This is a genomic window from Leisingera sp. S132 (assembly GCF_025144465.1).
GTDB lineage: Bacteria > Pseudomonadota > Alphaproteobacteria > Rhodobacterales > Rhodobacteraceae > Leisingera.
This window is the reverse complement of record NZ_CP083559.1, coordinates 57672-114790: the sequence shown is the minus strand read 5'-3', so window position 1 is coordinate 114790 and position 57119 is coordinate 57672. Positions and strand designations below refer to the sequence as shown.

General features: G+C 70.1%; 48 protein-coding genes (1 of these 48 only partly in view). 24 read left to right on the top strand and 24 right to left on the bottom strand.

Annotated elements, in window-relative coordinates; genetic code table 11:
- Window positions 1-4 precede the first annotated feature (4 nt).
- Window positions 5-154, bottom strand: a complete 150-nt coding sequence (locus K3725_RS22555; protein ID WP_260019163.1) for a DUF5989 family protein — start codon at window positions 152-154, stop codon at window positions 5-7.
- A gap of 32 nt (window positions 155-186) precedes the next feature.
- Entirely contained in the window at window positions 187-591 is a 405-nt protein-coding gene (locus K3725_RS22550) for an SxtJ family membrane protein (RefSeq protein ID WP_260019162.1), read from the bottom strand.
- Between the two features lie 222 nt (window positions 592-813).
- Between K3725_RS22550 and K3725_RS22545 the strand changes: the two genes are divergently transcribed.
- From K3725_RS22545 to K3725_RS22485, 13 genes are all read left to right on the top strand, one after another.
- Window positions 814-2727: an AAA family ATPase gene (locus tag K3725_RS22545; RefSeq protein WP_260019161.1), complete on the top strand. Its 1914-nt coding sequence runs from the start codon at window positions 814-816 to the stop codon at window positions 2725-2727.
- Window positions 2728-2907: 180 nt separating this feature from the next.
- Window positions 2908-4071: a calcium-binding protein gene (locus tag K3725_RS22540; RefSeq protein ID WP_260019160.1), complete on the top strand. Its 1164-nt coding sequence runs from the start codon at window positions 2908-2910 to the stop codon at window positions 4069-4071.
- Between the two features lie 139 nt (window positions 4072-4210).
- Window positions 4211-6040, top strand: a complete 1830-nt coding sequence (locus tag K3725_RS22535) for a hypothetical protein (protein ID WP_260019159.1) — start codon at window positions 4211-4213, stop codon at window positions 6038-6040.
- Window positions 6041-6054: 14 nt separating this feature from the next.
- Entirely contained in the window at window positions 6055-7449 is a 1395-nt protein-coding gene (locus K3725_RS22530; RefSeq protein WP_260019158.1) for a polysaccharide lyase family 1 protein, read from the top strand.
- Window positions 7446-8789: a lipopolysaccharide biosynthesis protein gene (locus K3725_RS22525; protein ID WP_260019157.1), complete on the top strand. Its 1344-nt coding sequence runs from the start codon at window positions 7446-7448 to the stop codon at window positions 8787-8789. Before K3725_RS22530 ends, K3725_RS22525 begins: the two co-directional genes overlap by 4 nt.
- A complete protein-coding gene (locus K3725_RS22520) occupies window positions 8786-10021 on the top strand; it encodes an O-antigen ligase (RefSeq protein WP_260019156.1) in 1236 nt (411 codons plus the stop codon). The genes K3725_RS22525 and K3725_RS22520 overlap by 4 nt, the downstream gene beginning before the upstream one ends.
- Before the next feature lie 63 nt (window positions 10022-10084).
- Window positions 10085-11335 (top strand): glycosyltransferase family 4 protein, encoded by a 1251-nt coding sequence (locus tag K3725_RS22515; protein WP_260019155.1) that lies wholly within the window; start codon window positions 10085-10087, stop codon window positions 11333-11335.
- Window positions 11328-12176 carry a sulfotransferase gene (locus K3725_RS22510; RefSeq protein ID WP_260019154.1) on the top strand — a complete coding sequence of 283 codons (849 nt, stop codon included), beginning with the start codon at window positions 11328-11330 and terminating at the stop codon, window positions 12174-12176. Before K3725_RS22515 ends, K3725_RS22510 begins: the two co-directional genes overlap by 8 nt.
- On the top strand, window positions 12173-13270 hold the full coding sequence (locus K3725_RS22505; RefSeq protein ID WP_260019153.1) for a glycosyltransferase: 1098 nt from the start codon (window positions 12173-12175) through the stop codon (window positions 13268-13270). Before K3725_RS22510 ends, K3725_RS22505 begins: the two co-directional genes overlap by 4 nt.
- Window positions 13258-15270 (top strand): asparagine synthase (glutamine-hydrolyzing), encoded by a 2013-nt coding sequence (gene asnB / locus K3725_RS22500; protein WP_260019152.1) that lies wholly within the window; start codon window positions 13258-13260, stop codon window positions 15268-15270. The genes K3725_RS22505 and asnB overlap by 13 nt, the downstream gene beginning before the upstream one ends.
- Window positions 15271-15290: 20 nt before the next feature.
- Entirely contained in the window at window positions 15291-16412 is a 1122-nt protein-coding gene (locus tag K3725_RS22495; RefSeq protein ID WP_260019151.1) for an SGNH/GDSL hydrolase family protein, read from the top strand.
- Window positions 16409-17386, top strand: a complete 978-nt coding sequence (locus K3725_RS22490; protein ID WP_260019150.1) for an ATP-grasp domain-containing protein — start codon at window positions 16409-16411, stop codon at window positions 17384-17386. The genes K3725_RS22495 and K3725_RS22490 overlap by 4 nt, the downstream gene beginning before the upstream one ends.
- Window positions 17387-17391: 5 nt before the next feature.
- Window positions 17392-18099, top strand: coding sequence for an HAD family hydrolase (locus K3725_RS22485; protein ID WP_260019149.1), 708 nt, complete (start codon window positions 17392-17394; stop codon window positions 18097-18099).
- On the opposite strand, the gene K3725_RS22480 is transcribed toward K3725_RS22485, so the two are convergent.
- The 13 genes from K3725_RS22480 to K3725_RS22420 form a co-directional block, all read right to left on the bottom strand.
- Complete coding sequence (locus K3725_RS22480) at window positions 18060-19190, bottom strand: glycosyltransferase (RefSeq protein ID WP_260019148.1); 1131 nt, start codon at window positions 19188-19190, stop codon at window positions 18060-18062. The genes K3725_RS22485 and K3725_RS22480 overlap by 40 nt on opposite strands.
- The gene (locus K3725_RS22475; RefSeq protein WP_260019147.1) at window positions 19187-20284 is read right to left on the bottom strand and encodes a glycosyltransferase; all 1098 of its coding nucleotides are present in this window, start codon (window positions 20282-20284) and stop codon (window positions 19187-19189) included. The genes K3725_RS22480 and K3725_RS22475 overlap by 4 nt, the downstream gene beginning before the upstream one ends.
- A 22-nt stretch (window positions 20285-20306) precedes the next feature.
- A complete protein-coding gene (locus K3725_RS22470; protein WP_260019146.1) occupies window positions 20307-21419 on the bottom strand; it encodes a glycosyltransferase family 2 protein in 1113 nt (370 codons plus the stop codon).
- The gene (locus K3725_RS22465; RefSeq protein ID WP_260019145.1) at window positions 21362-22342 is read right to left on the bottom strand and encodes an NAD(P)-dependent oxidoreductase; all 981 of its coding nucleotides are present in this window, start codon (window positions 22340-22342) and stop codon (window positions 21362-21364) included. Before K3725_RS22465 ends, K3725_RS22470 begins: the two co-directional genes overlap by 58 nt.
- A 9-nt stretch (window positions 22343-22351) precedes the next feature.
- Window positions 22352-23635: a class I SAM-dependent methyltransferase gene (locus tag K3725_RS22460; RefSeq protein ID WP_260019144.1), complete on the bottom strand. Its 1284-nt coding sequence runs from the start codon at window positions 23633-23635 to the stop codon at window positions 22352-22354.
- Window positions 23632-24837, bottom strand: coding sequence for a DegT/DnrJ/EryC1/StrS aminotransferase family protein (locus K3725_RS22455; protein ID WP_260019143.1), 1206 nt, complete (start codon window positions 24835-24837; stop codon window positions 23632-23634). The genes K3725_RS22460 and K3725_RS22455 overlap by 4 nt, the downstream gene beginning before the upstream one ends.
- A 52-nt stretch (window positions 24838-24889) precedes the next feature.
- Complete coding sequence (gene rfbG / locus K3725_RS22450) at window positions 24890-26053, bottom strand: CDP-glucose 4,6-dehydratase (protein ID WP_260019142.1); 1164 nt, start codon at window positions 26051-26053, stop codon at window positions 24890-24892.
- Window positions 26054-26063: 10 nt separating this feature from the next.
- A complete protein-coding gene (rfbF, locus tag K3725_RS22445) occupies window positions 26064-26873 on the bottom strand; it encodes a glucose-1-phosphate cytidylyltransferase (protein WP_260019141.1) in 810 nt (269 codons plus the stop codon).
- A gap of 102 nt (window positions 26874-26975) precedes the next feature.
- Complete coding sequence (locus K3725_RS22440; protein WP_260019140.1) at window positions 26976-28658, bottom strand: hypothetical protein; 1683 nt, start codon at window positions 28656-28658, stop codon at window positions 26976-26978.
- On the bottom strand, window positions 28655-29029 hold the full coding sequence (locus K3725_RS22435) for a GtrA family protein (RefSeq protein WP_260019139.1): 375 nt from the start codon (window positions 29027-29029) through the stop codon (window positions 28655-28657). The genes K3725_RS22440 and K3725_RS22435 overlap by 4 nt, the downstream gene beginning before the upstream one ends.
- Before the next feature lie 41 nt (window positions 29030-29070).
- The gene (locus K3725_RS22430) at window positions 29071-30264 is read right to left on the bottom strand and encodes a glycosyltransferase family 4 protein (RefSeq protein ID WP_260019138.1); all 1194 of its coding nucleotides are present in this window, start codon (window positions 30262-30264) and stop codon (window positions 29071-29073) included.
- Complete coding sequence (locus tag K3725_RS22425) at window positions 30261-32330, bottom strand: nucleoside-diphosphate sugar epimerase/dehydratase (RefSeq protein WP_260019137.1); 2070 nt, start codon at window positions 32328-32330, stop codon at window positions 30261-30263. Before K3725_RS22425 ends, K3725_RS22430 begins: the two co-directional genes overlap by 4 nt.
- 459 nt (window positions 32331-32789) lie before the next feature.
- Window positions 32790-34043 carry a polysaccharide biosynthesis/export family protein gene (locus K3725_RS22420; protein WP_260019136.1) on the bottom strand — a complete coding sequence of 418 codons (1254 nt, stop codon included), beginning with the start codon at window positions 34041-34043 and terminating at the stop codon, window positions 32790-32792.
- A gap of 278 nt (window positions 34044-34321) precedes the next feature.
- Between K3725_RS22420 and K3725_RS22415 the strand changes: the two genes are divergently transcribed.
- Genes K3725_RS22415 through K3725_RS22400 form a run of 4 tightly spaced genes read left to right on the top strand, consistent with a single transcriptional unit; the run spans window position 34322 to window position 37769 of the window.
- Window positions 34322-34966: a sugar transferase gene (locus K3725_RS22415; protein WP_260019135.1), complete on the top strand. Its 645-nt coding sequence runs from the start codon at window positions 34322-34324 to the stop codon at window positions 34964-34966.
- Entirely contained in the window at window positions 34963-35880 is a 918-nt protein-coding gene (locus K3725_RS22410) for a methionyl-tRNA formyltransferase (RefSeq protein ID WP_260019134.1), read from the top strand. The genes K3725_RS22415 and K3725_RS22410 overlap by 4 nt, the downstream gene beginning before the upstream one ends.
- On the top strand, window positions 35877-36563 hold the full coding sequence (locus K3725_RS22405) for a PIG-L deacetylase family protein (protein ID WP_260019133.1): 687 nt from the start codon (window positions 35877-35879) through the stop codon (window positions 36561-36563). Before K3725_RS22410 ends, K3725_RS22405 begins: the two co-directional genes overlap by 4 nt.
- 12 nt (window positions 36564-36575) lie before the next feature.
- Window positions 36576-37769: a DegT/DnrJ/EryC1/StrS aminotransferase family protein gene (locus K3725_RS22400; protein WP_260019132.1), complete on the top strand. Its 1194-nt coding sequence runs from the start codon at window positions 36576-36578 to the stop codon at window positions 37767-37769.
- A gap of 62 nt (window positions 37770-37831) precedes the next feature.
- Here the strand turns inward: K3725_RS22400 and K3725_RS22395 are convergent, their stop codons facing one another.
- From K3725_RS22395 to K3725_RS22385, 3 genes are all read right to left on the bottom strand, one after another.
- Window positions 37832-39703, bottom strand: coding sequence for a nucleoside-diphosphate sugar epimerase/dehydratase (locus K3725_RS22395; protein ID WP_260019131.1), 1872 nt, complete (start codon window positions 39701-39703; stop codon window positions 37832-37834).
- A gap of 282 nt (window positions 39704-39985) precedes the next feature.
- Window positions 39986-40597 (bottom strand): sugar transferase, encoded by a 612-nt coding sequence (locus K3725_RS22390; protein ID WP_260019130.1) that lies wholly within the window; start codon window positions 40595-40597, stop codon window positions 39986-39988.
- 52 nt (window positions 40598-40649) lie between these two features.
- Window positions 40650-41543, bottom strand: coding sequence for an NAD(P)-dependent oxidoreductase (locus K3725_RS22385; protein ID WP_260019129.1), 894 nt, complete (start codon window positions 41541-41543; stop codon window positions 40650-40652).
- A 96-nt stretch (window positions 41544-41639) separates the two neighbouring features.
- Here K3725_RS22385 and K3725_RS22380 point away from each other — a divergent pair, with 96 nt between their 5' ends.
- Window positions 41640-42758: a polysaccharide biosynthesis/export family protein gene (locus K3725_RS22380; RefSeq protein ID WP_260019128.1), complete on the top strand. Its 1119-nt coding sequence runs from the start codon at window positions 41640-41642 to the stop codon at window positions 42756-42758.
- 158 nt (window positions 42759-42916) lie between these two features.
- Here the strand turns inward: K3725_RS22380 and rfbA are convergent, their stop codons facing one another.
- The 5 genes from rfbA to rfbC all read right to left on the bottom strand — a co-directional run bounded on the left by rfbA (window position 42917) and on the right by rfbC (window position 46857).
- Entirely contained in the window at window positions 42917-43807 is an 891-nt protein-coding gene (gene rfbA, locus K3725_RS22375; protein ID WP_260019127.1) for a glucose-1-phosphate thymidylyltransferase RfbA, read from the bottom strand.
- Window positions 43804-44652 carry a dTDP-4-dehydrorhamnose reductase gene (rfbD, locus tag K3725_RS22370; protein ID WP_260019126.1) on the bottom strand — a complete coding sequence of 283 codons (849 nt, stop codon included), beginning with the start codon at window positions 44650-44652 and terminating at the stop codon, window positions 43804-43806. The genes rfbA and rfbD overlap by 4 nt, the downstream gene beginning before the upstream one ends.
- On the bottom strand, window positions 44649-45122 hold the full coding sequence (locus tag K3725_RS22365; RefSeq protein WP_260019125.1) for a metal-dependent hydrolase: 474 nt from the start codon (window positions 45120-45122) through the stop codon (window positions 44649-44651). The genes rfbD and K3725_RS22365 overlap by 4 nt, the downstream gene beginning before the upstream one ends.
- Before the next feature lie 124 nt (window positions 45123-45246).
- On the bottom strand, window positions 45247-46299 hold the full coding sequence (gene rfbB, locus K3725_RS22360; protein ID WP_260019124.1) for a dTDP-glucose 4,6-dehydratase: 1053 nt from the start codon (window positions 46297-46299) through the stop codon (window positions 45247-45249).
- 3 nt (window positions 46300-46302) lie between these two features.
- Entirely contained in the window at window positions 46303-46857 is a 555-nt protein-coding gene (rfbC, locus tag K3725_RS22355) for a dTDP-4-dehydrorhamnose 3,5-epimerase (protein WP_260019123.1), read from the bottom strand.
- A 137-nt stretch (window positions 46858-46994) separates the two neighbouring features.
- Here rfbC and K3725_RS22350 point away from each other — a divergent pair, with 137 nt between their 5' ends.
- On the top strand, window positions 46995-48236 hold the full coding sequence (locus tag K3725_RS22350) for a glycosyltransferase family 4 protein (protein ID WP_260019122.1): 1242 nt from the start codon (window positions 46995-46997) through the stop codon (window positions 48234-48236).
- A 341-nt stretch (window positions 48237-48577) separates the two neighbouring features.
- Here the strand turns inward: K3725_RS22350 and K3725_RS22345 are convergent, their stop codons facing one another.
- Entirely contained in the window at window positions 48578-49195 is a 618-nt protein-coding gene (locus K3725_RS22345) for a response regulator transcription factor (protein ID WP_260019121.1), read from the bottom strand.
- Between the two features lie 814 nt (window positions 49196-50009).
- Here K3725_RS22345 and K3725_RS22340 point away from each other — a divergent pair.
- The 5 genes from K3725_RS22340 to K3725_RS22310 all read left to right on the top strand — a co-directional run.
- On the top strand, window positions 50010-51032 hold the full coding sequence (locus tag K3725_RS22340; RefSeq protein WP_260019208.1) for a helix-turn-helix transcriptional regulator: 1023 nt from the start codon (window positions 50010-50012) through the stop codon (window positions 51030-51032).
- The gene (locus tag K3725_RS22335) at window positions 51029-51781 is read left to right on the top strand and encodes a hypothetical protein (protein ID WP_260019120.1); all 753 of its coding nucleotides are present in this window, start codon (window positions 51029-51031) and stop codon (window positions 51779-51781) included. Before K3725_RS22340 ends, K3725_RS22335 begins: the two co-directional genes overlap by 4 nt.
- A 202-nt stretch (window positions 51782-51983) precedes the next feature.
- Window positions 51984-54308, top strand: coding sequence for a calcium-binding protein (locus K3725_RS22320; protein WP_311202238.1), 2325 nt, complete (start codon window positions 51984-51986; stop codon window positions 54306-54308).
- A gap of 190 nt (window positions 54309-54498) precedes the next feature.
- Complete coding sequence (locus tag K3725_RS22315; protein ID WP_260019119.1) at window positions 54499-56259, top strand: type I secretion system permease/ATPase; 1761 nt, start codon at window positions 54499-54501, stop codon at window positions 56257-56259.
- On the top strand, window positions 56256-57119 hold the 5' portion of the coding sequence (locus K3725_RS22310) for an HlyD family type I secretion periplasmic adaptor subunit (RefSeq protein ID WP_260019205.1). It continues 564 nt past the right edge of the window; only the first 864 of its 1428 coding nucleotides appear in the window; the start codon lies at window positions 56256-56258; the stop codon falls past the right edge of the window. Before K3725_RS22315 ends, K3725_RS22310 begins: the two co-directional genes overlap by 4 nt.

Genomic DNA, 57119 nt, shown 5'->3' with positions numbered 1-57119 from the left:
GGGATCAGAACAGCGTGTAGATGAAGGGCGCCACCGCGGAGCCCTGGCTGAGCACGATCAGCGCGCCGAACAGGCTCAGCACGATCAGGATCGGCAGCAGCCAGAATTTCTTGCGCTGCCGCAGGAACAGCCAGATCTCGGACACAAATGACATGGATAAGGCTCCCCCCGTTTACCCATAAACCGTTAAAACTGGCGCTTCATGCTGTTGGGCGGCGCCTCTCTCTCGATCCAGTAGCTTTCGGCCTCCGGCTCCAGCTTGAGCGCCAGCAGGTCCTTGCCCCGCAGCCGCAGGAACAGGCCCATCGGCACAAAGGCGGCCAGAAAGGTCAGCCCCATGACCAGCGGCGCAACAATGGCTCCGAGAAACATGCCGAGCTTGAACCACAGCCGGTTCGGGCCGCGCAGCACCGCCGGCGCCGCAAAGGCCAGCACCAGAAACACCGCCGCAATGAGCAGAAACAGCAGCCGGACGCTGCCGCCGGACAGCAGCGGCCACAGGCCGATCAGGCCGGAAACCACCGCAAAAACGATGCCAAAACTGCGTTCTGAGCCGTTCTGAACCGGCACATTGGCGTGAAAATCGGCCATACCCCCGACCACCTGAAAACCCGTAACTCTGCTTGATATAGCGGGGAAAGACAGCGCAGCAAGGCCGGGCGGCGGGCGGCCTTTGCGCTTGAGAAGGCCCGGCCCCACGCTAGTCTCTTAAGGCCAGGACCAAAGGGTCCTGCTTCCAGGGCATGGTTCTGCCGGTGCAGCAGCCCGCCCGGGCGTTGCAGGGAAACGCGTCATGCTGTGGAGAGTGCTGAGTTGAACATTTTGAACGAGACGTCTTCTCCGCCCGGGCCCGCGCGCCGCCCGCCTGCCCGCCCCAATGCAGGCCTGCGGCTCAGTTTTGCGATGTTTGTCAGCTGGCTGCGCCGCTACCTCTGGCTGATGCTGCTGCTGATCTCGGCCTGCACCGGCGGCGCCTGGCTGCTGCTGGAGTATATTCCCGAACGCTATACCGCCCGCGCCACCATCGTGCTGACCCAGGCGGATTTCCGGGTCAGCGCCGCGCAGCAGGTGCTGGAGACGGAAGACCTGTCGCGCTACCAGATCGAGACCGAGCTGGATTACCTGCGCTCCAATGCGTTCCTGGAGGATGTGGCGGAGCGGCTGGGGCTGCAGCAGGACCCGGCCTTCAACCCCTATCTGGCCGAGGGGGCGGCCGGAACATCTGCCGGGGATGCGGCATCGGCTGAGACCCAGCGGGCGGCGGTCACTGCGGCGCTGCAGGCTGCTATCACCGTGGCCCGGCGCGGCGACAGCCTGGCGATCGACATCCTGACCCGGTCCGGTTCGGCGCAGCAGGCGGCGGATATCGCCAATGCGGTGGCGGAGCGCTATATCGCGGGCTCGCTGGAGAACCGCCGGGCTGAGGTGCGCAGTTCGGTGGAGTTCCTGCGCCGCCGTATCGCGGCGCTGAACGAAGAACTGGCGCAGAGCGAGATCCGCATTGCCGCCTTCATCCGCGAAAACCAGCTCGACGATCCGGACCGGACCGCGGAGATGCAGGGCGAGCTGCAGCGGCTGGCGGCCCGGATCGCGCTGGCCGGGCAGGGCGGGCGGACCGGCGGCGGCGAGCTGCAGGCCCGCCATGAGGCGCTGCAGGCGGCGCTGAACCGGCGCACCCGGGCCGAGCTGACCCTGCTGAACCTGCAGCGCCAGTTCGATGCCGAGGTGGCGCGCTACCAGACCTTTGCGGAGCGCCGCAACACGCTGGAGGCGCAGATCGACATTCTGACCCCGGGCGCCCGGCAGATCACCCGGGCGGATGTGCCCTCTGCCCCGGCCTTTCCGAACCGGCCGCTGATCCTGGCGGCCGGGCTTCTGGGCGGGGTGGCCCTGGCGGGCGGCGTTGCGTTCCTGTGCGAGCTGACCGACCGGCGGATCTGGATGGGCAGCCATGCGGAGAATGTGACCGGGCTGCCCAATCTGGCGGTGGTGCCGCGGCTCGAGGTGCGCGGGCTGAACCGGCCCGGGGCGCTGATCCGCCATTGCCGCGAGCATCCGCGCGACGCCTATACGGAATCCATGCGCGGGCTGCTGACCCTGCTGTCAGGCGGGCGCCCGGCCGGCAGCGCCCCGGTGGTGGCGGTGACCTCGGCGCTGGCCGATGAAGGCAAGTCGACCCTGGCGCTGTCGCTGGCGCTGGCCGCCGCGCAGGAAGGCGAGAAGGTGCTGCTGATCGATTTCGATGTCTACAAGCACGGGGTGACCCGGATGGCCGGGCAGAAGGCCGCGCAGCAGACCCCGGCAGGGGTCTTGAGCAAAAGCAGCCAGGTCAGCCGCAAGGCACTGCGGGATGGGGTGGCCCCGGGGGTGGACCTGCTGAACTTCAAGCACAACGCGGCGATCCCGCGCGAGATGCCGGCCGGGGCGGAAGCGGCCCGGTCGATGGCCATGCTGCGCAGCATCTACGACCTGATCCTGCTGGACACGCCGCCGGTGCTGCTGACCCAGGATGCGATCCGGGTGGCGGGGCTGGCCGACACGGTGCTGCTGCTGGCCCATTGGGGCAGGACCACCGAAGAGGCGCTGGAGAACGCCGCCGGGCTGCTGAGCATGAACCGGGTGCCGGCCAGCGGCTCCGTCCTGGCCGGCGTCGATCCGGCGCGCTACCAGCGCTATGGCTACGGCACCTATTACGGCGGCTATTATGCCGGCTACGGCAGCGGCTAGGACCTGGTTCCGGGCTTGCCTCCGGGGCCGGCCCCAGCCTGAAAAGGGCAGGATCTTGCCGCCGGCGGCGCGGCGATGGGCGGAAATCATCCGGTTCCGGCAGCCTGCCCGCAAGAGGCTGGCCCCGGGCCCGTGTCCGCGCCAAGGGAGGAACAGGCAGATTTCCGCAATGGAGCAGGCATGAAAATTTACGGAACGGACGCCGCCGAGCTGCTCCGGGGCAGCGCGCTGGGGGATCTCATTGCCGCTTACCTGGGCAATGACACCCTGTACGGCGGCGAAGGCAACGACACGCTTTACGGCAGCGGCGGCGATGATTTCTTCAAGGGCGGGCCGGGCCGCGACCGCATCTACGGCGGCACCGGCAACGACAGCCTGGAAGGCGGCGATGGCAATGACAGCCTCTATGGCGGCGACGGCTATAATGTTTTCGAGGGCGGCGACGGCAACGACCTGATCAAGGGCGGCAGCCTCTATGACCGGATTCTCGGGGATGGCGGCGACGACACCATCTATGGCGGCGGCGGCCAGGACTATATCCAGGGCGGCTACGGCAATGACCTGATCTATGCCGGGGCCGGCAATGACGGCTTTTCCAATGAGCCGGACCCGGTGACCGGGGTGCTGATCACCCAGTCGGTGAGCGGCGGCGCCGGCCATGACACCATTTACGGCCAGGGCGGCGACGACAAGCTGAAGGGCCAGGCCGGCGATGACTGGGTCTATGGCGGCAGCGGCAATGACAGCGTCGACGGCGGCGACGGCAACAACCACCTGTATGGCGGCACCGGCAACGATGTGCTGGACAGCGAGGTCGGCAATGACCGGCTGTTTGGCGGCAGCGGCAACGACAGCCTGAGTTCGGGCCAGGGGGATGACACGCTGGCCGGCGGCACCGGCAATGATGTGATCAGCTCCGAGGACGGCAATGACCTCATTTGGGCCGGTGACGGCGATGATCTGATCTACACCGGCACCGGCGCCACCCGGATCTTCGGCGGCAGCGGCCAGGACACCATCATCGCAGGCCAGGGCAGCGACCGGATCTGGGGCGGTGCGGATGCGGACTGGTTCGCCTTCAAGGGCGCCCGGGTGCAGAACGGCAATGACACTCTCGAGGACTTCCAGGACGGGCTCGACCGCATCATCATTGAGAAGAACGGCATGACCGCCTATGCGCCCGGCGGCGCGGCCGGCACGGTCTATGCCCGCGATCTGGCCTCCGGCGACGTGATGCTCGATGTGGTGACCGGCGGCGGCTACGCCTTCGAAATTCTGGTCCGCGACCGCGACGGCAGCCTGGATGCGGCCGATTTCAGCGCCAGCGATTTCATACTCAGCTGACAGGGGCGTAGCCGGAGGGCGCTTTCACACTACCATTGCGGGAGAGGCATGGCCTGACCCGGTTCTCTGACGCGTCTTCCGGGCCTGTCCGGCCGGCTGCTGCAGCCGGCGGTTCCAGACAACGGAGAGTGTTACGAGTTTGTCCGCGCCCAGCCCTTTTCCCGCCGCCCAGGATCTGCCGCCGGGCCGCCCGGAGGCCCGGATCGGCCCGGGCGGCGCCGCGGCGGTGCTGCGGCGCAACCTGCCGCTGGCGGCGGCGGTGCTGGCCGCTGTGATGGGTCTGGCGGCCTGGACGCTGTCCCGCAGCGGCCCGCAGTACCTGGCCGAGGCCACCCTGGTGCTGGAGCAGAGCAGCGGGACCATCGGCAGCGGGCTTTCCCAGGTGCGCCCGTCCCGGCTGACACCGGCGCAGATTATGACCGAGGTGGAGGTCTTGCGCTCGCGCAGCTTCGCGGCGGCGGCAGCGGCCGGCATGGGGCTGGCGCAGGACCCGGACTTCAATCCCTACCTGGCGGCCCCCGGCGCGGCGCCGGTGCCGCCGGACAGGGTGCAGGCGGCGGTGGCGGCCCGGCTGCTGGAGCGCTATTCGGTGCTGCTGCACCGCGGCAGCCTGACAATCACGGTGTTTGTGCGCGACAGCAGCGGCGCCCGCGCCGCGCGGATTGCCGACGGGGTGGTGCAGGCCTATGTGGCGCAGACCCTGGAGACCCGCCGCGGACAGGCGGCGCGGGCGGCGGCGGCACTGGAGCAGCGGATCGCCGGGCTGGAGGCCAGCCTGGCCGAGGCGGAGGAGGCGCTTTCGGGCCTGGTGCGCTCCAATGCGCTGGACAGCCGCCAGCAACAGCAGCAATTGCTGCTGCAATTGCGGCAGGCCTATCTGCAGCTGGAGTATCTGGAGCAGGAAACACCGGGAGACGGCGAAGCACGCGCGGCGCTGGGGGCGGAACTGTCCCGGCTGGCCGCCGCGCTGGAGACCCGGACGCGGGCCGAGCAGACGCGCAAGACATTGGAGCGCCGGCTGGCCGATCTCAGCGACAGCCATGCGGCGCTGCAGCGGCAGCTGAATGAGGTGGCGGCCCAGGCCGGGCTGCTGATGCCGCTGGCGCGGCAGATTTCCCGGGCGGCGGTGCCGCCGGAGCCCAATCTGCCCAGCTACCGGACGGTGCTGGCGGGCAGCTTCACCGGCGGCCTGGCGCTGGCACTGGTGGCGGTGCTGCTGCGCGAAGCGCTGGACAGCCGGGTCTTTTCCGGCCGGATGCCGCTGCAGGGCTATGGCCTGCGGGGCAGCGTGCCGTTTCCTGCCATTCCGCGCCCGGCCCGGCGCAGCCTGCCGGTGCTTGCAGCACTGCTGGCGCGGCGGGCGCCCGCCGCTGCCGCCGCCGAGGCGGTCCGGCATCTGCTGTCGCTGCTGTGCCGCGGCGGCACCCGGGACCAGGAGCCGCGGCAGGGCCTGAGCTTCACCGTCACGGCTGCCCAGCCCGGCAGCGGGCATGGGCTGGTGGCCCTGTGCCTGGCGGCCTCTGCGGCCAGCGAAGGGCACCGGGTGCTGCTGGTCTGCCTGGACGCGGATCCGGTGCGGCAGCTGCCGCTGCTGCAGGGGCTGCAGCCCTCGCCGCATCTGTTCGAGGACCTGCTGGAAGACCCGGCGCTGCTGGCACGGGAGGTCAGGGCGGCGGCGGAGTGGATTGACGTGCTGCTGCCCGCGGCTGGCTCGCAGGTGCCGCTGAACCTTGCCGCCGGCCCTGATACAAGAGCGGCGCTGGCGCGGCTGCAGCGGGAGTATGACATCATCCTGTACTGGGCGCCGCCGGTGCTGCAAAGCGCGGTTTCCGCGCGTCTGGCGCCGGTCGCCGGCCAGACCGTTCTGGTGGTGCGCGACCGCCATACCGGCAGCCAGGCGCTGCTGCAGGCGCTGGAAATTCTGGAGCATGCCGGCACCCGGCTGCAGGCGGTGCTGAATTGCGGATAGCCGGGAGCAGAAGATTGCGGGGGGCGGCCGGCCTGCTCTGCCTGAGCCTCGCCGCCGCGCCAGCCGCGGCAGATCCGCGCCCGGCCTTTCCCGGCGCCGCCGGCTACGGCGCCTTTGCCACGGGCTGGCGCGGCGGCGAGATCCGCAAGGTGACCAGCCTGGCGGACCATGGCCCCGGCAGCCTGCGCGCCTGCGCCGAGGGCCGCAGCCCGCGGGTCTGCATCTTTGCGGTTGGCGGCACCATTGTTCTGGACAGCCCGCTGCGGCTGGGGCCGGACCTGTATCTGGCCGGGCAGACCGCCCCGGGCAGCGGCATCCAGATCCGCCTCGGCCAGGCCGCAAATACTCCGGTGGTGATCAAGAACGCCCATGATGTGGTGGTCCGTTTCCTGAAGATCCGCCCGGGTGCCCCGTCCCGCCCCAGCCCCAGCGTTGATGCGGTGACGGTGGAGAACGCGCAGCGGGTCTATCTGGATCATCTGTCGCTGATGTATGCCACTGACGAGCTGTTCAATATCCATGTCTCCAATGCCCTGGCCGCGGACATCACCCTGGCCAACAGCATCCTGGCCTGGGGGCTGGACCGGGCCAACCATCCCAAGGGGCGCCATTCCAAAGGGGCACTGATCTGCTCTGGTGAGGGCCGCCGGGTGGCCTGCGGCAGGGTCACGCTGTGGCGCAATCTGTTTGCCCACAACCGCGACCGCAATCCGGATGTGAATGCCACCGGCACCGGTCCTGTCGAGGTGCTGAACAATGTCTTTTACAATCCGGTCAGCCAGTTCGGGGAATTCTACAACCTCTATGGCGATACCCGGATCACTTATGCCGGCAATCTGGCGCTGGCCGGGCCCAGCACCATCCGCCCGCGCCCGCCGGCGGCCGAAGCCTTCCCGCTTGAGCCGGACCATGCGCTGGACATCCATGCCTGGGGCAATCTGGCGCTGGACCGCGGCCGGCGCTGCAACCGCGCGCAGCCGCTGCAGCTCTGGGGCGCGGAAGCGCGCAAACGCCTGCGCCCCGGCCCGTCTCTTGCCCCGCCAGCCCCGCTGCCGGTGCCCCTGATCCCGGCCGCGGATGTGCTGCAGGCGGTGCTGGCCGCCGCCGGCGACCGCACCCCGTCGCGGCCCCGCGATGCGCTGGATGCGCAGGCGGCGGCTGAGGCCGCAGGCTGCCGCGGCCGGGTGGCGGACCGGGCGGAGGAGGCCGGCGGCTGGCCGCAGCTGCCGCAGGCGCAGGGGCCGGCGGACAGCGACGGCGACGGGCTGCCGGACCAGTGGGAGGCGGCCCGGCCGGGGCTGGATCCGGCGGTGCCTTCCGACCCCTGGGCGGCGGATCCGCAAAGCGGCCTGCCCTATATCGAGGCCTGGCTGGCCGAGCTGGCAGGCGACCGGGAGACGGCGCAGTGAAGGCGGGCGCGGCAGACGGCGGCACCGGCCGCCACCCGGTGCTGCGCCGGATCGCCCGCAATGCCTCCTGGGTGCTGGCGGCGCAGATTCTGAGCGCGCTCTTGGGGCTGGCAAGCCTTGCCTTTGCCGCCCGCGCCCTTGGGCCGGCGGGGCTGGGCATGCTGGCCGCGGCGCAGGCCTATGGCTGGATCCTGAACCGGCTTCTGCACCTGGAGCCCTGGCAGAGCGTCCTGCGGTTCGGCGTCGAGGCGCAGGAGGCAGGCCAGCAGCAGCGGTTCCTGCGGCTGGTGAAATTCTCGCTGCTGGCGGATCTGGCGGGCGGCGGGCTGGCGGGCTGCGCGGCGCTGGCGGCGGCGCCGGCAGCGGCGGGCTGGCTGCGGCTGGGGCCGGAGGGCGGCAGCTATCTGATGCTGCTGGCGCTGGCGCTGTTTCTGAACTTGCGGCCCACCGGGCTGGCGGTGCTGCGGGTTCTGGACCGCTTCGACCTGCTGGCCAAGGCGGATGTCGCGGTGGCGGCGGTGCGGCTGGGGCTGTGCGCGGCGGCCTGGGCGGCGGGGCTGGGGCTGTGGGGCTTCCTGCTGATTGCACTGCTGGAGGGGCTGGCCAGCGGGCTGGCCGCCTTTGTGCTGGCGCTGCGGCAGCTGCGCCGGAGCGGGCACGGCAGCCTGCGGCAGCTGCCGCTGGCCGGGCTGCGGCGCGAGAACCCGGGGCTGCTGCGGCTGTTGTGGAATTCCAACATCAATGTGATTCTGCGCCAGAGCGTGCAGCGGCTGGACGTGATCCTGCTGACGGCGCTGGCAGGTCCGGCGGCGGCGGGCAGTTTCCATCTGGCGCGGCGGCTGGGCGAGGCGGCGCAGAAGCTGGGCCGTCCGCTCAATCAGGCGGTGTATCCTGAGTTTGCCCGCAAATGGGCTGCCGGGGATGCGGCCGGGCTGCGGCGGCTGGCACTGGGGCTGTGCGGCGCGGTTGCGGCGTCCGGCCTGCTGCTGCTGGCACTGCTGGCACCGGTCATGGCGCCGCTTCTGACGCGGCTGTTCGGTGCGGAGTTCGCTGCCGCGGCCCCGGTGGTCTGCGTGCAGATGGCAGCGGCGGCGCTGCTGCTGACCGGGATGATGCTGGGCAATGCGCTGCTCAGCTGCGGCCGTGACAGCTGGCTGGTGCGGATGTCGCTGGCGGCCAGCGCCCTGTTTCTGGCGGCGCTGGCAGTTCTGGTGCCGATGGCCGGGCCGCTGGGAGCGGCACTGGCGCATTTGGTGCTGGGGCTGGCTCTGACCGCGGGCAACGGCTGGCTGCTGCTGCGGCCGCTGCCGCCGCGCGGCGGCGCGGAGGCGGCGCCATGACGGCCCGGGAGATGCCCGAACCGCTGGCGGCCGGCACCGGCAGCATCACCCTGCGCCACTTGGAATTTGCGCTGGTGGCGGCGGCGGTGATGCTGGCACCGGTTAATTACTGGCGCCTGGGAGCGGCCTATTTCACCCTGAGCGATGTCTTTGCCCTGTGCAGCTTTGCGGTGATGCTGGCCCGCGGCCGGCTGCCGCTGCGGCCGCTGGGCGGCATCAGCGGATTCTGGTTCGCCTCGGTGCTGCTGCTGCTGCTGGGCTTCCTGGCAGGCTCGGTGGTGAACGGCGATGCGCTGGATGGCGCCCAGGGGATCCTGCAGTACTGCGTCTCGCTGGTGCTGCTGCCGGCAATCCTGCTGCAGCGGCCGCGGCGGGAAACCGTGCTGCTGATCAAGCTGCTGGTGCTGGCGCTGATGCTGGTGATGATCCACGGCGCCTACTATGTGCATCTGCATCCGGACGACTGGCGCTTTGTCTCTCCCAACGGGCGGCTGGTGTCGGTGATCGAGCGGGTCAACGCCACCGGCGTTCTGGCGGCCCTGGCGATCCTGTTCACGCTGTGGCTGCGGCTGACCGGGGCGGTCGGGCCGGCGGCGGCGCTGCTGGCCTGGGCGGTGCTGGGCTACGGGCTGCTGCTGACGGCCTCCAACACCGGGTTCTTCCTGGCCGCGGCAGGGCTGCTGATGTTTGCGCTCTGCCTGGGGGCGGTGCGGATCCTGGCGGCGGTGATGCTGTTTGCGGCGGCGGCGGGCGTGGCGGTCTATTTCTGGGGCGAGCTGTTCCTTCCGGAGGCCTTCCAGCAGCGGGTGCTGGGGGCACTGCGCAGCGGCAACCTGGCCGAGGCCGGCACTTTCGACGACCGCCTTCTGCTGATGCAGGAGGCGGTGCGGATCGCCGACGGCACCATCTGGAGCGGGCTGGGCATCGATCAGTACCGGCTGGCCAGCCGGTTTTCGGCACCGGTGCACAATGCCTATCTGCTGATCCTGGCCGAGGGCGGGCTGGTGTCGCTGCTGGGGCTGGCGGGGCTGCTGATGACCGGCGTCTGGCTGGGCTGGCACGAGCGGGTGCACAGGCGCCGGGCCCTGTCTCCGGCGCTGACCCTGGCCACGGTGCTGATGCTGGCTCTGGCGCTGACCGGGATCACCCATTTCTATGCCCGCTTCTGGCTGGTGCCCTGGCTGCTGGCGCTGGCCGTCAGCCTGACGCCGGATCCGGGCCGGAACGCTTGAGGCCAGGGCGGCAGGCTGGACGGGCGGGTGAACCGGATTACACTTAGGTTTTGATTGCGGTTGATGAGTTTGGCTCCGCTGCGTGCCCGGCGGGCGGTGCGGCAGGAGCAGCGGGGGTGGTTCGTGGCGGTCAGGGTTCTGTTTCCCTTTGCAGGCGATACGGTGCTGGGCGGCAGCCATGTGTCGGCACTGAAACTGGCCGCATCGCTGGACCGCAGCCGCTTTGAGCCGCATGTGCTGCTGCATCAGGCGGAAGGCGCCCCCGGCGCCTATGCCCGCAGCCTGGGGCTGGCGGTGGAGGTGCTGGAGGAGGTGCCGCTGCTGGGCGCGCGGCGCAACCGGCGGCCGGGGGATGCCGGGGTGCTGGCCTATTTCCGGCGCAGCTATCCGGCGCTGCGGGCGGCGCTGAGGCGGATCCGCCCGGATATCGTGCACACCAACGAAGGCCGCATGCATGCCAACTGGATGCTGCCGGCGCGGCGGGAAGGCTGCAGGCTTCTGTGGCATCACCGCCAGGATCCGCAGGCCTTTGGCGTCAACATGCTGGCGCCGCTGTTTGCCGGCCATATCATCAGTGTTTCGCATTTCTCGAAACCGGCGCGGCCGCTGCGCCCGGTGGCGCACAAGCTGTCGGTGGTGCGCAGCCCCTTCGATGTTCCGCAGCCCGTGCCGGAGCGCAGCGCCTGCCGCGCCATGCTGCTGCAGGCGCCTGGGCTGCCGCCGGAGGCACTGCTGCTGGGTTATGCCGGCAATCTGAACAGCCGCAAGCGGCCGCTGCATTTCGTCGAGGCGGTGCGGGCGGTGCAGGATGCGCTGCCGGAGCGCCCGGTGCACGGGCTGCTGTTCGGCCGCCCCGAGCAGCCGGAGCAGCGGCTGGATGCGGCCTGCGAAGCCCGCGCGGCGGCCCTTGGCCTGGGCGGGCAGATCCATCTGATGGGGTTCCGCAGCGATATCGCGGCCTGCATGGCGGGGCTGGATGCGCTGCTGGTCACCGCGCTGAGCGAGCCTTTCGGACGCACCCTGATCGAGGCGATGTTCCTGGGCACGCCGGTGATTGCCACCCGCCACGGCGGCAACCCCGAAGCCATCACCGATGGCTGCACCGGATTCCTGGTTGATCCGCAGGACCCGGCCGCCTTTGCGGCGCCGGTGGCCCGGCTGGCGGCAGATCCGGCACTGCAGGCGCGGCTTACCGCCGCCGCCCGCAAGGAGGCGCTGGCGCAGTACAGCACCGCCCGCCATGTGGCGGAGGTCAGCGGCATCTACCGCCGCCTGCTGCCGCAAAATCCGGCGGAGAGGCTGGCCAATGCCTGAGCCGCGCCCCGACTTCCTGATCATCGGCGGTGCCAAATGCGCCACCACCTGGCTGCAGCGGGCGCTGCAGCAGAGCCCGGAAATCGTGATGCCGGACCCCGAGCTGCATTACTTCTCGCGCGAATTCCGCCGCGGCCCGGACTGGTATGCGGCGCAGTTTCCGCCGCGGGCGCCGGGGCAGCTCATGGGGGAGAAATCCAACACCTATCTGACCGCGCCGGAGGCGGCCGCGCGGATCCATGCCGCCTGCCCGCAGGTGCGGCTGGCGGTGCAGCTGCGCGACCCGGTGGCGCGCGCCTATTCCGACTACTGCATGCTGCTGCGCCGGGGCGAGGCGGACCGGGATATCATCCGCTGGCTGGACCCGCAGCGCGCGGCCGGCGAGCGCTTCCTGCAGGACGGGCTCTACGGCCGTCATCTGAGCCGCTTCCTGGCGCTGTTTCCGCGCCGCCGGATTCTGCTGCTGCTCTATGAGGAGACGGTGCGCCATCCGCAGGCGCAGCTGGCCCGGCTGGCGGCCCATATCGGCTGCCGCAGCGCCCTGCCCGCGCCGCCTGCGGGGCGGGTGAAGGACCGCAGCGCGCCCATGGTGCCGCTGCGGCTGCGGCAGCTGCTGCACCCGGCGCGGCCCTGGCTGGACCGGATCCGCCACCGCACGCCGCTGCGCCAGATCCGGGCGGCGGTGGCCCGGCCGGTGGATTACCCGCCGCTGCCCGCGGCGCTGGCGGCTGAAATCCGCGCGTTCTACCGCAGCGACACGGCGCTGCTGCAGCAGCTCATGGGCTGCGATCTGAGCGCCTGGGACCGGGCCCCGGACGCACAGGAGGCGCATCGGGCATGATCCTGCATGTGATCACCAGCTTTGCCTCCCATGGCGGTGCCCAGACCATGCTGGCGCGGCTGCTGGCGCAGAGCCGGGAGCCGGCCCTGGTGGTGCCGCTGACCGAGGCCTCGCCGCGCAACATTGCGCTGGCGGATAATCCCAATGTCGCTTACGTGCCGCTGGGCGCGCGCTCGGCGCTGGCGATGCCGGGGGCCGCCTGGCAGCTGGCGCAGCTGATCCGCCGCCGCCGCCCCCGCGTGATCCTGTGCTGGATGTACCACGCCATGGCCATCGGCGCCCTGGCGGTGCGGCTGGCAGGCAGCCGGGTGCCGCTCTATTGGACGGTGCGCCAGGCGCTGGACGATCCGGCGGCGCTCAGCCGCAGCACCCGCGCCGCGGTGCGCCTGTCGCGCAGCCTGTCGGGGCAGGCGGCCGGCATCATCTACAATTCGCAGCGCGCGCTGGAACAGCACGGCGCCTACGGGTTTGCGCCCGCCCGGGCGCTGATGATCCCGAACGGGTTCGCGCTGCCGCCCGCACAGCCGCAGCCCGGCCCGGCCCGGGTGTTCGGCATCGCGGCGCGGCTTCACCCGCAGAAGGACTACGGCTGCTTCTTTGCCGCCGCAGCGCTTGCCCTGCAGCGCTGCCCGGAGCTGCGCTTTGCGGCGGCGGGCGAGGATGTGGAGGCAGGCAATCCGCAGATCCGCCATCTGCTGGCGCAGAGCGGCCTGCCGCCGGAGCGGATTGAGCTGTGCGGCGAGCTGGCGGAGATGGACGGGTTCTACCGCCGCATCGACGCGCTGGTGCTGTCCTCGCGCACCGAAGGCTTCCCCAATGTGCTGGCCGAGGCGATGAGCCATTGCCGCCCGGTGGTCACCACCGATACCGGCGATGCCGCCGCAGTGGCCGGCCCGGCCGGGCTGGTGGTGCCGCCGCGCGATCCGGCGGCGCTGGCCGCGGCGATGGCAGAGATGGCGGGCTGGAGCCCGGACCGCTACGGCGCGGCGGCGCAGGGGGCGCGGGCGCGGGTCGCTGAGCGCTACGGCCTGCCTGCCATTGCCGCCGCCTTTGACGCGGTGCTGAACGGGGAGGTGCTGCCATGTGCGGTCTGACCGGCTTTGCCGCCTTTGGCCCGTTTGAGGCGGCCCCCGCCCGCGCCGCGCTGCAGGCGATGAGCACCAGCCTGGCCCACCGCGGCCCCGACGGCGAAGGGCTGTGGCTGGATCCGGAGGCCGGGGTGGCGCTGTCGCAGCAGCGGCTGGCCATCATTGACCTGAGCGAAACCGGCCATCAGCCGATGGCGTCGCCGGGGGGGCGCTACATGGCGGTCTTCAACGGCGAGATCTACGGCTACCGGGCGCTGCGGGCGGAACTGGCGGCGCGGGGCACCATCTTCCGCGGCAGCTCCGATACCGAGGTGCTGCTGGCGGCGGCAGACGCCTGGGGGGTGCAGGCGGCGCTGGAGCGGGTCAACGGCATGTTTGCGCTGGTGCTCTTTGACCGGCAGGCGCGCAGGCTGATCCTGGCCTGCGACCGGCTGGGCAAGAAGCCGCTCTATATCGGGGTGCAGGGCGGGCTGCTGCTGTTCGGCTCGGAGCTGAAGGCGCTGCGCGCGCATCCCGCATTCACCGCGCCGCAGCTGGACCGGCAGGCGCTGGCGGCCTTTCTCAGCTATGGCTACATCCCGGCGCCGCAAACGATCTACCGGCAGGCGGTGAAACTGCAGCCGGGCCATCTGCTGGAGCTGGATCTGACGGCGCCGCCGCTCTCTGCCCGGGCGCTGGCGGCGCAGGCCCGCCCCTTCTGGCGGGCCGAGGCTGCGGCCGCGGCGGGGCTGGCGGATCCGTTCCCGGATGCTGCCGCAGCGCTGGCGGCGCTGGAGACGCAGCTGGAGACGGCGGTGGGCGCGCGCATGGTGGCGGATGTGCCGGTGGGCGCCTTCCTGTCTGGGGGCATCGATTCCACCCTGGTGACGGCGATGATGCAGGCGCAGTCGCAGACCCCGGTGCTGAGCTTCACCGTGCGCTTCGGCGAGGCGGAGGTGAACGAGGCGGATCATGCCGCTGCCCTGGCCCGCCATATCGGCACCGACCACCATGAGGTCACCGCCACGCCGCAGATGGCGCTGGATCTGCTGGAGCGGATGCCGGATGTCTATGACGAACCGTTTGCCGATCCGTCGCAGCTGCCGTCGCTGCTGGTGTCGCAGCTGGCGCGCGGGCATCTGAAGGTGGCGCTGTCGGGCGACGGCGGCGATGAAAGCTTTGGCGGCTATGCGCGCTACGGGCGGATGATGATGTTCGAGCGGCTGGCCGCCCGGGTGCCGGGGCTGGCCGCCCGGATGCTGGCGGCAGCCCCGGAGATGCTGATGCGGGGGCTGACGGCGGCGCTGCGGCCGGGGCTGCCGCCGCATCTGCGCCGCGAAGCCAGCCCCGACCGGCTGCGCAAGCTGGCCGCCATTCTGGCGCATCCGGATTTCCGCAGCCGCTATGAGGCGCAGTTCTCGATGTGGGCGCCGGCTGCGGTGATGCGCGCCGCCCCGGCCCGCCCGCCCGCGGCCTTCACCGCCCGCGCCCTGCCCGAAGGCCTTGATCCGCCGGCGCTGATGATGCTCTTGGACACGCTGGTCTACCTGCCCGGCGATGTGCTGGTGAAAGTGGACCGGGCCTCGATGGCGGAAGGGCTGGAGGTGCGGGCGCCGCTGCTGGATTACCGGGTGGTGGAGACCGCCTGGCGGATGCCGGCCGCGCTGCGCTTTGACAGCAGCGGCGGCAAGGCGGCGCTCCGGCAGCTGCTGGCGCGGCGGGTGCCGCAGCAGCTGTTCGACCGCCCCAAACAGGGGTTTTCGATCCCGCAGAACGCCTGGCTGCGCGGGCCGCTGAAGGCGCGGGCGGCGGATCTGTTCGAAACCGGCGGCGCGGTGGCGCAGGAGCTGGATGCAGCGCTCCTGCGGCGGCGCTGGCAGGAGCATCTGTCGGGGCGGCGCAACTGGGGCGCCCATCTGTGGGCGGTGCTGATGCTGGAGCTTTGGCTGCAGCGCTGGATGGCGCCGGAGGCCGGGGCCGATGCGCTGCCGCCGGCTGCGGCAGCCCGGGGCGGCGGCAGAGGATGAGACAGGAGAGGAGCAGTTCCATGCGGACCCTTTTACGCACGGCGGCCCTGGTCGGTCTCGCCACGCTGCTGCTGATCGCCGGGCTGGAGGGCGGCATCCGGCTGCTGGCGCCGCAGACCGTGCGCACCGCCTATCTGGAGGGCGGGCCGATGGCGCTGAAAGATCCGGTGCTGGGCCATGTCAACCGGCCGCAGACCCGGGCCCGGGTGCAGGCGCCGGAATATGATGTGGAATATGCCACCGACAGCCGCGGCTTCCGCACCGGCGGCGCGGCGGCGGCAGAGCCCGCCGCCGGCGCTGTCCGGATCCTGCTCCTGGGGGATTCCTTCACCTTCGGCGCCGCCAATGCGGTGCAGGACAGCTGGGCCGCGCTGCTGGGGCAGCGCTTTGCTGCCGGGGGCCGCGCCGTCGAAATCATCAATGCCGGGGTGCCGGGCTATGACACATCCCAGCAGGCACTGTACCTGGAGCGGCTCTACGGCAGCCTGCAGCCGGATATCGTGCTGATCAGCTTCATGACCAACGACCTGTTCGTGAACGAGCCTATCCAGCGCGCGCCGGACGGCACCGAAACCGCCCGCGGCGATGCCAGGGCGGTGATTGCCCAGGGCGGCCGGAAGCGCTCCTCGCTGCAGGCGGTCACCCTGCTGAAGCGGCTGCTGATGAAAAGCGACAGCACCTATGTGCGGCTCTATCTGATGACGCCCCGGGCGGCGTTTTACAGCCTGCCCGCTTCGGATCTGGTGCAGCGCAAGATGGCCGCGACCCAGGCGCTGCTGCGGCGCATACGTGAATTCTGCGCGGCCCGGGGCGCCGCGCTGCTGGTGGTTTCGGTGCCGCAGCTGTTTCAGGTTTTTGCGGCGGCGGCGGACAGCCCGCCCAAGGGGGTGATCCCGGATCTGCCGGACCGGGAACTGGCCGGATTCGCGGCGTCTGAAGGGATCGCCTGGGTCAGCCTGCTGGATACCCTGGCGCAGAGCTACCGGCGCGGCGGTGCGGATCTCTACCACCGCTATGACGGCCACCTGAATGCGGCCGGCAACCGGGTGATGGCCGAAGCGGTGCATGCGGCGCTGCTGCCGCTGCTGGCAGAGCGGGAGACGGCGCAGAAGGCCTCCCTGGGCACGGAGAAGCAGCCATGAGCGCCGGAGCCGCCCCGCTGCGGGTGCTGATCTGTTCGGCGGGGCGCCGGGTGGAGCTGATGCAGCGGTTCCGCGCGGCCGCCGGGCGGCTGGGCCTGCCGCTGGAGGTTCTGGCCTGCGACCTGGATCCGGACGGCAGTGCGGCTTGCGCGCTGGCGGAGCGGGCCTTTCAGGTGCCGCGCTGCGATGATCCCGGCTTTGCGGCGGCGGTGCTGGATGTGGTGCGCCGGACCGGGGCGCAGCTGGTGGTGCCCACGATCGACCCGGACCTGATGCCGCTGGCCCGCGCGGCGGAGGACTTTGCGGCGCTGGGGGCACGGCTGCATGTGTCGCCGGTGCCGGTGATCGAAACGGTGCGCGACAAGCTGAAAACGGCGCAGGTGCTGGGCGCGGCTGGGGTGCCGGTGCCGCGCACGCTGGACCGGGCCGGGCTGGAGGCGGCGCCGGAGGCGCTCGGCTGGCCGGTTTTTGCCAAGCCTTCGGGCGGCAGCGCCAGCCGCGGCCTGCAGGTGTTCAGCCGTCTGCAGGATCTGCCCGCCAGCTTCCCCGAGCCGATGATCTTCCAGGAGCTGCTGGCGGCGCCGGAATACACCGTCAACATGTTCGTGGACAGCCAGGGGGCCCTGCGCACGGTGATCCCGCATCTGCGCCAGCGGGTGCGCGCGGGCGAGGTGGAAAAGGGCATCACCGAGCGGCGGGCGGATCTCCATGCGATTGCCGGAGGCATCCTGCGGGCGCTGCCCGGCTTGCGCGGCGTGGCCTGTTTCCAGGTGCTGAGCGCAGCGGACGGCCAGCCCAGGGTGATCGAGATCAACGCCCGTTTCGGCGGCGGCTACCCGCTGGCGGATGAGGCCGGCGCCTGTTTCGCCCAATGGCTGCTGGAGGAGGTCTCGGGCCTGCCCTGCAGCGCGCATGACAACTGGCGCGAGGGCGTGCGGATGATGCGCTATGACAGCGCCGTCTACCGGGGCTGACGGCCATGGGCGGCAGGTCTGGCATGGGCCGCGCGGCGCCGGGCTGGATGGTGGTTTTCGACCTGGATGACACGCTGTATCTGGAACGCGATTTCGCCTTCAGCGGCTACCGCCATCTGGAGCAGGTGGTGGCCGCGCAGTCCGGGGTGCGGGGGTTCGGCGCCGCCTGCCGCGCCCTGTTCGAGGCCGGGGTGCGGCGGCATGTCTTCGACCGCGCCTGCGCGGAACTGGGGCTGGCTGCGGGGCCGGAGCGGATTGCGCAGCTGGTGGCGGGATACCGGGCCCACAGGCCGGAGATTGCGCTGTGCCCGGATGCGGCGCGCTACCTGGCGCAGGCGCCCGGGCCGCTGGGGCTGATCACCGACGGGCCGGAGAACACGCAGCGCAACAAGATCACGGCGCTGGGGCTGCAGGCTCTGATCAGGCATATCCGCGCCACCGGCACCTGGGGGGCAGGCTATGGCAAGCCGCATCCGCGCGCCTTTCAGGAGATGGAAGACAAGGCGCCGCCGGGCGCCCGGCTGGCCTATGTCGCCGACAACCCGGCCAAGGATTTCGTAACCCCCAGGGCACGCGGCTGGACCGCAGTGCAAATCCTGCGCCCCGGTGCGGTGCATGATCCCGAGCCGCCCGATGCCGCTCATGCGGCGCATCTGCGGATTCACAGCCTGGATCAACTGGACCCGGCGCTGGCCGCCTGGACGGCGGTGTGACCGGCCCGCGGCCCGGCGGCCTCAAGAAGCACCTGGTCCCAGTCCGCCAGCACCCGGTCCGGCGCCAGCCGCGCCCAGGCCTGCGGCGCCATTGCCGACATGCGCTGCCGCAAGCCGGGATCGCGGGCCAGGCGGATCACCGCGCGGGCCAGGGCGGCAGGATCCTCCGGCGGCACCAGCAGTCCGTTCTGGCCGGAGCGGATCAGCTCGCGCGGGCCGTAGTCGCAATCAAAGGCGACCGCCGGCAGCCCGTGCACCGCCGCCTCTGCCAGCACATTGGGAAAGCCTTCATAGCGTGAGGACAGAACCAGCATGTCGGCCGCGCCGATCCAGCCGCCGGGCTGCGGGCACAGGCCCGGCAGCGACACGCAGGGCTGCAGCCCCAGCCGGGCGCGCAGCTGCTCCAGCCGCCCCCGCTCCGGACCCTCGCCCCAGATGGTGAGCCGGGTGGCGGGCAGCGCCGCATGAATGTCCTTCATCGCCAGAAGCAGAAGGTCGAATCCCTTCTGCCGGTCCAGCCGCCCGGCGGCCGCCAGCTGCAGCCCGTCCCGTCCCGGATCCAGCCGCGGCGCGATGCCGGCAAAGGGGGCGCAGGGGTTGGGGATCACCCGGGCACGGGCGCGCAAGGCGCAGGGCAGCGCGTCCCTGGCCCGCCGGGTCTGCATCACCACGGCGGCGGCGCGCCGGGCCAGCAGGTCCTGCGCCCGCCGCCAGGCCGGATGCGCGCCCTGCGCCTGCGGGTTGTTGCGCTCTGATATGATCACCGGGCAGGAGGGCTGCAGCGTGGCCGCGGCAGCCAGGGTCAGCACGTTCACCTTGGTGAGGAAGGCGATCACCGCATCGGGCCGCACCCGGGCCAGGGTGCTGCGGATGTGGCGGAACCGCTGCCACTGCACCAGTTTGCTGCAGCCCTGCGCCGGCACATGCAGGGCGGCGCTTGCCGGATAGGTGAAATAGGGGCCGTCCTGCGGCAGGCTCATGCCGGCCGCATGCACCTCATCGCCAAGCGCAGCGCGGTGCGCGGCGAGCATCGCCATCACCTTTTCGGCGCCCCCGGCTCCGAATCCGCCCTGGATCAGCAGCAGCCTCATGGCAGCACCTGGCGGGCGGGCCTGCTGCCCCGCCCCCTGTCGATGATGCTGTCCCATTGCCCGAAAATACGGCTGGGCGAGAGCCGGGCCCTGTTAATCTGCACGGCAGCGCGGAACGCCCGCTGCCGGGCCGGATCGCCGATGATCCGCGAGGCCGCTGCCGCCAGCGCAGCAACGTCCCCTGCCGGCACCAGCACCCCGTTCTCGTTCTGCCGGATCAGGTCGCGGGGGCCGTAGTCGCAATCGAAAGAAACCACCGGCAGGCCGCAAACAGTGGCTTCGGCCACCACATTGCAGAAACCTTCGTAGCGCGAACTGACCAGCAGGAGATCCGACTGCTGCAGCCATTCCCCGGGGGACCGGGTCACGCCGGGCAGAAAAACCGCTCCCTGCAGGCCAAGCTGGCGCACCATCGCCTCCAGCCTGGGCCGTTCGGGGCCTTCGCCATAGATCGTCAGCCGCACCTGCGGCCACTCCCGGCGGATCCGGGCAAAAGCGGGCAGCAACAGGTCAAACCCCTTCTGATAGGTCAGCCGCCCCACCGCGGCCAGCCGCCGGCAGGGGCCTGCGGGGCGCTGCGCGGAGGGAACACAGGGGTTGGCAATGACAACGGCCTGCCGCCGCAGCCAGGGCGGCAGGCCGCGGCGGCCCTCCTCTGTCAGCATGACGATGGTTCTGGCCCTGAGCGCCAGAACGCTCTGGGCGTGCTGCCAGGCCGGATGCGCCCGCTGGGTGCGCGGGTTGTTGCGCTCCGATATGATCACCGGGCAGCGCCGGACCAGCGCTGCGGACAGGGTCAGCACGTTCACCTTGGTCAGGAAGGACACCACCAGATCCGGCTGCACCAGGTCCATGACCTGGCGGATGTGGCGCATGCGGTGCAGCTGCACGGCACCGCGCGCCGGGGCGCCGGCCGTCTGCATCGGATGCAGGGCAACCGCGTCCGGATAGGGGAAATAGGAGCCTTCGGCGGGCATCGACAGCGCCGCCGCATGCACCTCGTCGCCCCGGGCGGCACGGTGGGCGGCCAGCAGCGCCATCACCTTCTCGGCGCCGCCGGCCCCGAAGCCGGCCTGGATCAGCAGCAGCCGCATCGCGCGCTCCTTTCCGGCCCGTTCAATGGCTGCCGCGCTGGCGCCGCCGGCCCGGCGGTGCGCCTTCGGAAGGCGCGCGCGGCCGCGGCCTGCGCGGCAGCTCTGCCTGCGGCTGCGGCAGCGCCGCCGGGCGGGCGCTGTGGAACTCCGGCGGCGCGTTCAGCTCCCGTTCGATCAGCGGCCGCTGCAGATCCTTGGACTGCAGGAAGATCCGCCCGATGTATTCGCCGATGATGCCAAGGAACATGGCGTTGAGGGTGATCGACAGCAGCAGCAGGATGGTGGTGGTGGCAAAGCCCGCAGGCCAGTCCTGGCCGAACACCACCTTTGCAATCACATAAAAGATCATCAGCAGGAAGGTCAGCAGCCCGGCGGTGAGGCTGATCAGCGAGGCCAGCCGCAGCGGCAGCAGCGAATGATTGATCAGCCCGTCCACCGCCAGGGACAGCATCGCCCGGAACGGGAACTTCGACTCTCCGGCGGTGCGGGCGGCGCGGTCGTACTCGAACCCCGCCTGGCTGAACCCCATGCCGCTGATCATGCCCCGCACATAGGGCGAGCGGTCGTTGGAGCGGCGCAGCTCATCCAGGATGCGGCGGTCGCTGAGACGGAACTCGCCGGCATTGCGCGGCAGGTCGTCATGGCTGATGATGTCGATCAGCGCATAGAAGCCGCGCCGGGCCGCCGCCACCAGCACCCCGTCGGGCAGGCGGCGGCGGATGCCGTAGACCACGTGATGGCCCTGGCGCCACATTTCCAGCATCCGCGGGATCAGCTCGGGCGGGTCCTGCAGGTCGCAGTCCAGCTGCACCGCGCAATCGCCCCGCGCCGCCCGGTAGGCGGTCAGCACCGAGGCCTGGTAGCCGACGTTGCGGGAAAAGCGGATCACCCGCACCCGCGGGTCGGCGGCAGCGATCTCCGCCAGGATCGCAAAGGTGCGGTCGCTGGAGTGATTGTCGGTGAAGATGATCTCCGGGGTGCAGTCCGGCAAATCTTCGAACACCGCAGCGACCCGCTCATAGGCGGTGCGCACGGTCTGCTCCTCGTTCAGAGCCGGGATCAGCACCGACACCAGCGTCAGGCCTGTTTCCGGTCCTCTGCCCCGGCCGGAGCCTGCAGCATCTGTTGTTCCCATTTCAGTGTCCTTTCAAGCCCTTCGGCCAGGGGAACCCGCGGTGCCCAGCCCAGGCGCCTGCGGATCCGTGTGGTGTCAGAATGCAGAATGCTGTCCGGCCCGCCGCCCGGCGCCGCATCCGCGGCGCGGCGGATCAGCGCCGGCGGCGCCTGGGCCAGCTGCGCCATCAGCGCGGCCAGCTCTGCCATGTCCGGCAGCGCGCCGCTGCCCAGGTTGATCACCGGCCCGGCTGCGGCAGGCCGGGCGGCAATGGCCAGCAGCCCGGCCACCGCGTCCTCGACATGGATCAGCTCGCGGCGGCTGTGCGGGCTGTGCAGCTCTGTCACCCGGCCTGCGGCCAGGTTGCGGGCCAGCTGCGGGATCAGGAAATCCTGCGACTGGCCGGGCCCGTAGGTCAGCGCCAGCCGGGCGGTCGCCGCCGCAAACGGCAGCCGCGGCTGCGCCATCTCCAGAAAGCGGGTGGCCGCCAGCATCGAGGCCCCGTAGGCATTCAGCGGCGCCTCGCGGGCCGTTTCGCTGAACCGCTCCGGCCCGGCGCCGTATTCGGCAATGGTGCCCAGCCGCACCAGCACTTGCGGCGGCTCCGCCGCGGCGGCGGCTGCAGCCAGCAGCGCGGTCAGCGGCAGCAGGTTGTCCCCGATGCTGCGGCCCAGATCCTCCAGCCCCGGATCCGCCCGGAACCGGGTCGCGGCGGCGGCATGAAACAGGATCTGCGGCCGGGCCGCCGCCAGCGCCGCCGCCAGAGCCGCCGGGTCCTGCGGCGGTGCCCGCAGCAGCTGCAGCTGCGGTGCAATGCCCTGCAGCCGGTCCAGCCGCGAGGCCGGGCGCAGCAGCACGCTGACCTCGTCGCCGCGCGCCAGGCAGGCCCGCGCCAGATGGGAGCCGATGAAGCCGCTGGCCCCGGTTATGAGCACCCGCGCCACCGCCCGCCCTCAGGGAATGATCCGCGGGCTGGGCAGCGGCACGATGAACTTGCCGCCGCGGGCCTCGAACTCCGCCATCTGCTCGCGGATTTCATCAAAGAAGTTCCAGGCCAGCACCAGCAGGTAGTCGGGCTGCCGCTCCGCCACCGCCTCCGGCCCCAGCACCGGGATCATCATCCCCGGCGAATAGAGCCCCTGCTTCAGCGGGTTGCGGTCGGCCAGGAAATCCAGCGTCTCCGGGCCGATGCCGAAATAGTTCAGCAGCGTGTTGCCCTTGGCCGGGGCGCCGTAGCCGGCAATGCTCTTGCCGCTGGCCTTGAGCCCCTTCAGGATCCGGGTCAGCACTTCGCCCAGATCCTGCACCCGGCCGGCAAAGGCCTCGTAGCTTTCGCGCCGCAACAGACCGGCGGCCCGCTCCTCTTCCAGCATCTGTGCCACCACGGGCGCGGGGTCCGCCTGCAGCGCCGCGGGCTGCAGGAACACCCGCATCGAGCCGCCATGCACCGGCAGCCGGGTGACATCCACCACATCCAGCCCCACCGCTTCGCCCAGCCGCACGATCGACAGCAGGCTCAGCTCCGACAGGTGCTCGTGATAGACATTGTCGAACTCGTTGGTCTCCAGGATGGTCTTGCCCCAGGGCACCTCGATGATGAAGGTGCCGTCCTCTTCCAAAAGCGCCAGCACCCCGGTGCAGAAGCCATGCAGGTCATCGATGTGGTTGAAGGTGTTGGTGGTGGTGATCACCCGGGCCGGGCCTTCGGCGGCGCGGACCCGTGCGGCGGTTTCCGGGTTGAAGAAGGCGGTGTCCACCCGCACCCCGCGCTCTGCCGCGATCACCGCCAGATTGGCAGCCGGATCGATGCCCAGGGTGCGGCCGCCCTGCGCATTGGCATGGCTGAGCATCAGCCCGTCGTTGCAGCCGATGTCGACGATCAGCCCGGCGCCTTCGCCGCTGCCTGCGCGCGCCACGGCCACCTGCGCCAGCTCCGCGAAATGGCTGTGCATGGTGGCCGCGCCCGAGGGCACATAGAGATAGTTGGTGAAGAAATCCGGCGGCACCTGGTCGGCCACCTGCAGCAGCCCGCAGTCGAGGCAGGCCTGGGCATTGAGCGCAAAGGCCGGCTGCGGCCTGGCCCGGTCCTCCGGGCGCACGAACATGTTGGCGGGCGGATGCGCCCCCATCGGCAGCACCAGCATCAGATTGGACGAGCGGCAGCAGCGGCAGGCGGTCAGCACTGACGGGCGCGCGGGCGGGCGGGTGGCAGGCGGGCGGGTGAAGGTCCGGTTCATGAGGCGATATCCTTCTGGAACGGGGCCGCGAAGCGGCTGAATGTGTCGTGCATGTAGGCAATCTGCGCCGCCTCCAGCCCGTGGTGGCAGGCCAGCAGGATGCCGCCTTCCATCACCCGGTCGGCCTGCGGGTAGCCGCCCGGCGCGGCGCGGTGCGCCACCCCCTGCATGGCCGGCTGGCGCAGGATGTTGCCGGTGAACACCGGCCGGGTCTGGATGTCGGCCCGCTCCAGCGCGATCTGCAGCTCCTTGCGGCTGAACGGCGCATCTGCGCGCAGCGTCAGCGGAAAGGCCAGCCAGCCGGTGCGCGACTGCGGCAGCTGGCGGGGCAGGACAAACCAGTCCCTGTACCGGGAAAAAAACGCCAGATGGGCGGCGAAATTCTGCTCCCGCGCGGTGATGTTGCGCTCCAGCTTGCCCAGCTGCACCAGCCCGAAGGCGGCGCTGATCTCGGACGGCTCCAGATTGTAGCCAAGCGCCTCGAACAGGAATTTCGCGTCATAATCGATGCCGTCGACACGGGCGCTGAAGCGGTTCTCCAGCTTCTCGGATTCTTCGAACAGCGAGGAGGTCCGCCCCCAGGAGCGCAGCAGCAGCGCCTGCCGCCCCAGCCGGTCCTCATTGACGCAGAGCATGCCGCCGTTGCCCGCGCCGTTGATCACATGGGAGCCGTAGAAGCTGGTGGTGGAGACATCGGACCAGGTGCCGGTGCTGGTGCCGCCGATGGCGGCGCCCAGGGTGTCGGCGCTGTCCTCGATCACCTTCAGCCCATGGGCATCGGCAATCTGGCGGATCCGCGGCCAGTCCGGCAGGTTGCCGATCAGCGACGGGATCATCAGCGCCGAGGTCCGTTCGGTGATCATCGCCCCGATGGCCTCAGCATCGATGTTATAGGTGCCCTCCTCCACATCCACGAAGGCCGGCACCAGCCCCTGGCGCACCAGCGGCGCCACCGTGGTGGCAAAGGTCAGCGCCGGGGTGATCACCTCGCTGCCCTTGGGCAGGTCCAGGATTTCCACCGCCAGGTAATTGGCAGAGGAGCCGGAATTCACCATGATCCCGTGGCGCTTGGCAAAGAGCGCCGCCACCTGCTGCTGCATCTGCCGCACCCGCGGCCCCATCTGGGTCGAGGTTTTCAGCACCTCGACCACCGCGTCGATCTCTTCCTGGCCGTGCACTGTCTGGCCGTAATTCACACGCATTGAAATCATCCCCCTCAAACCGTCTGTGCGCGGCGCCCCGGGCCGCTTGCTGCTATTGCGCGGCAGGCTGCCGCCAGGTTTCCGTTCTGTCCGCTGCTGCGCCCTCCGGGCTGTCTGCGCCTGCCGCCATCAGGCTGCCGTAGCGGCTGATCTGCGCCCGGCTCAGCGCCGCCATGCCGGTGCCGCCGTCCTGGAACGCCCGGTACCACTGTGCTGTCATCGCCGCCGCCTCCGGCAGCGCCAGCTGCGGCTGCCAGCCCAGCCGCAGCCGCGCCCGGGTGCTGTCGAGCCGCAGCAGCCCGGCCTCATGCGGGCCGTCCTCTGCCGGGCTGAAATCCACCTGCGGCGCCCCCGGCCCCCAGGCGGCGCTGAGCAGCGCCGTCAGCTCCCGCACGGTGACGGTGCCCGCCAGCGGCGGGCCGAAATTCCAGGCCCCGGCAAATTCCGCCCCGCCCGGCCCCAGGAGCCGCGCCGCCAGCGCCAGATAGCCCGACAAGGGCTCCAGCACATGCTGCCAGGGCCGCACCGCCTGCGGGCGGCGGATCTGCAGCGGCTGATCCGCGGCGGCGGCGCGCGCCAGGTCCGGCACCAGCCGCTCCGCGCCCCAGTCGCCGCCGCCGAACACATTGCCCGCCCGGGCGGTGGCCAGCTGCGGCCCGTCCGGGGCGGCAAAGAAAGCATTTCTGTAGGCGCCCGCCACCAGCTCGGTGCAGGCCTTGGAGGCGCTGTAGGGATCATGGCCGCCCAAGGGGTCGCTCTCGCGGTAGCCCCAGTCCCATTCCCGGTTCTCGTAGCATTTGTCGCTGCTGACCACGACGGCAGCCTGCAGCGACGGCATCCTGAGTGCTGCATCCAGCACATGGGCGGTGCCGCCGGCATTGGTCTCGAAGGTTGCGGCCGGCGCCTGGTAGGACCGGCGCACCAGGGGCTGCGCGGCCAGGTGGAACAGCACCTCGGCATCCGCCCCCGCCAGCGCCGCCGCCAGCGCGCCGGGATCGCGGATATCGGCAATCCGGCTGTCCAGAGCCTGCTCCAGCCCGCAGGCGGCAAAGAAGGACGGCCCCGGCTCCGGCGCCAGCGCCAGCCCGGTGACCCGGGCCCCCAGCTGCTGCAGCCAGAGGCACAGCCAGCCGCCCTTGAAACCGGTATGGCCGGTGACCAGCACCCGCCGCCCGGCAAAGACGCCGCCGAAACCAGGATCCGGACCCTCTGCCATGCGCGCCGCCTCAGATTGCCACGGCGGGGAAAGCCGCGCCGGGCTTGTCCTCGAACCGCATCCAGGGCGGCACCTCCTCGTCGCACATGGCGTTGAGGCTGTTGCGGTCGCGGATGGTGTCCATCGGGTGCCAGAAGCCTTCGTGGCGGTAGGCCATCAGTTCGCCGTCGCGCGCCATCTGGGTCAGCGGCGACTGCTCCAGCGGCTCCATGTCGTCGACCATGTAGTCCATCACCCCGGGCTCGAAGACGAAGAAGCCGCCGTTGATCCAGGTCTCGCGCTTGCGCACCTTCTCGGTGAAGGCATCGACCCGGTCGCCCTTCAGCTCGATATTGCCGAAGCGGGCGGGCGGCTGCACCGCGGTGACCGTGGCCAGCTTGCCGTGCGACTTGTGGAAGTCGATCAGGGCCGCGATGTCGACATTGCCGAGCCCGTCGGAATAGGTGCACATGAAAGTCTCATTCGGGGTCAGCCAGTCGCGCAGGCGGCGGATCCGCCCCGAGGTCATGGTATGGGCGCCGGTGTCCACCACCGAGACATTCCAGCCGCCGGGGCGGGACGGGATCAGCCGCAGCTTGCCGGTGTCCACCGAGACGCTGATGTTATTGGCAATCAGATGGTAATTGGCAAAGAACTGCTTGAGCAGCAGCGCCTTGTAGCCCGCTGCCACGATAAAATCCTGATGGCCGAAATGGCTGTAGATATCCATCACCCGGGCAATGATCGGGCGTCCCCCCACCTCGACCATCGGCTTGGGTATGGACACGGTTTCCTCAGCCAGCCTGGAGCCAAGCCCGCCGGCCAGAAGCACGCATTGCATCGGTAATCCCTCCACTCGTCAAAATACATCTCCCGCGCCTGCGCCCGGGCCCCCGCCCCGGCCTGCTCTGCCTCAAACCCCTCATTCAGCGCCGCCGCAGCTTCAGGGCTGCTTTGCCGGCGGGCACAGGAACAGCTGTCCGGTGCCGTATCTGCTGGCCAGATCCCCCGGCCCTTCTTGCTGCCCTTCTTCCGGCCTCTCCCCGGCCGGGATCCTGCGGCAGCCCCGCGCCAGCGCATAGGCCAGCAGCGGTTTCTCCAGCTCCGGCGCGTAGCCCAGCAGCAGGGCAGCAGGCGGATCGGCGGCAAACAGCGCCTCCAGATCCTGAGGCCCCGCCATCCGGTAATGGCGCCGAAGCTCTTCTTTCAAATAGGGCGAAATCCGGTAAGCAAACTGCCCGGTGGCAAATTCTGCATAAACCGGCAGCCCGGCTTCCAGCGGATAGACCGGCATGAAAGTGGCAACGGGCCCCGCCGCCGCGCCTGCGCGGGCCAGCGCCTGGCGCAGCGCGGCGCCGCCGCGCGCCACCCGGGCGGCGGTGAACTCGCCGGGCCGGGCCAGCGCCGCCAGGCCGTCGCCCAGCCGGGGCGCCCCCAAGGCCAGGCAGACCAGCGCCGCGCCGCCCAGAAGCGGCAGCAGCCCGGCCTGCACCGGCGCCTCCAGCCGCCGCCACAGCAGCGCCGCCAGCAGCACCAGCACGGCCAGCGGCGGAATGTAATACTGCACGAAGCCCGGCGCCGGCAGCAGGCTCATCGCCGCCGCCAGGACCAGTGCTGCCCCCAGCACCAGGATCTGGCCGCCGCCCTGCGGCGGGGTCCTGCGGGTGCTGCCGCGCGGCGCGGCCCACAGGCAGCAGGCCAGCAGCAGCGCCAGCACCAGCGCGCTGCCGGACAGCCAGGTCTCCTGCGCCAGCTGCAGCCGCGCCCCCAGCCCCAGCGCCAGCCCCGGCTCCGACGCCGCATGGTCCAGCCAGTAGGCCTTGTGCGGCCCGGTGTGAAACCCCGCCACATGGGCCAGGAAGCTGGCGGGATCGCGCAGCAGGTACCAGAACAGCGGCAGCGCCCCCAGGATCCCGCCGCCGTAAAGCGGCAGCACCACCTGCCGCAGCCGGCGGCGCAGCGGCAGCGCGGCGGGCAGGAAAAAGGCGCCAATTGCAGCCGGCGGGATGAAGACCACCGCGCTGGCTTTCATGCCGGCCGCCAGCGACAGGCACAGCCCGGCCAGCAGCAGGCCCGCGCGGCCCGGTTCCGGCTTCAGCGTCTCCTGCACGAACAGCCCCAGCCCCCAGAGCGCAAAGGGCAGCGGCAGCAGGTTGTTGGTGGCGCTCATTCCGGCCTGGGTCAGCAGGGGCGTGCAGGTGATCAGCATCAGCGGCAGCAGCAGCGCCAGCGCCCTGGAGCGCCCCAGCCGCCAGCCCGCCCAGGCCGCCCCCGACAGGAGCAGCAGCCAGGCGCAGAACACCGCCAGCCGTGCCGAGCCGAGCAGGCCGAAACCGCCGGACAGCTGGTGAAAGCCCCAGAACAGCCAGGCGCTGTCCGGCACGTGGTTGTAGAAGATATCGCGGTAGAGCTGCAGCTCCGGCAGCAGCGCGGCGGGCGGCACATAAAGCGTCTCGTCCCGGCGCAGCCCATAGGCCATCAGCCGCCCGAACAGTCCCGCCAGCAGCAGCGCTGCCGCCAGCCCTGCCAGCGCCCCCCGCAGGAGCGTCCTGGCCCGCCCTCCGGACACAGGCCCGGCGGCAGGCCCTGCGGTGCGGCTTGCGCCCGGTGCCTCCAGCAGGCTCACCGCCGCCGCCTCCCCGCGGCCCGGGGCGGCACTCCCAATGCCAGCGACACCAGCACGAAGGTGAGCGCCGCGGCAGGCGCCAGCGCCAGCGCCTGGGCCGCATAGGGCCCGGCGCCCGCGCTCAGCAGCAGCTGCAAGAGCCCCGCGTTGAACCCGTAGGCCACGGCATAGGCCAGTGCATAGGGCGGCAGCCGGCCATAGCCTGCGACCCCGAACACCAGCCGCGCATGCAGCATGTAATTCCACAGGATGCCGAGGGCGAACTGCCCCGCCAGCGCCGCCTGCGGCGGCAGGCCTGCACTCAGCCCCAGCGCATAGACGCCATAGCCGAAGGCCGTATTGGCCAGCCCCGCCAGCAGGAAGCGCAGCATCCGCGCCCGCGGCGGCGGCCGCGAAAGGGCCCGCGCCCGCATCATAGCGCCGCCAGCCCGGGCGGGTGCAGCGCTGCGGCAGGCGCCCCGGGGGCGGCCGCAGGCTCGATCCCCATATGCTGCATCAGCAGATGGTTGACACGGTGCACATCATAGACACGGCAGGCCCGGTCCCGCGCCGCCGCCCCCATCCGGCGGGCCAGCGCCGGGGTGCGGATGAAGGCCTCCATTGCCGCCGCCAGCGCTTCGGGGTCGTTCTGCGGCACCGTCAGCCCGGCGGCGCCGCCCAGGGTCTCGCCGCAGCCGGGCGCATCGGTGGTGATCACCGCCCGCCCCGAGGCCATCGCCTCGAGGATCGAGCGCGGAATGCCCTCGCGCAGCCGGGTCGGCAGCACAAAGACGCTGCAGCCCTGCAGCCAGGGGCGCACATCGCGGGTGAAGCCGGCCTGTTCCAGCAGCCCCTCCGCCTGCCAGCGGGCCAGCTGCTGCGGGTCAATGGCATCGGGGTTGCTGTCGGCACCGCCCAGCACCTGCAGGCGGAAACTCAGCTGCTTCTGCCGCAGGATCCGGGCGGCGGCGGCCAGCACCTCCAGCCCCTTGCTGCGCAGCAGCCGCCCTGCGAACAGGAACTGCTGCGGCCCGGCGGGCAGCGGCGCAGGCGCAAACCGCGCGGTGTCGACGCCGGAGCCGGGAACATCGTGCAGCGGCACCTGCGGCGGGATCAGCCGGAAGCGGCGGATATCGGCGCGGTCGGCGCTGTTGTAGCAGAAGGCCGCGGTCAGCCGCCGCAGCGCCAGCCGGTGCAGCAGCACCGCAACCGCGCGCACCCGCCGCCGCCGCCCGCGGGGGCGGGCTTCCATGAAGCCGTAGCCAAGCCCGGTGAACAGCGCATAGCGGCGCGGCACACCGGCCAGCTGGGCGGCCAGGCAGCCGTACAGGACCGGCTTCATCGTATAAGCCAGCACCAGCTCCGGCCGCTGCTGCCGCAGGACCGCCCAGATCGCCCGCAGGCTGGCCAGATCGCGCAGCGGGCTGGTGCCGGTGCGCTCCAGCGGGATCTCCTGCCAGGCGATGCCCTCAGCCTCCAGCACCGCGGCGGTGGCGGCATCGATCCCGGCTGCCAGCGCCAGCACCGCATAGCCGTTGGCCTGCAGCCGCCGCATCAGGTCGAGGCGGAAATTGACCAGCGAATAGCCGAGGCTGCCGATCACCACCGCACGCCGCGGCCGGGTCATTGCTGCGCCTCGCGGCGGCGGCGGCCGGCCCCCGGCGCGGCCGGCATCGAGGGCAGCGTGCCGGTGCGCCGCCGCGGGCCGGATTTCGGCGGCAGCGGCGGCGGGGTGCTGTAGCCCGGCACCAGGTCCTGCAGCAATGCGCGGACCACGCTGCTGCGGCCTGCGCGGGCGGCCTGCTCCAGCTTCAGGATCCTCGCCCGGAGCCGGGAAATCGGCACCCCGTCGGGGCGCGCCGCGCTGATCCCTGGAATGCCGGGGTCGCGGCGTTCCTCACTGGCGTCGAACAGCTCCTCGAACAGCTTCTCGCCGGGCCGCGGGCCGATGAACTTGATCTTGATGTCCTCATGCGGGGTGCGCCCGGCGAGCCGGATCATCCGCTCCGCCAGATCGGTGATCTTGACCGGCCGCCCCATGTCCAGGACGAAGATCTCGCCGTGGCTCATCTCCAGCGCCAGGCCGCTGGCGGCGGCAACCAGCGTCAGCTGCACCGCCTCGCGGATGGTCATGAAATAGCGCTCCATCCGCGGGTCGGTCACGGTCAGCGGGCCGCCCGCCGAGATCTGCCGCTGGAACAGCGGGATCAGCGAACCGGAAGAGCCCAGCACATTGCCGAAGCGCACCGAGAAGAAGCGGGTGTCCTCGCCGGTCTCATTGGTGACCCGGTCCTGCGCCTGCACGTAGAATTCCGCCACCCGCTTGGTGGCGCCCATCACATTGGTGGTGTTCACCGCCTTGTCGGTGGAGATCTGCACCATGGCGATGGCGCCGCAGCTGCGCGCCGCATCGGCCACGTTGCGGGTGCCGATCACATTGGTCAGCACGCCTTCGCAGGGGTTCTGCTCGACCAGCGGCACATGTTTCAGGGCAGCGGCGTTGAACACCAGTTCAGGACGGTGGCGGGCAAACACCGCCTCCACCCGCGCCGCATCGCGGATGCTGCCGACATAGATCCGGCGCGGCACTTCGGGGAAGTTCTGATCCAGATCCATGCCGATGGTATAGGCGTTGAGCTCGCAGTGATCGAACATCACCAGCTCGGCCGGCTTGAACGACGCGATCTGGCGGCACAGCTCCGAGCCGATCGAGCCGCCGGCGCCGGTGACCAGCACCCGCCGCCCGGCCAGCAGCTGGCGCAGCCGCGAGCGTTCCACCGCGGTCTGCGGCCGGTCCAGGATATCCTCGGGCGCCACATCCTTGAGCCGCGCCCGGCGGCCGCCGGTGCCGCTCTCGATCTCATCAAGCCCCGCCAGCCGCGACACCGCAATGCCATGCGCCTCGCACCATTTGACCAGCCGGGCGATGCCCTCGCTGTCGAAATGGGTGACCGGTTCGGTCAGCAGCAGCCGCTGCGGCAGCAGGTTCAGACCCTCGAGCCAGGCGATCACCCCTGCGGGGTCGCGCAGCGAGCCGGTGATCTGCACGTCGTGGAAATAGAGGCCTTCGGTGTTGCGGGCATCATCGATGATGCCGACCGGATGGTAGCGCGAGCCGGTGTGGCGCAGCGAGCGCAGGAACAGGTCGCAGCTGGTGCCGGTGCCGGCCAGCAGGATCGGGATGCGTTCCTCTTCGCGGGCCTGCAGCCGCTGGCGGCGCCGGATGAACTCGCGCCGCCGCGCCGCCACCCGCAGCGTGCAGAGCGCAGGCACCAGCAGCAGGAACTGGATGAGATGGAGCAGCAGCGGGATGGCAGCGGCCGCGGGCAGCAGCGCCGCCAGCGCGGCAGTGCCCGCCACCGCCAGCAGCGCGCCCTTGAGCACGGTGGCGATATCGCGCAGCGAGGTCGACTTGGTGTGGCGCCGGTAAAAGCCGGCCAGCGGGAACACCGCCGCCGCAGCCAGTCCCGACAGCGCCGCCAGGCTGGCCAGCAGCGGGCCGGGACCCGGCCCCCGCACCGCAGGCGGCGCCAGCCCGTAGGCCAGGAGACCGGCCAGAACGGCCGCCAGAACAGCGGCCAGCAGATCGCCGGCCACCAGGCGGCGGTTGGCCTTCAGCTCCGCCGCCATCTGCTTCCTGGCACGGCCCAGCCACCCGGCCAGGCCGCCAGCCAGCCCCTTGGCCTCTGTCACATTCCCGGAAAAAGAAAACCCATACCCCGGCATACTCAAAACTCCAGCAACACTGGTCACTCACACGGCTGCCCGCCCCGGGGTTCCGGTTGTTTCAGGTGAGTATTTTTGCCTCTGGCAAACACGGCACAGCAAAAGGCCGGCAAAAATGTCATGCGCCCGGCTGCACAGGCAGCCCGGAACGCCGCTCCCTATCCGCAAGAGTGCCGCCGGATCACGGTTCAACAACACGAACCCCGCCTGCGGCACATCCTGAGCCTAACGGCTGATAAGGAAGTCCCCCGGTTTATTTCCCCCCGTTAACCATAGCACAGGTTCCGCGGGCAGCAAAAAATATCCGGGCGGCGGCAAATTATGCACAGGTTTTCCACAGGATTATCAGCAGTCTCGCCGGCAGGCCCGGCACCTCCCGGCCCGCGGCTCTGGACCTGTGCCGGGCTGATTCGGGCGCCCCTGCCGCTATTGCCCGGGCGGCGGCCAGCGGAAGCTGCGGCTGACCTCCAGCGTGTCGCCGGGCTGCAGCAGGGACTGCGGGCCGGCAGCTCCGGGCGCCGCGCCGCCGGGGCGGATGATCCGGTAGCTGACCACGGCTTCGCCGCCGCCCTGGCTGGCATCCGGGCCCGCGGGCAGGCCTGCGGCCAGCGCTTCGGCATGCAGCAGCCGGGCAGTGGCCAGCCGGGTGCTGAGAGCGGCAATGTCCTGCTCCACCTCATTGAGGCGCACGAGGTTCTGCGAGCGGGCGTCACCGGTCAGCTCCAGCGCATCGCGCTCGGCGCGGTTCAGCTGCTGGCGGGCGGTCAGCCGGGCGATCTCCAGGTCCAGCCGCTTGGCCTCCAGGTCATTGAGCGCGGTGGTCAGCGAGGACACCCGGGCGCTGACCGTCAGGCCGCGCTCGCGCAGGCTGCTGGCGGTTTCCAGCTCCTCTTCGGTCAGGGCGATCTGCTTGTCGCGCAGAGTGATCTGCGTGGTCAGATGGCTGATCTGCTGGCGCAGCACCTGCTGCAGGTCGCGGATCCGGCTGCCCTGTGCTGTCCGCGCCGCCTGCGCCGCCGCCAGGATCTCGGCTTCGAGGCCGGAAGGCAGCGCGCCCGCATCCGGCGCCGCACCGCTGCCGGGATCCGACAGCGCCTGCAGGTCTGCGGCCAGCCGCCGCCGCTCCTCCTCCAGCGCCGCGATCTGGCCGCTGAGCAGCCGCACCTCTCCCTGCAGCCGCAGCGGCTGCAGGCTGTTGCCGGCGCTGTCCTGCAGCGGCAGCCGCAGCAACCCGCCTGCCAGCGCCAGCGCCTGCTGCGCCGTCAGGCCCGGGCGGAACGGATAGGCGCCGGGGGCGGCCGCATCGCCCAGCACATAGACCGGCAGGTGGCCGGTCACCCCGATCGAGATATGCGGCGGCTCCGCCATGCCGATGCTGCGCCGCAGGATCAGCGCCAGCTGCTCCGCCAGCCCGGCCGGTGTCTGCCCGGCCGCCTCCACCTGCCCGGCCAGCGGCACCAGGAGCGTGCCGTCCGGCTCCAGGGTATACTCCCCCGAGACCCCGTCCCATTGCAGGTAGGCAGCCCTTTCGGTGTCCCAGCGCAGCGCCCGGAGCAGGATCTCGTCCTGCGGCTGCAGCCGGTAGCCCTGCGCCCGCGCCGCCGGGGCCGCCGCCCCGGCCAGCAGCGCCAGCACCAGCACCAGCAGCAGCCCGTTCAGCCCATGCCGGATCCGTGTCATGTTCTTTCTCCCGCGTCTGCCCCGCCCGGCGCCACTGCGCGCCGGGCCCCGGGGCCCATGATAACCATGGCGCATTTCCGGCAAACGGCAATGCAGCCCCGCAAAAGGCTGCACACGACCCCGGCAGCGGCCGCATTTGACTGCCCCGGCAGGCGGGCTACCGTTTCCGGTATTCTGCAAAAACGGCGGGAAGGGGGGCCTGGCGTTTTCAGAGGCTTCCTGCCGCCTGCATCCCGGCCCCGTTTCAGACCCCGTGCCATCCGGATGTATTTGCTGCCATGCACAGGCTGCTGGAAATTCTCATTTGCGTCATCGCGGGCATGCTGCTCATGCCCTTTTTCGTGCTGGCCTGCGGCGCGGTGCTGGTGCTGCTCGGGCGGCCGCTGTTCTTCAGCCAGGTCCGGGCAGGCCGGAACGGGGTGCCGTTCCGGCTGATCAAGCTGCGCAGCATGCACGGCACCCGCGATGCGCAGGGCGCGCTGCTGCCGGATGCGGCACGCCAGACCCGGGTCACCGCGCTGATCCGCCGCCTGCGGCTGGATGAGCTGCCGCAGCTGGCGCTGATCCTGCGCGGCCGGATGGCGCTGGTGGGGCCGCGGCCGCTGCTGCCGCAGACCATCGCCGCCTTCGGCGAGGCCGGGCGGCGGCGCGGGCGGCTGCGCCCCGGGCTCACCGGCTGGGCCCAGGTCAGCGGCAACACCCTGCTGGCGGACCGCGAGAAGCTGCAGCTGGACCTGTGGTATGTGCATCACCGGACGGCGGCGCTGGACCTGCGCATCCTCGGCGAGACCATCGGCGTGGCCCTGGGCGGCGAGCGCCGCAGGCCGCGGCGGCTGGCGGCGGCCGCCCGCTGGCTGCAGGCCCAGGGGCCGGGACTGGGGCTGGGACCGGGGCTGGACGGCGGGCAGGAGGTGCCAGCATGAAAACGGTTTTTGTGGGCGCGGTGGAAGGATCGGCCCGGGCACTGCAGGCGGTCTGCGCGGCGGGCCATGCGCCCGCGCTGGTCGTCACCCTGCCGCCGCAGCTGGCCGCCCGCCATTCCGATTACGCCGATCTGGCGCCCCTGGCGGCGCGCTACGGCGTGGCGCTGCATCACACCGCCCGCAGCGAGGACCCCGCAACCCTGGCGGCGATCCGTGCCGTCGCGCCGGACCTCATTCTGGTGATCGGCTGGTCGCAGCTCTGCAGCGCGGCGTTCCGGGCCCTGGCGCGGCGCGGCTGCCTTGGGTTCCACCCGGCCGCCCTGCCCCGGCTGCGCGGCCGCGGGGTGATCCCCTGGACCATCCTGCTGGGCTGCCGCGAGGCCGGCGCCACCCTGTTCTGGCTCGGCGACGGCACCGACGACGGGCCGGTCGCCGCCCAGGCGCGCTATGCGATCGATCCGGACAGCATCACCGCGCGCAGCCTCTATGATCAGGCGCTGGCGGCGCTGGAACAGATGCTGCCGCCGCTGCTGGAGCGGATTGCCCGGGGCGAAATGCCCTCGGTGCCGCAGCCTGCGGAGGGCGCCAGCCTCTGTGCCCGCCGCCGCCCGGAGGACGGGCGCATCGACTGGACCCGGCCCGCGGCAGAGATCCACCGGCTGATCCGTGCCTGCGGCCCGCCCTACCCCGGCGCCTTCACCGAAAGCCCGGACGGTGCGCGGCTGGTGCTGACCGGGGTGCGCCATTGCCTGCGGCCCGGCTATTACATCGGCCTGCCCGGCCAGGTGCAGGCGGTGGAGGGCCGCCATTTCACCGTGGCCTGCGGCGACGGCGCCTGCCTGGATATCCTGGAATGGTCCGGGGCAGAGGCACCGCCGCCGCTGCACGGTAAGCTGGGAGGGCGCGCGCCATGACCCTGCTGGCAGGCGACGGCCCGGTGCTGGTGGTGGCGCCGCACCCCGATGACGAGGTGCTGGGCGCGGGCGGCACCATCGCCCGGCTGGCCGCGATGGGGCGCCAGGTGCATGCGGCCATCGTCACCCGCGGCCGCGAAGAGATCTTTGGCGCCGCGCAGATCGAAACCGTGCGCCGCGAGGCAGAGGCCGCCCACGCCCATCTGGGGGTCGCCCGGACCCATTGGCTGGGCTTTCCGGCTGCCGAGCTGGCAGAGCAGCCGCACGGGGCGCTGAACGGCGCGCTCAGCGCGCTGGTGCAGGAGCTGGCGCCATCGCTGGTGCTGGCGCCGCATCCCGGCGACATTCATCTCGACCACCAGCTGAGCTTCCTGTCCTCGCTGGTCGCCTGCCGCCCGCATCAGCCCGCCTATCCGGCGATGGTGGCGGCCTATGAGACGCTGTCGGAAACCAATTGGAACGCGCCCTATCTGACGCCGCCCTTTGTCCCGAACCTGTTCGTGGACATCAGCGGCGATGCGCTGGCGCGCAAGCTGGAGGCGTTCCGGCTGTTTGAAAGCCAGTGCCGCAGGGCGCCGCATGAGCGCGCGCCGGAGAGCCTGCGGGCACTGGCCACGCTGCGCGGGGCAACGATCCACCGCCCCGCCGCCGAAGGATTTGTACTGGTGAGACTGGTTGTGTGAGGGGGACGCGCCATGCAGCAATGGCCGATTTACGATGAGGAGCAGATCGCCGCCGCCGCGGCGGTGCTGCGCTCGGGCAAGGTGAACGCCTGGACCGGGCCGGATGTGCGGGAATTTGAGCGCAGCTACTGCGCCTATACCGGCGCCGCCCATGCCATTGCCATGGCCAATGGCACGGTGACGCTGGACTGCGCGCTCCGGGCGCTGGAGCTGCAGCCCGGCGACGAGGTGATCGTCACCCCGCGCAGTTTCATCGCCTCCGCCAGCGCGGTGCTGATGGCGGGCGGGGTGCCGGTGTTTGCCGATATCGACCGCAGCAGCCAGAACATCACCGCCGCAACCATCGCGCCGCTGATCACGCCGCGCACCCGCGGCATCCTGCCGGTGCATCTGGGCGGCTGGCCCTGCGACATGAAGGCAATTATGGATCTGGCCCGCGCCCATGGGCTGTGGGTGATCGAGGACTGCGCCCAGGCCCATGGCGCAATGATCGGGCCGCGCCATGCCGGCACCTTCGGCGATTTCGGCTCCTTCTCCTTCTGTCAGGACAAGATCCTGTCAACCGGCGGCGAAGGCGGCCTGCTGCTGACCAGCGATGATGCGCTCTGGTCCCGGGCCTGGAGCCACAAGGACCACGGCAAGGACTATGACACCGTGTTCAACCGCAGCCACCCGCCGGGATTCCGCTGGCTGCACAGCGGCGCGCCCGGCACCAACCTGCGGATGGCCGGGCCCGCCGCGGCGATCGGCCGGGTGCAGCTGAGGCGGCTGGATCAGTGGCGGGCGCAGCGCACCGCCAATGCGCAGCTGCTGGCGGTGGCGCTCAGCCCCTGCAGCCTCTTCCGGGTGCCGCTGCCGCCGCCCGGGATCACCCATGCCTATTACCGCTTCTATGCCTTCGTGCGCCCCGAAGCGCTGGCGCCGGGCTGGTCGCGCGACCGCATCCTGGCAGAGATCAATGCGGCGGGCTTTCCCGCCTTTTCCGGCAGCTGCTCCGAGATCTACCGCGAAGGCGTGTTCCGCAGCCGCGGCCTGGGCCCCGCCCATCCGCTGCCCAACGCCCGCGAGCTCGGCAAGACCAGCCTTGCCTTCCTGGTCGATCCGGGCTGGAGCCTGGAAGACACCCACCGGCTGGCGCAGTGCGTGCAGCAGGTGGCCGCCCGCGCCGAGGCCCGCAGCCGTCCGGCAGCCGGCACCGGCAGCTGAACCGGCGGCTGAACCGCACCGGGCGGCCTTCAGGCCATGCTCCAGCGGCGCCGGGGCCGCGTTCAGAGACCCTGGCGCGCCGCGTCCGGGCCCTTGCGGAACCCCTCGACCCAATGCGCCACCACCTGCAGCGCCGCCGCCTCGTCGCCCGCGGCCACCGCCTGGCGCAGGCTGCGCAGAAAGCCCGCGACCTCGATTTCCGACAGCACGGTCTCGCGGGCGCAGAAGATCTTCTGGTGGCGGGTGCGGATCAGCTCGCCGCTGAGGGTCAGCTCCTCCTCCATCTTCTCGCCCGGGCGCAGGCCGATGATCTCGATTTCGATATCGCCCTCAGGGGCCCCGGCATCGCGCACGCTGTGGCCTGCGCTTTCGATCACCTGGCGGGCCAGCTGCAGGATCGGCACCGGTTCGCCCATGTCCAGCACAAAGACCTCGCCGCCCTTGGCCATGTCGCCCGCCTGCAGCACCAGCTGCACCGCCTCGCGGATGGTCATGAAGTAGCGCTTCACGGCCGGGTCGGTGACGGTGACCGGCCCGCCGCGGCTGACCTGCTCCTGAAACAGCGGCACCACAGAGCCGGAGGAGCCCAGCACATTGCCGAAGCGCACCATGGTGAACACGGTGCTTTGCCCGTGGCGGGTGGCCAGGTCCTGCACAACGAGCTCTGCCATCCGCTTGGAGGCCCCCATCACATTGGCCGGGTTCACCGCCTTGTCCGAGGAGATCAGGATGAACCGCTCCACCCCTGCCCGGGCCGCGGCACGCGCCAGGGTCCGGGTGCCGAAGACGTTGTTGGCCAGCCCCGGCAACGGATTCGCCTCGACCAGCGGCACATGCTTATAGGCCGCCGCATGCAGCACCACCTGCACCGCATGGGCATTGAGCACCATCCGCACCTGGCGCGGATCGGTGACCGAGCCCAGCACCGGCACCAGCGCGATGCCCGCGTCCTCGGCCAGCGGCCCCAGTTCCTGCAGCACGGTGTAAAGCGCCAGCTCGGAAAGCTCGAACAGCACCAGTTTCGACGGGCGGCAGGCCAGCACCTGGCGGCACAGCTCGGAGCCGATCGAGCCGCCGGCGCCGGAGACCAGCACCGCCTTGCCCTGGTAGGAGCCGGCCGCCTCCTGCAGCGGCACATCGCGCGCCGCCCGGCCCAGGAAGGCCTGCGGCGCCACCGGCGTCAGCTTGTCGACCAGCGCCTCCTCGCCAATGAGCTGGGCAAAGGAGGGCAGCGCCTGCACCTCCAGCCCCAGGTTCTGCAGCCGCCGGGTGATCTGGGCCTGGCGCGGCTGGCTTTGCGAGGGCATCGCCAGCAGCACCCGGCGGATGCCGCGCGCCTCGGCGACTTCGGCAATCCGCGACGGCGCGAACACCGGCAGCCCGACCAGCGTCAGCCCCTGCAGCGAGGAATTGTCATCGGCAAAGGCGACGGGGTCGATACCGTCATGCGCCTTCAGCGCCTGCGCCAGCTGGGTGCCGGTATTGCCGGCCCCGTAGATCAGCACCCGGCAGCGCGGCCTGGCGCGGCGGTAGATCATCAGCACCAGCTGCAGCATCGCGGCGCGGGCCGCCGCCATCGACAGGAAATAGCAGATCGCAAACACCGCATGGGTGCCCGGGCCCAGCGGCGGCCCGAAGACGGAGGTGAGCCCGGCCAGCACCAGCGCGCTGCCGCCTGCCAGCAGGGCGCTTTGCGCCGCGGCATGGCGTTCATAGGCGTTGAGCTGCACATGCGGCAGCCCCAGCCACAGCGCCAGCACGGCCGCAGCCGCAACCGCATAGGGCAGCAGCGGCAGCAGCTGCGCCAGCACCGGCTCCGGCAGCGGCTGCACCGCCAGGGTGAACAGCAGCGCCAGCGGCAAGAGCGCCAGATCCACCGCCAGGAAGACGCAGGATTTCTGTTTGCGCGACAGCGCGCTGATCAGATTGTACATGCCTGCCTGCCCCCGGATGCCTGCATTTCCTGCCCTGTTATTGCCGGCTGCTGCCCGCACGCAGCCCCTGGCTGCCGGATAGCAGAAAAAGGTAAATCAAACACGGCTCCGATACGCTGAAACCCGGTGCGCAGCCGGTAAAACACAGTTTCAATCATAACCGGATTCTCCTGCCCCGCAAAACGGCCTGCGGCGGAAACCCGCCGGGCGGGCCGGGCCGCGGGGGCCAGCCTGCCTGGCCGTGCCTCTATGCAGCCTATACGCGAAACAGCGGGCATCCGCCTACCCCTTGCGGAAGATATTGCCAATGGTCTGGAACACGATGTCGAAGTCAAAGCACATGTTCTGATGGCGCTGATAGATCAGGTCCAGCCGGGCCTTGGCCGGCACGCAGAGCCGGGAGTAGACGGCATCGGTTTCCGCGGTGCTGCGGCAGCGGGCCAGCAGCGCCGCCTCATGCTTGTGATAGGCGACCGAGGCCAGGCCGGTGACGCCGGGGCGCGATTTCAGCACCCGGGCATAAAGCTCCGGATGCGCCTCGGTGTACTGGCGCAGGGGCGGGCGCGGCCCGACAAAGGAGAGATCGCCCCGCAGGATGTTCCACAGCTGCGGGAACTCGTCCAGGCGTTTCGCCCGCAGCCAGGCGCCGGTCCGGGTGATGCGGGCCGACTTGTCGCCGCCGGAGACGCCGGAATCGCGCGCCACCACCGTCATCGTCCTCAGCTTCCAGAGCCGGAACGGCTGGTCCACCCCCTTCATCCGCTCCGCCACATAGAACAGCGGACGGCCTTCCTGCCACAACAGCCACAGCAGCAGCAGCAGCAGCACCGGCCCCAGGATCACGATCAGCAGGGATGCGAAGAACAGGTCGAAAATCCGTTTGCGCCAGGTCATCCGGGCAGCACTTCCTTACATGCGGTTTCGGCGGCAGGCGGCCGGAGGCGGCTCAGCTGAGCGGAGCCGGGAGATGCAGATGCGGCGCCAGCGGCGTCCATTCCGAGGCCATCTCGCCGGCATTGCCCGGCTCCAGCGGCACCCCCGCCGGCAGCAGGCGCATCAGCCGCGACACATCCAGCTGCACGTCGGGAATGGCCGCTTCCGGCGCCGCCTGCAGGTCATAGGGCAGCCCGGCCGCCTGCAGCAGCTCGCCCATCGCCACGGTGCCCGGCTGCGCCACGTTCAGAACCGGCGGCAGCGCCGGCGCGGCCACCAGCGCCGCCAGCACCCGCGCCAGCGCCCGGGCGCCGATATAGCTGCGCCGCGGGGTGCGGCCGCAGGGAAACCGGTCCAGCCGGAAGCCCGGCCGCCAGCCGCCCAGGGCGGCATCCAGCCCGGCGATATTGCCGATCCTGAGCGCCGTCACCTGCACCCCCAGCTCTGCCGCCAGCGCCGCCGCCTTCAGTTCCATCTCCGCCTTGGCGCGGCCGTAGCCGCTGCCCGGCTGCAGCGGGCTGTCTTCATTCAGCAGTCCCGGCTGGCTGCCGTAGACCGCCGCCGAGGACGTTAGGATCACCCGGGCGCCGCCTGCCCGCGCCGCCGCGTGCACCGCGGCCAGCGCCAGGTCCACATTGTCCGACAGGGGCTGGTTGCGCCGCGACCCCGGCACCACGCCGGCCAGGCACAGGATCACCTCCGCGCCGCGCGCCGCCCGCGCCAGCCCGTCCGGATCCGCCATCGGGTCCAGGATGCGCCAGTCGAAGTCCCACACCGCTTCCGGCGCCAGCCCCGGAGGCGGGCAGCGCGCCTGCCAGACCAGCTCTGCACCGCGCGGCCAGCTCAGCCGCAGCAATTGGCCGATACGCCCGGAGGAGCCCATCACCAGTGTGGCGGGAATGTTCATACTGTGCCTCGTCTGCTTCTGTTGTTATTGACGGCCTCCCCTACCGCAGTATCTTGCATAGGTTAAAAATCAAGCCGTTTTTGGAAAAGAGGCTCCATGCGCAAGATTCCCCTGCTGATTGCCGCTCTCGGCATCGCATTGCTGCCTGCGGCCTGCTCCCGCCTGCCCGGCGGCGCGCCGGCCAGCGAGGAGATCCTGAAGGAATCGGGCGAGGCGGATGCCAATTTCGCGCTCTACAAGGTGAACCGGGCGCTGCTGCCGACAGTGGCCGCCTGGCCGCCGACCGGCAAGCAGGAGCGCTTGGGCTGGCTGCACGCCCGCCAGGGCGCCCGCACCCAGATCATCCAGCCCGGCGACCTGCTGTCGCTCAGCATCTGGGACAGCAACGACAACTCGCTGCTGACCTCGCTCGACCAGAAGATGGTGCAGCTGCAGGACATGAAAGTGGCCGCCAACGGCACCATCTTCATGCCCTATGTGGGGGATGTGAACGTCAACGGGCTGACCCCGGACCTGGCGCGCCGCAAGCTGCAGGAGGCGCTGGAGCCGGTGGTGCCGTCGGCCCAGGTGCAGCTGGCGATGGCCGCGGGCCGCGGCAATTCGGTGGATCTGGTCTCCGGCGTTGCCCAGCCCGGCACCTACCCGATGCCCGACCGCAACTACACGGTGATGGGGCTGATTTCGGCGGGCGGCGGCATCAGCGCCGGTCTGAACAACCCGCAGATCCGGCTGGTGCGCGGCCAGAGCATCTACGGCACCTCGGTCGACAGCCTGCTGAACGACCCGCATCTCGACACCCTCCTGCGCGGCGGCGACCGGGTGTTTGTCGAGGAGGATGAACGCTATTTCCTCTCCTTCGGCGCCACCGGCAAGGAAGACCTGCATATCTTCTCCAAGGACCAGATGTCGGCGATGGACGCGATGTCGGTGGCGGGCGGCTTCCAGGACGGCAAGGCCGATCCCAAGGGGCTGCTGGTGCTGCGCGAATACCCTGCGTCGGCCGTTGCGCCCGGCGTGCGCGGGCCGCGCCAGCAGCGGGTGGTGTTCTCGCTTGATCTCACCTCCGCCGACGGGCTGTTCTCGGCGCGCCAGTTCCAGATCAACCCGGGCGACCTGGTGATGGCCACGGAATCGCCGGTCAACGACGTGCTGACGATCTCCAACATCTTCGGCAATTTCTTCGGCGTCTTCAGCCGCGCCGGGGTGATCGAGTGACCCGCCGCTGAGGGGAAGCTCCCGCGCCTTGCCCGCGGCATCAGAGATGCCGCGGCAGAAGCCTTGGGCCCGGCGCCGCTGCCGCGGCGCTGTTTTCAGCCGGGACGCGCATCGGATGCAGGCCTGCACCCCAAGACGGCTTGGGCCTGAAAGGCCTGCTACTTGAGCAGCCCCTTCAGATAGGCGCCATAGCTGTTCTTCTTGAACAGCTCGGCCCGCGCCTCCAGCGCGGCGGTGCCGATCCAGCCCTGCTCATAGGCGATTTCCTCCAGGCAGCCGGTCTGCAGCCCCTGGCGTTTTTCCAGCGTGCGCACGAAGTTGCCCGCATCCAGGAGCGAGCCATGGGTGCCGGTGTCCAGCCAGGCATAGCCGCGGCCCATGGTCTCGACCCGCAAGCTCCCTTCGTTCAGGTAGCTCTGCAGCAGATCGGTGATTTCCAGCTCGCCGCGCGGGCTTGGCTGCACCGCGCGCGCCCGCTCCGGCGCGCTGCCATCCAGGAAATACAGCCCCGTCACCGCATAGTTCGACGGCGGCACCGGCGGCTTCTCGATGATCTCGCGGGCCTTGCCGTCGGCGTCGAAATCCACCACGCCATAGCGTTCCGGATCGGCCACATGATAGCCGAAGACGGTGCCGCCCGACGCATGGCTGTCTGCCGCCGCCAGGAGGTCCGGCAGCCCGTGGCCAAAGAAGATATTGTCGCCCAGCACCAGCGCCGAGGGGGCGCCTGCCAGGAACTCCTCCGCCAGGATGAAGGCCTGCGCGAGCCCGTCGGGCGAGGGCTGCACCACATAGGTCAGCTCCACCCCCCACTGGCTGCCGTCGCCCAGCAGGCGGATGAACTGCTCCTGGTCCTGCGGCGTGGTGATCACGCAGATCTCGCGGATGCCCGCCAGCATCAGCACGCTGAGCGGGTAGTAGATCATCGGCTTGTCATAGAGCGGCAGCAGCTGCTTGGAGACCGCCATGGTGATCGGATAGAGCCGGGTGCCGGAGCCGCCTGCCAGGATGATGCCTTTTCTACCCGAGCCGGGCTTGCCATTGGTCATGCCAATTCTCCCAATTCCTTCAGAATATCATTCAACCCCAGCCGCCAGTCCGGCTGCGGGATGCCAAAAACAGTGTCTAATGCGGCGCAATCGAGCCGTGAGTTCAAGGGCCGCGCCGCCGGCGTGGGATAGGCTGAGGTGGGGATGTCCTCCACCGCGCACGCCACCTCCGCCCGGGCAAAGATTGCGCGCGCGAAATCCGCCCAGCTGGTCTGGGGCGCGCCCGCAAAATGATAGGTGCCGGATTTGCCCGGGTCCTTGATCAGCTGCCGCGCCATCTCCAGGCAGGCGGCGGCAATATCGCGGGCCGGCGTCGGGGCGCCAATCTGATCCGCAACGATGGTCAGCCGCTCGCGCTCGCGGCCCAGCCGCAGCATGGTCTTGACGAAGTTGTTCCCATGCGCCGACACCACCCAGGAGGTGCGCAGGATTGCATGACCCCCGCCCGCGGCGCGCACCAGCTCCTCGCCTGCCAGCTTGGAGCGGCCATAGGCGTTCACCGGCGCAGTGGCATCCCCCGGCTGCCAGGGCGCGGTGCCGCTGCCGTCAAAGACGTAGTCGGTGGAGACGGTGACAAAAGGAATGCCCAGTTCCGCACAGGCCGCCGCCATCGCGCCGGGAGCTGCGCCGTTGATCACGCTGGCCAGCGCCTCTTCGCTCTCGGCCTTGTCCACAGCCGTATAGGCGGCGGCATTGATCACCGCCTGCGGCTGCGCCTGCCGGATCGCGGCGGCACAGGCTGCCGGGTTGCTCAGATCCGCCTGATCGCGGCCCAGGCAGGTGACGGTTTCATCCGCCGCCAGTTCGCGGGCCAGCTGACCGGTCTTGCCGAATACTAGGATCATATGCGCCTCCCTTTGCGCCACAGATACAAGGCTGAAGCCCAGATGCCCAGTTCCAGCAGAAAGGTCCAGTGCAGCAGGAAGGAAAGCACCCAATGGGGCTGGCTCGCAGGCACTTCCACCAGCGTGTAAAGGCGGTCATTGAACGGCGCGCCCCAGAGGATGCCGCCGCCGATGGTGTCCAGCACCATATGCAAAAAGAGGGCGGCAAAGAACACCAGCCCCGGGGCCAGCAGGGCGCGGGCCCGCAGAGCCAGAACCGGCAATGCCAGAGCCGCAACCACGGCCCAGAAAGCAGGCACATGCACCCAGTAGCGGTGATGATGAATGCTGCCCTGGTCCACGAAGTGAAACCACAGCATGTCGAAATCCGGCAGCACCGCGCCAATCAGGGCGGCCGGCAGCAAGAGCCGGTGCCCCTCAGGCGCCAGCCGTGCCAGCACATAGCCGGACGGCAGATGCGCAGTCAGCATGAAGAAGTGCGATTAAGGCAAAGTACCGCCCGGCGGCATCGCCGGGCAGCCCCCGGCCGCCCCCCCGGGCGGGGGCTTCTCCCCCACCCGCGGCCGGAAGCAGCCCTCAGCGGCATATCCGCCTTCACTTGCCGGTGCCCAGCCGCTGGCCAACCCCGTCCCGGTCCTGCAGGGCGCGCCACCAGGGTTCGTTGTCCAGATACCACTGCACGGTTTTCTCCAGCCCTTCCTCCACCGTCACCGAGGGGCGCCAGCCCAGCTCCTCGCGGATGCGGCTGGGATCGATGGCATAGCGCGCGTCATGGCCCGGGCGGTCGGTGACAAAGGTGATCTGGTCCTTGTAGGACTTGCCGTCTGCGCGCGGGCGCTTCTGGTCCAGGATGCCGCACAGCGTGTTCACCAGCTCCAGGTTCGACCGCTCGTTCTCGCCGCCGATATTGTAGGAGCGGCCCAACGCGCCCTGCTGCACCACCAAAAGGAGGGCATCGGCGTGGTCTTCGACATAGAGCCAGTCGCGCACGTTGGAGCCGTCGCCGTAGATCGGCAGCGCCTTGCCCGCCAGCGCATTCAGGATCACCACCGGAATGAGCTTTTCGGGGAAGTGATAGGGCCCGTAGTTGTTGGAGCAGTTGGTCAGCACCACCGGCAGCCCGTAGGTCTCGGCCCAGGCCCGCACCAGATGGTCGCTGGCGGCCTTGCTGGCCGAATAGGGCGAGCGCGGATCGTAGGATGTCTCCTCAGTAAACTGCACCGACGGGTCGGCAGGCAGAGAGCCGTAGACCTCGTCCGTCGAGATATGGTGGAAGCGGAAGGCTTCGGGCTTGCCCGCCTGCATCCAGTACTTGCGGGCCGCCTCCAGCATGTTGAAGGTGCCGGTGATATTGGTCTCGATGAAATCGCCCGGCCCGTCGATCGAGCGGTCCACATGGCTTTCGGCCGCCAGATGCATCACCGCATCCGGGGCATGGCGCTCAAAAACAGTGTCTAATGCGGCGCGGTCGCGGATATCGCACTGCTCAAACGCATAGTCCGGGCTTTGGGCCGCCTCTGCCACATTGTCCAGGCAGGCGGCATAGGTGAGCGCATCGAGGTTCACCACCTGATGGCCGCGGGCGATGGCCAGCCGCACCACCGCCGATCCGATAAAGCCGGCGCCGCCGGTCACAAGAAGCTTCATATCTTATCCTTCCCAGACAAAGGGGCTGTCGAAATCCGCGAGGGCCGGCGCCGCGGCGTCTTTTCCGCTGAGCACCGGGCTGCCGTCAAACCCCCAGTCAATGCCGCAGCTGTCCCAGGCCACCGCGCCATCACACTCCGGCGCGTAGTAATCGGTGCATTTATAGACCACCTCGGTACCGGGCACCCGGGTGATAAACCCGTGCAGGAAGCCCTTGGGCACCAGCACCTGCTTGCCGTTTTCCGCACTGAGCTCGATGCCAAACCACTGGCCGTAAGACGGCGACCCCTTGCGGATATCCACCGCCACATCAAACAGCGCGCCCTGGCCGCAGCGCACCAGCTTGTCCTGGGCATGGGGCGGCGCCTGGAAATGCAACCCCCGCAGGGTGCCGGTCTCCGCCGAGACCGAATGGTTGTCCTGCACGAAATCCAGATCGATCCCGGCCTCCTGCATCCGCCGCTTGTTCCAGCTTTCGCTGAAGAACCCCCGCGCATCGCCGAACCGCGCCGGAGTCAGCACCTTCAGCCCCGGCAGACCTGTGTCCTCAACCTGCATTCCGTCCTCGCATCATCGCATCCAAATCTGCGCCCACTCCTAGCCCCGCGCTGGCGGCAGGGCAACAGCCGGGGCAGAACTCCGCCCGCCGCGCGCCCGCGCTTGCATCCCCTGCCCCGCCCCGGCAAGCATGCCTCATGAAGATTTTGTTTGTGCATCAGAACATGCCCGGCCAGTACCGCGAGCTGGCCCCCTGGCTGGCCGCGCAGGGCGGCCATGAGATCGTCTTTCTGACCCAGCGCCGGGACGTGCAGCTGCCGGGCATCAGGACCGTGGCCTACAAGCCCTTCCGCACCCCCGCCAAGGATGCCTTCGGCCTCTCCAGGGACTGGGAGGCGGCGTCCGGCACCGGCCTCGGCGCGGCGCTGGCAGCGCGCGAGCTGAAGGCGCAGGGCTTCACCCCCGACATCATCATCGGCCACACCGGCTGGGGCGAGCTTTTGTTCATGAAGGACCCCTATCCGGACGTGCCGGTGATCGGCTTCTTCGAGTATTTCTACCGCACCACCGGCGGGCTGGTCGGGTTTGACCCCGAAAACCCTGCCAACGACCAGGCCCATTTCTTTGCCGAGGCGCGCAACACTGTTCCTTACGCCAGCATCGAGCAGGTCGACCTCGGCCATGTGCCCACCGCCTGGCAGCGCGACCGGTTTCCGGCCAGTTTCCATGACCGCATGTATCTGTGCCATGACGGCATCCGCACCGACCGGCTGGGCCCCGATCCCGGCGCCTCGGTCAGCCTGGGGCGGCTGGAGAGGCCGCTCACCCGCGCCGACGAGGTGGTGACTTATATTGCCCGCAACATGGAGCGCGCCCGCGGCTTCCATGTCATGATGCGCGCGCTGCCGCGGATCCAGGCGGCCCGCCCCAATGCCCGCATCCTGATGATCGGCGGCAGCGAGACCTCCTATGGCGCCGAGAGCAAGCACCCCGGCGGATTGCGCGGCGAGATGGAGGATGAGCTGGGCGATAGCGTCGACTGGAGCCGGGTGCATTTCCTCGGCAAGGTGCCGTATGACGATCTGACCCGGATCATCCAGATCAGCCGCTGCCACATCTATCTGACGATGCCTTTCGTGCTCAGCTGGTCCTTGCTGGAATCGATGGCGATGCAGGCGACGGTGGTGGCGGCGGATGTCGAGCCGGTGCGCGAGGCGATCACCCATGGCGAGACCGGGCTGCTGGTCGATTTCTTCAGCCCGGAGGCACTGGCGGACCAGGTTTCCGATGTGCTGGCCAATCCCGGAGACTATGCCCGTATCGGCGCAGCCGCCCGCGCCCATACGGTGGAGAAATACGATTTCCTGACCCGCTGCCTGCCGGAGCATATCGCCCGGATCAATGCGCTCGTGCCGGAGGCACGGAGAATCAAGATCTAGCCGGAGGCACGGAGGATAAAACTGTAGCCGGAGGCGCGGAAAATAAAGATCCAGCCGGAGGCACGGAGGAAAAAACTGCAGCCGGAGGCACGGCAGATCAGGCTCTGTGCAGGCCATTTCCGCCGGTTCCGCCTCAAGCCCTGGCAACAGTTTTCTGAAACCGTTTGCGCACCGGCCGGATGCGGCGGGCCCCGGCCCCGCCCGCATCCGGCAAGCAGCGCCTGCGGCCCTTGCCGGGCCCGGGCGCCTGTCCTTTTGTGCCTGTCCTTTTGTGCCTGTCCGTACCGTCCCTGTGCCTGGTCTTGCGGCTGCTCCCGGGCCCGATCCCGGGCCGCGCGCGGTCAGTGGCGCTGCATCTGCGGCGGCAGCTGCCCGGAGGCCCAGAGCGCGGCCTGGGTCCGGTTCTTGGCGCCGATCTTGCGGAAGCAGGTGCGCAGATGCACTTTCACCGTCGCCTCGCAGATCCCCAGCTCGTTGGCGATGCTCTTGTTGGTGGCGCCCTCCGTGAGCTTGGCCAGGATCAGCTGCTCGCGCTCCGACAGCCCGTGCTGCGGCCGGGCAGGCGCGTCCCCCCCTTGCGCCGCCGCCCCGGCCGGCGGCTCCGGCTCCGCTCCGCTCCGCGTCTCCGGCGGCCCGGACAGCACGATGCGGTAGCCGTCCTGCACCACCTGCAGCGCCGCGATCAGCGCGCCGGCCGATTTGCGCTCCGGGATCACCGCCTCGGCATAGCGGCTGAGCTGCCGCTGGGCGGAGACCGGGCAGCCGTCGCCGGTGATCAGGATCAGCGGCACCGCGCTGTTGCGGATGCGGAAGGCCTGCAGCTCCTCCTGCAGCTCTGCGCCCGCGGCATGGCTGTAGCACAGCACCATGTCCTGTGCGCTCAGCGGCGGCAACTCCGCCAGGGCGCCGCAGCAGCGCCCGGTCTCATAGTCGTTTGCTTCACAGATGGTCAGAAACATGTCCCTGAGAAGCCTGCTTTCCCCCACAACGTGAACAGGCATAAAAACTCCTTTACTCGTAACATGCCGGATCCCTGATCCGGCCCGTCCCCCTGGAGCGTGCATTTATGGCGCGCCTGCCCCCGCAGACCGCCGGGCTGGCAATGCGCTGCCGCCCCCCGGAACATATACTGCCTGCTTGCTGCTGCCTGGGTCCCGGCAGCACCCCCGCGCCGCCGTTTCCGGATCGTGATAAATACAGAACACGCCCGGGAAAAACACCCCGGGCCAGGCCGCGCGCACAGGCCTTGAAACACTTCTGATGCGCATTGCTGTGGATAAACCGTAGCGAATCTATCCTTTATTGTTAAGAAACTTCCCCTCCCGGCGCAGTGCTTTTTGCCCGCCCGCCCGCGCCCCGGGCCGGGCCTTCGCCCCTACCCGGCTGTTTTTCCACGCGATCCGCCCGGGCGGCGCTCCCCCCTTGGCAGTGTGTCCAAAGCGGAAACGCTGTGTTTCCAACCCGGTTTCTGCAATTTTAAGATTTTCACTCTCACCATCAAAACAACCTTGGGTTTCAGCGATTCGCCCGGTCTGCCCCCTGCAGCTACCCCCATGGTGGTAATTTGCCTGCCGCCGCCCGCGCCGCCCTGCCTTTGGCGTACCCCCTCTGCCCGGTTTGACCCTGCTGGCGGCGTGCTACCCTCAAGACATTCATTATGTCATGCCGGGGGGCAACATGGTTATGTTGGGTGCGTCCGTTTCCCGAACGGACAGGTTATTGTTTTCTAAGGCTCTGCAAAGGCAAATATCTTCTCTGACACAATTGGCGCTGGTGCAGCCGGGACACCGCACGGCACCGGTGCTGACCAGCGATGCCGCCCTGGGGGCCGCCGGATCCGGCACCGCCGCGGCGGCGCTGCGGCGCCAGCTGCATCCCGGCGCTGCCAGGGCATTGCAGCCGCGGCGCCCGGGCGGTGCCGCGGCGCAGGCGCTGGCGGCCCGGCTGCCGCAGCATCTGGACCCGGATCTGGTCCGGGACCTGGCCGCCGGGCGCGGCTGGGCGCTGTTCTCCTGCGCCTTCGAGGACGGCAGCGAGGATCTGATCGCGCTGCAGCTCGGCGGCGGCCCGCATGACAGCCATTGCGGCGACATCCTCAAGGCGATCTGGCCGGTGCTGCGCGAGGATGCCCTGCGCGAGCTGTCCGGCGAAACCCAGGCCGCGGTGACCAGCGCGCTCTTGTGGACCGTCGCCAAGAAGACCGACAGCGCGGTGCTGGTGCTCAACGCCGAAGGCGCGCTCCTGCACTGCAATGAATCGGCGCGCGACATGCTCGATGGCGGCGACCTGCTGAGCGACCGCTCCGGCCGCCTCTGCTGCGCCCGCCCGGGCGAGACCGCAGGCTTTTACGCCGCCGTCGCCGAATGCGCCCGCGCGCGCCGCGGCGGCGCGGCCGCCTCCGCCCGGCCCGGCCAGCCCGGCCAGCCCGGCCAGCCCCCGCGCGAGCTGATCCTGTTCCTGGAGGACCGCAAGAGCGGCATGCGGCTGCCGGTCTCGCTGACCCGCCACCGCTGCGGCGCCGATCAGCCGCTGGTGGTGGCGATCCTGCCGCGCCAGCCCGACCGCCGCCGCATCGAGATGCTGGCCCAGAAGATGGGCCTGTCGCCGGCCGAAGCGCGGGTGGCGGCGCTCATTCAGCTCGGGCTCTCCAACCGCGAGGCAGCGCGTATCGCCGGCCTCAAGGAGCAGACCTTCAACACCTATGCCAAGCGGGTGCTGGCCAAGCTGCAGGCCCCGGGCCGCGCCGAGATGGCGCAGCGGCTGACCTGGCAGGCCTCGGTGGGGAGAGCGTCATGAACACGTTATCGCTCGACACGCCGTTCCAGGGCCCGCCCGCTCCCGCTGCCCCGGCCGTCCCGGCCGCCGCGCAAAACCGCCCGGCACAGGACGCACAGCCGCAGGATGCACAGCCGCAGGCCGCGCAACAGCGGCCGGCAGCGCCGCAGGCCGCACAGCCGCAGGCTGACCAGGCCCAGGCAGACCCGGCGGCTCCGGTGCCGCCGCAGCCCGCAGGCGCCCGCGGCACCGCGGGCCCGCAGGCCCCTTCCCAGGCGGCACCGCCCCAGCAGGCAAGCCCTCAGGACGCGCCGGCGCAGCCGCCGCGGCTGAGCGCCGCGGTGCTGGCGCAGATCGCCAATGTGCTGCGCGAGGGCGAGGTGCCGCTGGCCGCCCAGGCCGACCTGGTGGAGCTGCACAAGCGCATCGTCGGGCTGTTCGCCACCCTCAACGAGGGGCTGGGCGCGCAGGCCGCGCAGAAGGCCGCCGCCGACCGCGCCGCGCTGACCGCCCGCATCGATCAGCTGGAGGACGCGGTGAACCGGATGGAAGGCGCGCTCAGGATCGAGTTCGAACCGGTCCTGAAGGCGGCGCTGGCTGAGGCGCTGGCCCAGGCCGCCCCGAAACCGCGGCGGCGCTGGCGCGGCGCGCTGGCGGCGCTGGCCCTGGCCGCGGCGGCGCTGGCGGCAGGGGTCTTCTGGCATGCGCCGCTTCTGACAGCGGCGGCGGATCTCGCCGCCCGGGCCGGCTGGCAGCTGCCCGCCTTCTGACATGGGCATTTTGTCCCCATTTGGGGGCATCGGCCGCAGCATGGATGCGCTGCAATACCCTTAGAAGGCACCACGCTGCCTTTTTCGCGCCGGCCGCCGCCGGATCCGGATCAGGATCCAGAACCGCGGCACCGGCAGGGGCACGGACCCGGGCAGCCTTCTGCTGCCCCGCCCCGCACCGTTAACGAGGAGGAAAGTTACCATGGGTACTCCAACCGGAAATACCGACTGGCAAGTCTGCAACCCGGACTGCGAAATCGAATTCAGCGATGACAAGTTCGATCCCAATTACAACAATGGCGCCTGGGAGCATGGCGGCACCGACGGCAATGTGATCGATCTCAACGACCACAATGCCGCCGACAACGCCCAGGCCGGCAACGGCGATGACGCGGTCTACGGCAACGACCGCAACAACCGGCTGCACGGCGAGGAAGGCCAGGACTACATCGAAGGCCGCGGCGGCGACGACGCCATTCTCGGCGGCACCGGCAACGACTGGCTGTTCGGCGGCAACACCACCGGCCAGACCGATGACGGCGACGACTGGATCGACGGCGAGGAAGGCTGCGATTACATCGACGGCGAGAACGGCAATGACACCCTGCTGGGCGGCGCCGAGCAGGACACCGTGTTCGGCGGCAACGGCGACGACCACATCTTCGGCGATGACGGCAACGGCGACGAAACCGACGGCGACGACGGCGACTACCTCTATGGCGAGCTCGGCGACGACTGCATGGACGGTGAAGGCGGCGACGACTGGATGTGGGGCGACATGGGCCAGTCCGGCGAGACCCGCGCGGACGGCGACGACACCATGTACGGCCGCGGCGGCGATGACCGGATGAACGGCCAGGGCGGCAACGACCGGATGGCCGGCGGCCTCGGCGACGACCTGGTGATCGGCGGCTCCGGCGATGACGAGATGTTCGGCGACGAACGCGCCTCGCAGAACGATGATCTGGACTTCGGCTCCGACAGCGGCACCGGCAACAAGACCCAGCAGGTCGATGGCGATGACTGCATGCTCGGCGGCACCGGCAACGACACCATGGACGGCCAGGGCGGCAACGACACCATGTTCGGCGAGCAGGACGACGACCTGATGCAGGGCGGCCGCGGCAACGACCTGATGGGCGGCGGCTCCGGCAACGACGACGTCAACGGCGGCGCCGGGCGCGACACCATGCGCGGCGGTTCCGGCAACGACGTGCTGGAAGGCGGCGCCCAGGGCGACCTGATCTTCGGCGACCGCAGCTACAATCTGGGCGATGAGTACCACAAGTATAAAATCGACTGGAGCTGCTGCGACGACGATGACGGCGGCGATGTCCAGGCCCTGCATGCCAGCAACGGCCTGAAGCCGGTCGATTGCCCGGACTGCTACGAGCCGGTCGATTACGGCCCGGACGGCAACGACGTGATCCGCGGCGGCTCCGGCAATGACACCGTGTTCGGCGAAGGCGGCCACGACGCCATCTACGGCGAGCGCGGCGGCGACCACCTGCATGGCGGCGACGGCAACGACAGCATCCGCGGCGGCAACGGCAACGACTACATCGATGGCGATGCCGATGACGACTGCCTCTATGGCGATGCTGGCCGCGACACCATCAAGGGCGACATCGGCGACGACAAGATCTACGGCGGCGCAGATGACGACTACCTGTTCGGCCAGAATGGCGATGACAGCATCTTCGGCGGCACCGGCGACGACAAAATGTTCGGCGGCGACGGCGATGACCTGATCAAGGGCTGGGACGGCGATGACGTCGCGTCCGGCGGCAATGGCAACGACACGGTCTGCGGCCAGGACGGCAATGACTTCCTGGACGGCAACGACGGCCGCGACCTGCTCTATGGCGGCAACGGCAACGACGTGCTGGAAGGCGGGCGCCACAACGACTACCTGAACGGCGGCAACGGCGCTGACTGCCTCTATGGCGAGGAAGGCAACGACCGCCTCGACGGCGGCCGCGGCAACGACTTCCTGGATGGCGGCACCGGCAACGACCGTCTCTATGGCGGCGCCGGCAACGGCAACGACTACCTGAAGGGCGGCGAAGGCGACGACATCATGGCCGGCGGCAACGGCAAGGATGTCTTCATCATCGACCTGACCTGGGATGGTGCCACCTTCTCGTCCAATGACGGCAGCGACACCTTCACAGACTTCGACATCGATCAGGACCACGATGTGCTGCTGTACCGTGTCACCAATACCGGCGCCGGCCTCGGCACCTCTGCACAGGATGCCTTCGGCGCCCTGAATGCGGCGGCCACCGTGACCGACGACGGCACCGACACCAGCATCTCGGTGGGCGGCTCCAGCGTCGACATCCTCGGCCTGACCGGCAATGCCGCACCGTTCACCTCGCTGGGCCAGGACGCCATCCCGATCGGCGGCGTCGGCATCAATGCCGTGACCACCGGCGATGCGGGCTCCTACGAGGCGATCCGGGTGCTGACGTCCGACAACGGCTTTGACGACAGCTACTCCAACATCTGGGGTCACGCTCTCTGAGCCATAGGAACGGCGGGCCCGGGGGCAACCCCGGGCCCGTCCAGCCCTGGTTCAGGACAGCGATTTGGTCCCCGGCCAAGGATTGCATCCTTGGACCAGGGCGCTGTTCTCCAGAATTCATAACTTCAACGCGTGCAGCCGGGGGGCTACGACAATGAAGGTAAGACGGGTTTTTGACGGTCAACGGGGCGTGCTTGCCGCCATCTTCACTGCAAGCATCTTTGTGAACCTTCTCATCCTGACAGCGCCGCTCTACATGCTGCAATTGTTTGCCCGGGTCATGGCCTCGGGCAGCATTCCAACCCTGATAGCCCTGACCACCGGCGCCTGTATCGCGCTGGTGTTCTTCTTTCTCTTCGACATGATCCGCCAGCGCCTGGTGGCGCGGCTCGGATCCCGGCTCGAGGCGCGGCTCAGCCCCGCCGTGCTGGGCGGCATGATCGGCGGCCGGATGCCGCCGGGGCTGGCCCGCGCAGAGCCCATCCGCGACATCCAGGATCTGCGCGGCTTTGTCACCAGCCCGCTGTTCCTGGCCCTGCTGGACGCGCCCTGGTCGGTGATCTTCCTGGCGCTGATCTTCATGTTCAGCCCGGTTCTGGGCCTGGTGGCGCTGACCGGCATCGCCTTGCTGTTCGCCCTGGCGCTGCTCAATGAAATGGCCGCCCGCGAACCGGCGGAGGAGGCCACCAAACAGGCCGCCGAGACCAATGCCGCAGTGGCGGAAATGATGCAGAACGCAGGCCTGATCCACGCCATGGGCAAGACCGCGCCGCTGATCGCGCGCTGGCAGCTCAAGGCGTTTTCGGCGCTGGTGTTCAACACGCTCGCCACCGACCGGGTGGCGCTGATCACCTCGCTGGCCAAGGCGGTGCGCATGGGGCTGCAGATCGCGGTTCTGGCCGTCGGCGTGATGCTGGTGATCAGCAATGAGCTGACCCCGGGGCTGATGATTGCCGCCTCGATCCTGCTGGGCCGCGCCGCGGCGCCGGTGGAGCAGTCGATTGCCGGCTGGCGCGCCTTTCTGGCCGCGCGCGGCGCGCAGGCGCGGCTCAACCAGTTCCTGGCCCATCTCGATGACGCGCCGGAGCGGCTGGAACTGCCCGAGCCGGAAGGCCGGATTTCGGTGGAAGGCGCCACCGTGGTGCTGCCGGGCCGCCCGGATCCGCTGCTGCTGGACATTTCCTTTGACCTGAAGCCGGGCCAGTCGCTGGGGCTGATCGGCCCGTCCGGGGCGGGCAAGACCACATTGGCCCATGCGCTGGCCGGCCTGCAGCCGCTGGTGCGCGGCCATATCCGCATCGACGATGCCGCGCTCAGCGACTGGGATCCGGCGCAGATCGGCCAGTATGTCGGCTTCCTGCCGCAGCGGGTGGAACTGTTCCAGGGCACGGTGGCGGAAAACATCGCCCTGATGGACCCGGGCGCCCGGCCCTCTGACGTGGTGGCCGCCGCCAAGCTGGCCCAGGTGCATGAAATGATCCTGGCGCTGCCCGGCGGCTACAACGCCGAAGTGGGCCCGCGCGGCGAGTTCCTGTCCGCGGGCCAGCGCCAGCGCATCGGCCTGGCGCGCGCCTTCTTCGGCAGCCGCAAGCTGATTGTGCTGGATGAGCCCAACGCCAATCTCGACCCCGAGGGCGAAGAGGCGCTGGCCACCGCCATCGAGGAAGCCTGCGCCCGCGGCGCCACCGTGGTGGCGGTGACCCACCGGCTCAGCCTCTTGCGCCGGGTCAGCCACGCGGCGCTCTTGCAGGAGGGCCGCGTCATCCGCTTCGGCGAGGCCCGCCACGTGATCGAGGCCGCGGCGCAGCCGCTGGCCCGGCCGCAGGCGCATTCCGGCGACCCTAAGATCGCTCCCTTCCGCCACCGCAACAGCCAGGGCGGCCCGGGCCGGGGAGCAGACACACAGGCTGAAGACACACGGGGTAAAGACACACGGGGAGCAAGCGCATGAACCTGCTGGACAATGAGACCCGCAGCGCCGCAGAGGCCGCCCGCGCAGCGGTGCAGAGCGCGGCTCCGGGCGGCTTCCGCGACCAGATGCCGGCCCTGGCCGGCCAGGATGTGCCGCTGCCCAAACGCCCGCCGACCCGGGTGCGCCAGCTGGTGCTGTGGATGGTTGTCTGCGGCTTCGGCCTGTTCGGCGGCCTGGTGTTCTGGGCCACCCAGGCCGAGCTGACCAGCGCGGTGGTGGCGCCCGGCGAATTCAACGTGGCCGGCGACCGGCTGGCGGTGCAGCACCTGGAGGGCGGCATCCTGCGCGAGCTGAACGTGACGGAGGGCCAGCAGGTCAGCGCCGGCGCGGTGATTGCCCGGCTCGACGGCCGCCGGGTGCAGGCGCAGCTGGCGATCCTGAACGGCCAGCTGGCCAGCCTCCTGGCGCAGCAGGCGCGGCTGCAGGCCGAACTGGCGGACAGCGGCACCCTGCAGCCGGGAGCGGAACTGCAGGCGCTCACCGCCCGGGCGCCGGACCTGGCGCAGCTGGTGGCGGTGCAGCACGACCTGCTGGCCTCCAACCGGGCGCTTTACGAGGGCCAGATGGAAATCATCCGCACCCGCATCAGCCAGCTGGGCGACCAGCTTGAGGGCCGCGATGCCCGCATCCAGGCCACCGAAGAACAGCTGGCGCTGGTGCAGGCAGAGCTGGCGGATCTCTCCGGCCTCTATGAGAAGGGGCTGGTGCCGAAGGCGCGGATCAGCGACCGGCAGATGCAGCAGAGCGGCCTGCTGGGCACCCTCGGCGCGCTGGAAAGCGACCGCGGCAACGTGCTGGAGCGGATCGGCGAGATGAAGGAACGGCAGCTGCAGGCCGGG

Bases quoted from the DNA above. Each gene is read 5' to 3' on its own strand.
- K3725_RS22555 (WP_260019163.1), bottom strand. From the start codon at position 154: ATGTCATTTGTGTCCGAGATCTGGCTGTTCCTGCGGCAGCGCAAGAAA.
- K3725_RS22455 (WP_260019143.1), bottom strand. From the start codon at position 24,837: ATGCGTGTGAATTACGGCCAGACAGTGCACGGCCAGGAAGAGATCGAC.
- rfbG (WP_260019142.1), bottom strand. From the start codon at position 26,053: ATGGCAGAGGGTCCGGATCCTGGTTTCGGCGGCGTCTTTGCCGGGCGG.
- rfbD (WP_260019126.1), bottom strand. From the start codon at position 44,652: ATGATCCTAGTATTCGGCAAGACCGGTCAGCTGGCCCGCGAACTGGCG.
- rfbA (WP_260019127.1), bottom strand. From the start codon at position 43,807: ATGACCAATGGCAAGCCCGGCTCGGGTAGAAAAGGCATCATCCTGGCA.
- K3725_RS22490 (WP_260019150.1), top strand. From the start codon at position 16,409: ATGAGCGCCGGAGCCGCCCCGCTGCGGGTGCTGATCTGTTCGGCGGGG.
- K3725_RS22550 (WP_260019162.1), bottom strand. From the start codon at position 591: ATGGCCGATTTTCACGCCAATGTGCCGGTTCAGAACGGCTCAGAACGC.
- K3725_RS22410 (WP_260019134.1), top strand. From the start codon at position 34,963: ATGAAAACGGTTTTTGTGGGCGCGGTGGAAGGATCGGCCCGGGCACTG.
- K3725_RS22350 (WP_260019122.1), top strand. From the start codon at position 46,995: ATGAAGATTTTGTTTGTGCATCAGAACATGCCCGGCCAGTACCGCGAG.
- K3725_RS22320 (WP_311202238.1), top strand. From the start codon at position 51,984: ATGGGTACTCCAACCGGAAATACCGACTGGCAAGTCTGCAACCCGGAC.
- K3725_RS22495 (WP_260019151.1), top strand. From the start codon at position 15,291: ATGCGGACCCTTTTACGCACGGCGGCCCTGGTCGGTCTCGCCACGCTG.
- K3725_RS22345 (WP_260019121.1), bottom strand. From the start codon at position 49,195: ATGTTTCTGACCATCTGTGAAGCAAACGACTATGAGACCGGGCGCTGC.
- rfbF (WP_260019141.1), bottom strand. From the start codon at position 26,873: ATGCAATGCGTGCTTCTGGCCGGCGGGCTTGGCTCCAGGCTGGCTGAG.
- K3725_RS22460 (WP_260019144.1), bottom strand. From the start codon at position 23,635: ATGAACCGGACCTTCACCCGCCCGCCTGCCACCCGCCCGCCCGCGCGC.
- K3725_RS22485 (WP_260019149.1), top strand. From the start codon at position 17,392: ATGGGCGGCAGGTCTGGCATGGGCCGCGCGGCGCCGGGCTGGATGGTG.
- K3725_RS22335 (WP_260019120.1), top strand. From the start codon at position 51,029: ATGAACACGTTATCGCTCGACACGCCGTTCCAGGGCCCGCCCGCTCCC.
- rfbB (WP_260019124.1), bottom strand. From the start codon at position 46,299: ATGAAGCTTCTTGTGACCGGCGGCGCCGGCTTTATCGGATCGGCGGTG.
- K3725_RS22520 (WP_260019156.1), top strand. From the start codon at position 8,786: ATGACGGCCCGGGAGATGCCCGAACCGCTGGCGGCCGGCACCGGCAGC.
- K3725_RS22415 (WP_260019135.1), top strand. From the start codon at position 34,322: ATGCACAGGCTGCTGGAAATTCTCATTTGCGTCATCGCGGGCATGCTG.
- asnB (WP_260019152.1), top strand. From the start codon at position 13,258: ATGTGCGGTCTGACCGGCTTTGCCGCCTTTGGCCCGTTTGAGGCGGCC.
- K3725_RS22470 (WP_260019146.1), bottom strand. From the start codon at position 21,419: ATGGGAACAACAGATGCTGCAGGCTCCGGCCGGGGCAGAGGACCGGAA.
- K3725_RS22395 (WP_260019131.1), bottom strand. From the start codon at position 39,703: ATGTACAATCTGATCAGCGCGCTGTCGCGCAAACAGAAATCCTGCGTC.
- K3725_RS22435 (WP_260019139.1), bottom strand. From the start codon at position 29,029: ATGCTGCGCTTCCTGCTGGCGGGGCTGGCCAATACGGCCTTCGGCTAT.
- K3725_RS22515 (WP_260019155.1), top strand. From the start codon at position 10,085: ATGAGTTTGGCTCCGCTGCGTGCCCGGCGGGCGGTGCGGCAGGAGCAG.
- K3725_RS22505 (WP_260019153.1), top strand. From the start codon at position 12,173: ATGATCCTGCATGTGATCACCAGCTTTGCCTCCCATGGCGGTGCCCAG.
- K3725_RS22540 (WP_260019160.1), top strand. From the start codon at position 2,908: ATGAAAATTTACGGAACGGACGCCGCCGAGCTGCTCCGGGGCAGCGCG.
- K3725_RS22420 (WP_260019136.1), bottom strand. From the start codon at position 34,043: ATGACACGGATCCGGCATGGGCTGAACGGGCTGCTGCTGGTGCTGGTG.
- K3725_RS22365 (WP_260019125.1), bottom strand. From the start codon at position 45,122: ATGCTGACTGCGCATCTGCCGTCCGGCTATGTGCTGGCACGGCTGGCG.
- K3725_RS22480 (WP_260019148.1), bottom strand. From the start codon at position 19,190: ATGAGGCTGCTGCTGATCCAGGGCGGATTCGGAGCCGGGGGCGCCGAA.
- K3725_RS22385 (WP_260019129.1), bottom strand. From the start codon at position 41,543: ATGAACATTCCCGCCACACTGGTGATGGGCTCCTCCGGGCGTATCGGC.
- rfbC (WP_260019123.1), bottom strand. From the start codon at position 46,857: ATGCAGGTTGAGGACACAGGTCTGCCGGGGCTGAAGGTGCTGACTCCG.
- K3725_RS22380 (WP_260019128.1), top strand. From the start codon at position 41,640: ATGCGCAAGATTCCCCTGCTGATTGCCGCTCTCGGCATCGCATTGCTG.
- K3725_RS22430 (WP_260019138.1), bottom strand. From the start codon at position 30,264: ATGACCCGGCCGCGGCGTGCGGTGGTGATCGGCAGCCTCGGCTATTCG.
- K3725_RS22405 (WP_260019133.1), top strand. From the start codon at position 35,877: ATGACCCTGCTGGCAGGCGACGGCCCGGTGCTGGTGGTGGCGCCGCAC.
- K3725_RS22400 (WP_260019132.1), top strand. From the start codon at position 36,576: ATGCAGCAATGGCCGATTTACGATGAGGAGCAGATCGCCGCCGCCGCG.
- K3725_RS22475 (WP_260019147.1), bottom strand. From the start codon at position 20,284: ATGCGGCTGCTGCTGATCCAGGCCGGCTTCGGGGCCGGCGGCGCCGAG.
- K3725_RS22510 (WP_260019154.1), top strand. From the start codon at position 11,328: ATGCCTGAGCCGCGCCCCGACTTCCTGATCATCGGCGGTGCCAAATGC.
- K3725_RS22390 (WP_260019130.1), bottom strand. From the start codon at position 40,597: ATGACCTGGCGCAAACGGATTTTCGACCTGTTCTTCGCATCCCTGCTG.